Annotated in this window: 49 protein-coding genes, 2 tRNA genes and 1 pseudogene (2 of these 52 only partly in view); 20 read left to right on the top strand and 32 right to left on the bottom strand. The window is 70.1% G+C overall.

Annotated elements, in window-relative coordinates:
* The 5 genes from FD678_RS06240 to FD678_RS06220 form a co-directional block, all read left to right on the top strand.
* Positions 1–1,356, top strand: the 3' portion of a protein-coding gene (locus FD678_RS06240) for a cytochrome ubiquinol oxidase subunit I (RefSeq protein ID WP_140720481.1). The gene continues 237 nt to the left of window position 1, outside the view; 1,356 of the gene's 1,593 nt are visible here — the last part of the coding sequence; its start codon lies beyond the left edge, outside the window; it ends in the stop codon at positions 1,354–1,356.
* A gap of 27 nt (positions 1,357–1,383) precedes the next feature.
* Positions 1,384–2,523: a cytochrome d ubiquinol oxidase subunit II gene (cydB, locus tag FD678_RS06235; protein WP_218569604.1), complete on the top strand. Its 1,140-nt coding sequence runs from the start codon at positions 1,384–1,386 to the stop codon at positions 2,521–2,523.
* 181 nt (positions 2,524–2,704) lie between these two features.
* Positions 2,705–2,815, top strand: a complete 111-nt coding sequence (cydX, locus tag FD678_RS06230) for a cytochrome bd-I oxidase subunit CydX (protein WP_140720476.1) — start codon at positions 2,705–2,707, stop codon at positions 2,813–2,815.
* Positions 2,816–2,865: 50 nt separating this feature from the next.
* A tRNA-Pro gene (locus FD678_RS06225) sits at positions 2,866–2,942 on the top strand.
* Positions 2,943–3,074: 132 nt separating this feature from the next.
* Positions 3,075–3,151 (top strand) — tRNA-Pro (locus tag FD678_RS06220).
* A gap of 80 nt (positions 3,152–3,231) precedes the next feature.
* Here FD678_RS06220 and FD678_RS06215 read toward each other — a convergent pair.
* From FD678_RS06215 to FD678_RS06160, 12 genes are all read right to left on the bottom strand, one after another.
* The gene (locus FD678_RS06215) at positions 3,232–5,145 is read right to left on the bottom strand and encodes a CocE/NonD family hydrolase (RefSeq protein ID WP_140720474.1); all 1,914 of its coding nucleotides are present in this window, start codon (positions 5,143–5,145) and stop codon (positions 3,232–3,234) included.
* A 113-nt stretch (positions 5,146–5,258) separates the two neighbouring features.
* Positions 5,259–6,515, bottom strand: coding sequence for a glutamate-5-semialdehyde dehydrogenase (locus FD678_RS06210; protein WP_140720472.1), 1,257 nt, complete (start codon positions 6,513–6,515; stop codon positions 5,259–5,261).
* A 114-nt stretch (positions 6,516–6,629) separates the two neighbouring features.
* Positions 6,630–7,784, bottom strand: a complete 1,155-nt coding sequence (proB, locus tag FD678_RS06205) for a glutamate 5-kinase (RefSeq protein ID WP_140720470.1) — start codon at positions 7,782–7,784, stop codon at positions 6,630–6,632.
* Between the two features lie 13 nt (positions 7,785–7,797).
* Positions 7,798–8,055 (bottom strand): YciI family protein, encoded by a 258-nt coding sequence (locus tag FD678_RS06200; protein ID WP_140720468.1) that lies wholly within the window; start codon positions 8,053–8,055, stop codon positions 7,798–7,800.
* Positions 8,056–8,190: 135 nt separating this feature from the next.
* Positions 8,191–9,489 (bottom strand): argininosuccinate lyase, encoded by a 1,299-nt coding sequence (gene argH / locus FD678_RS06195; protein WP_140720466.1) that lies wholly within the window; start codon positions 9,487–9,489, stop codon positions 8,191–8,193.
* Positions 9,490–9,564: 75 nt separating this feature from the next.
* On the bottom strand, positions 9,565–10,539 hold the full coding sequence (gene argC / locus FD678_RS06190) for an N-acetyl-gamma-glutamyl-phosphate reductase (RefSeq protein ID WP_140720464.1): 975 nt from the start codon (positions 10,537–10,539) through the stop codon (positions 9,565–9,567).
* Positions 10,540–10,683: 144 nt separating this feature from the next.
* The gene (locus FD678_RS06185; protein ID WP_218569549.1) at positions 10,684–12,021 is read right to left on the bottom strand and encodes an acetylglutamate kinase; all 1,338 of its coding nucleotides are present in this window, start codon (positions 12,019–12,021) and stop codon (positions 10,684–10,686) included.
* Between the two features lie 22 nt (positions 12,022–12,043).
* Entirely contained in the window at positions 12,044–13,141 is a 1,098-nt protein-coding gene (locus FD678_RS06180) for an acetylornithine deacetylase (protein WP_140720459.1), read from the bottom strand.
* Between the two features lie 7 nt (positions 13,142–13,148).
* The gene (locus tag FD678_RS06175; RefSeq protein WP_140720457.1) at positions 13,149–13,592 is read right to left on the bottom strand and encodes a GNAT family N-acetyltransferase; all 444 of its coding nucleotides are present in this window, start codon (positions 13,590–13,592) and stop codon (positions 13,149–13,151) included.
* A 145-nt stretch (positions 13,593–13,737) separates the two neighbouring features.
* Positions 13,738–14,913 (bottom strand): argininosuccinate synthase, encoded by a 1,176-nt coding sequence (locus FD678_RS06170; protein WP_218569548.1) that lies wholly within the window; start codon positions 14,911–14,913, stop codon positions 13,738–13,740.
* A gap of 138 nt (positions 14,914–15,051) precedes the next feature.
* Positions 15,052–16,071, bottom strand: a complete 1,020-nt coding sequence (locus tag FD678_RS06165) for an N-acetylornithine carbamoyltransferase (RefSeq protein WP_140720453.1) — start codon at positions 16,069–16,071, stop codon at positions 15,052–15,054.
* Between the two features lie 390 nt (positions 16,072–16,461).
* A complete protein-coding gene (locus FD678_RS06160; protein WP_140720451.1) occupies positions 16,462–16,989 on the bottom strand; it encodes a hypothetical protein in 528 nt (175 codons plus the stop codon).
* Between the two features lie 367 nt (positions 16,990–17,356).
* Here FD678_RS06160 and cysS point away from each other — a divergent pair, with 367 nt between their 5' ends.
* The 3 genes from cysS (at position 17,357) to FD678_RS06145 (ending at position 20,633) form a co-directional block, all read left to right on the top strand.
* On the top strand, positions 17,357–18,724 hold the full coding sequence (cysS, locus tag FD678_RS06155) for a cysteine--tRNA ligase (RefSeq protein WP_256661871.1): 1,368 nt from the start codon (positions 17,357–17,359) through the stop codon (positions 18,722–18,724).
* Between the two features lie 227 nt (positions 18,725–18,951).
* Positions 18,952–19,392 carry a SufE family protein gene (locus tag FD678_RS06150; protein WP_140720447.1) on the top strand — a complete coding sequence of 147 codons (441 nt, stop codon included), beginning with the start codon at positions 18,952–18,954 and terminating at the stop codon, positions 19,390–19,392.
* A complete protein-coding gene (locus tag FD678_RS06145) occupies positions 19,389–20,633 on the top strand; it encodes an MFS transporter (RefSeq protein WP_140720445.1) in 1,245 nt (414 codons plus the stop codon). The genes FD678_RS06150 and FD678_RS06145 overlap by 4 nt, the downstream gene beginning before the upstream one ends.
* Here the strand turns inward: FD678_RS06145 and FD678_RS06140 are convergent.
* The 10 genes from FD678_RS06140 to FD678_RS06095 all read right to left on the bottom strand — a co-directional run bounded on the left by FD678_RS06140 (position 20,581) and on the right by FD678_RS06095 (position 32,630).
* Entirely contained in the window at positions 20,581–20,967 is a 387-nt protein-coding gene (locus tag FD678_RS06140; RefSeq protein ID WP_177497580.1) for a hypothetical protein, read from the bottom strand. The two genes, FD678_RS06145 and FD678_RS06140, sit on opposite strands and share 53 nt — an antisense overlap.
* Positions 20,964–21,521, bottom strand: a complete 558-nt coding sequence (locus FD678_RS06135; protein ID WP_218569547.1) for a molybdenum cofactor guanylyltransferase — start codon at positions 21,519–21,521, stop codon at positions 20,964–20,966. The genes FD678_RS06140 and FD678_RS06135 overlap by 4 nt, the downstream gene beginning before the upstream one ends.
* Complete coding sequence (locus tag FD678_RS06130) at positions 21,518–22,771, bottom strand: molybdopterin molybdotransferase MoeA (RefSeq protein ID WP_140720443.1); 1,254 nt, start codon at positions 22,769–22,771, stop codon at positions 21,518–21,520. Before FD678_RS06130 ends, FD678_RS06135 begins: the two co-directional genes overlap by 4 nt.
* A gap of 12 nt (positions 22,772–22,783) precedes the next feature.
* The gene (gene cobA / locus FD678_RS06125; protein ID WP_140720440.1) at positions 22,784–23,593 is read right to left on the bottom strand and encodes a uroporphyrinogen-III C-methyltransferase; all 810 of its coding nucleotides are present in this window, start codon (positions 23,591–23,593) and stop codon (positions 22,784–22,786) included.
* A 36-nt stretch (positions 23,594–23,629) separates the two neighbouring features.
* Positions 23,630–26,554, bottom strand: a complete 2,925-nt coding sequence (locus FD678_RS20375) for a nitrate reductase (RefSeq protein ID WP_218569546.1) — start codon at positions 26,552–26,554, stop codon at positions 23,630–23,632.
* Positions 26,551–26,910 carry a nitrite reductase small subunit NirD gene (gene nirD / locus FD678_RS06115; protein ID WP_256661870.1) on the bottom strand — a complete coding sequence of 120 codons (360 nt, stop codon included), beginning with the start codon at positions 26,908–26,910 and terminating at the stop codon, positions 26,551–26,553. The genes FD678_RS20375 and nirD overlap by 4 nt, the downstream gene beginning before the upstream one ends.
* A complete protein-coding gene (gene nirB / locus FD678_RS06110; protein ID WP_140720438.1) occupies positions 26,907–29,360 on the bottom strand; it encodes a nitrite reductase large subunit NirB in 2,454 nt (817 codons plus the stop codon). The genes nirD and nirB overlap by 4 nt, the downstream gene beginning before the upstream one ends.
* 12 nt (positions 29,361–29,372) lie before the next feature.
* Positions 29,373–30,581 (bottom strand): nitrate/nitrite transporter, encoded by a 1,209-nt coding sequence (locus FD678_RS06105; protein ID WP_140720436.1) that lies wholly within the window; start codon positions 30,579–30,581, stop codon positions 29,373–29,375.
* 419 nt (positions 30,582–31,000) lie between these two features.
* Positions 31,001–32,053 carry a CmpA/NrtA family ABC transporter substrate-binding protein gene (locus FD678_RS06100; protein ID WP_140720434.1) on the bottom strand — a complete coding sequence of 351 codons (1,053 nt, stop codon included), beginning with the start codon at positions 32,051–32,053 and terminating at the stop codon, positions 31,001–31,003.
* Positions 32,054–32,057: 4 nt separating this feature from the next.
* Positions 32,058–32,630, bottom strand: coding sequence for an ANTAR domain-containing response regulator (locus FD678_RS06095; RefSeq protein ID WP_140720431.1), 573 nt, complete (start codon positions 32,628–32,630; stop codon positions 32,058–32,060).
* A 77-nt stretch (positions 32,631–32,707) separates the two neighbouring features.
* Here FD678_RS06095 and FD678_RS06090 point away from each other — a divergent pair, with 77 nt between their 5' ends.
* Positions 32,708–33,703, top strand: a complete 996-nt coding sequence (locus tag FD678_RS06090; protein WP_140720429.1) for an NAD(P)-dependent oxidoreductase — start codon at positions 32,708–32,710, stop codon at positions 33,701–33,703.
* A 41-nt stretch (positions 33,704–33,744) separates the two neighbouring features.
* On the opposite strand, the gene FD678_RS06085 is transcribed toward FD678_RS06090, so the two are convergent.
* Both FD678_RS06085 and dksA read right to left on the bottom strand, forming a co-directional pair.
* On the bottom strand, positions 33,745–34,614 hold the full coding sequence (locus FD678_RS06085; protein WP_256661869.1) for a DUF72 domain-containing protein: 870 nt from the start codon (positions 34,612–34,614) through the stop codon (positions 33,745–33,747).
* A gap of 94 nt (positions 34,615–34,708) precedes the next feature.
* Positions 34,709–35,740 (bottom strand): RNA polymerase-binding protein DksA, encoded by a 1,032-nt coding sequence (gene dksA / locus FD678_RS06080; RefSeq protein WP_140720425.1) that lies wholly within the window; start codon positions 35,738–35,740, stop codon positions 34,709–34,711.
* A 224-nt stretch (positions 35,741–35,964) separates the two neighbouring features.
* On the opposite strand from dksA, the gene yidD reads away from it, so the two are divergent.
* The 6 genes from yidD (at position 35,965) to eutC (ending at position 42,500) form a co-directional block, all read left to right on the top strand.
* Complete coding sequence (gene yidD, locus FD678_RS06075) at positions 35,965–36,213, top strand: membrane protein insertion efficiency factor YidD (RefSeq protein WP_441346742.1); 249 nt, start codon at positions 35,965–35,967, stop codon at positions 36,211–36,213.
* On the top strand, positions 36,210–37,562 hold the full coding sequence (locus FD678_RS06070) for a dihydroorotase (protein WP_140720421.1): 1,353 nt from the start codon (positions 36,210–36,212) through the stop codon (positions 37,560–37,562). The genes yidD and FD678_RS06070 overlap by 4 nt, the downstream gene beginning before the upstream one ends.
* Positions 37,562–38,410 (top strand): M23 family metallopeptidase, encoded by an 849-nt coding sequence (locus FD678_RS06065; RefSeq protein WP_140720419.1) that lies wholly within the window; start codon positions 37,562–37,564, stop codon positions 38,408–38,410. Before FD678_RS06070 ends, FD678_RS06065 begins: the two co-directional genes overlap by 1 nt.
* Before the next feature lie 522 nt (positions 38,411–38,932).
* Positions 38,933–40,297, top strand: a complete 1,365-nt coding sequence (eat, locus tag FD678_RS06060) for an ethanolamine permease (RefSeq protein WP_140720417.1) — start codon at positions 38,933–38,935, stop codon at positions 40,295–40,297.
* Positions 40,294–41,697, top strand: coding sequence for an ethanolamine ammonia-lyase subunit EutB (locus tag FD678_RS06055; RefSeq protein ID WP_140720415.1), 1,404 nt, complete (start codon positions 40,294–40,296; stop codon positions 41,695–41,697). Before eat ends, FD678_RS06055 begins: the two co-directional genes overlap by 4 nt.
* Positions 41,694–42,500 carry an ethanolamine ammonia-lyase subunit EutC gene (gene eutC, locus FD678_RS06050; RefSeq protein ID WP_140720413.1) on the top strand — a complete coding sequence of 269 codons (807 nt, stop codon included), beginning with the start codon at positions 41,694–41,696 and terminating at the stop codon, positions 42,498–42,500. The genes FD678_RS06055 and eutC overlap by 4 nt, the downstream gene beginning before the upstream one ends.
* Before the next feature lie 166 nt (positions 42,501–42,666).
* Here eutC and FD678_RS06045 read toward each other — a convergent pair whose 3' ends face one another.
* From FD678_RS06045 to efp, 5 genes are all read right to left on the bottom strand, one after another.
* On the bottom strand, positions 42,667–43,356 hold the full coding sequence (locus FD678_RS06045; protein WP_140720410.1) for a phytoene/squalene synthase family protein: 690 nt from the start codon (positions 43,354–43,356) through the stop codon (positions 42,667–42,669).
* A 20-nt stretch (positions 43,357–43,376) separates the two neighbouring features.
* Positions 43,377–44,129, bottom strand: a complete 753-nt coding sequence (locus tag FD678_RS06040; RefSeq protein WP_140720408.1) for a phosphoglycolate phosphatase — start codon at positions 44,127–44,129, stop codon at positions 43,377–43,379.
* Positions 44,126–44,842, bottom strand: a complete 717-nt coding sequence (gene ubiG, locus FD678_RS06035; protein ID WP_140720406.1) for a bifunctional 2-polyprenyl-6-hydroxyphenol methylase/3-demethylubiquinol 3-O-methyltransferase UbiG — start codon at positions 44,840–44,842, stop codon at positions 44,126–44,128. The genes FD678_RS06040 and ubiG overlap by 4 nt, the downstream gene beginning before the upstream one ends.
* A gap of 126 nt (positions 44,843–44,968) precedes the next feature.
* A complete protein-coding gene (locus FD678_RS06030; protein ID WP_140720404.1) occupies positions 44,969–46,315 on the bottom strand; it encodes a TRZ/ATZ family hydrolase in 1,347 nt (448 codons plus the stop codon).
* A gap of 203 nt (positions 46,316–46,518) precedes the next feature.
* A complete protein-coding gene (gene efp / locus FD678_RS06025; protein WP_140720403.1) occupies positions 46,519–47,085 on the bottom strand; it encodes an elongation factor P in 567 nt (188 codons plus the stop codon).
* A 138-nt stretch (positions 47,086–47,223) separates the two neighbouring features.
* On the opposite strand from efp, the gene epmB reads away from it, so the two are divergent.
* Complete coding sequence (gene epmB / locus FD678_RS06020) at positions 47,224–48,228, top strand: EF-P beta-lysylation protein EpmB (protein WP_218569544.1); 1,005 nt, start codon at positions 47,224–47,226, stop codon at positions 48,226–48,228.
* Between the two features lie 215 nt (positions 48,229–48,443).
* Here epmB and FD678_RS06015 read toward each other — a convergent pair whose 3' ends face one another.
* Both FD678_RS06015 and FD678_RS06010 read right to left on the bottom strand, forming a co-directional pair.
* On the bottom strand, positions 48,444–50,555 hold the full coding sequence (locus FD678_RS06015; protein WP_140720401.1) for a putative bifunctional diguanylate cyclase/phosphodiesterase: 2,112 nt from the start codon (positions 50,553–50,555) through the stop codon (positions 48,444–48,446).
* Between the two features lie 232 nt (positions 50,556–50,787).
* A complete protein-coding gene (locus tag FD678_RS06010) occupies positions 50,788–51,558 on the bottom strand; it encodes an RNA methyltransferase (RefSeq protein ID WP_140720400.1) in 771 nt (256 codons plus the stop codon).
* Between the two features lie 116 nt (positions 51,559–51,674).
* Here FD678_RS06010 and FD678_RS06005 point away from each other — a divergent pair, with 116 nt between their 5' ends.
* Positions 51,675–52,490: an inositol monophosphatase family protein gene (locus FD678_RS06005; protein WP_140720399.1), complete on the top strand. Its 816-nt coding sequence runs from the start codon at positions 51,675–51,677 to the stop codon at positions 52,488–52,490.
* Between the two features lie 125 nt (positions 52,491–52,615).
* Here the strand turns inward: FD678_RS06005 and FD678_RS06000 are convergent, their stop codons facing one another.
* Positions 52,616–53,764: an acyl-CoA dehydrogenase family protein gene (locus tag FD678_RS06000; RefSeq protein WP_140720398.1), complete on the bottom strand. Its 1,149-nt coding sequence runs from the start codon at positions 53,762–53,764 to the stop codon at positions 52,616–52,618.
* Between the two features lie 168 nt (positions 53,765–53,932).
* On the opposite strand from FD678_RS06000, the gene FD678_RS05995 reads away from it, so the two are divergent.
* From FD678_RS05995 to FD678_RS05985, 3 genes and pseudogenes are all read left to right on the top strand, one after another.
* Complete coding sequence (locus FD678_RS05995; RefSeq protein WP_140720396.1) at positions 53,933–54,928, top strand: ArsR/SmtB family transcription factor; 996 nt, start codon at positions 53,933–53,935, stop codon at positions 54,926–54,928.
* Positions 54,925–56,025 (top strand): annotated as a pseudogene (locus FD678_RS05990) (homocysteine S-methyltransferase family protein); the annotation flags it as partial. The gene FD678_RS05995 and the pseudogene FD678_RS05990, both read left to right, overlap by 4 nt.
* A gap of 37 nt (positions 56,026–56,062) precedes the next feature.
* A protein-coding gene (locus FD678_RS05985) for a short chain dehydrogenase (RefSeq protein WP_140720392.1) crosses the window boundary here: on the top strand, positions 56,063–56,648 show its 5' portion. The gene runs 14 nt beyond the window's last position; 586 of the gene's 600 nt are visible here — the first part of the coding sequence; it begins with the start codon at positions 56,063–56,065; its stop codon lies off the right edge, out of view.

The following is a 56,648-nucleotide window of genomic DNA, read 5'->3' as shown; positions in this document are numbered from 1 at the left end:
GGCATGAACTGGTCGTACTACAGCCACTACGTGGGCGACGTGTTCGGCGCGCCGCTGGCGATCGAAGGGCTGATGGCGTTCTTCCTGGAGGCGACCTTCGTCGGCCTGTTCTTCTTCGGCTGGAACCGCCTCTCGCGCGTGCAGCACCTCGCCGTCACCTGGCTGATGGCGCTGGGCACCAACTTCTCGGCGCTGTGGATCCTGATCGCCAACGGCTGGATGCAGAACCCGACCGGCGCGGTGTTCAACCCCGACACGATGCGCATGGAGGTGGTGGACTTCATGGCGGTGCTGTTCAACCCGGTGGCGCAGGCCAAGTTCGTGCACACCGTCAGCGCCGGCTACGTGCTGGGCGCGACCTTCGTGATGGCGATCTCGGCGTTCTACCTGCTGCGCGGCAGGCACCGCGACGTCGCGCGCCGCTCGTTCGCGGTCGCCGCCGCGTTCGGCCTGCTCTCGTCGCTTTCGGTGGTGGTGCTGGGCGACGAGAGCGGCTACGCCGCCAACGAGCACCAGAAGATGAAGCTGGCCGCGATCGAGGCGATGTGGGAAACCGAGGCGGCCCCGGCCGACTTCACCGCGTTCGGCATCCCCAACCAGGCCACGCACCGGAACGACCATGCGATCAAGATCCCCTACCTGATGGGGTTGATCGCCACCCGTTCGCTCGACCAGCCGATCCCGGGCATCCTCGAACTGGTGGAGCGCGCCGAACACCGCGTGCGTGGCGGCCAGCTGGCCTACGGCGCGCTGCAGCGCCTGCGCGCCGACAGGAACGACGCCGAGGCGCGCGAGATGTTCGAGCGCCATTGGCAGGACCTGGGGCACGGCTTGCTGCTCAAGCGCTATCGCGAGGACATCCTCGACGCCACTCCCGAGCAGATCGCCCAGGCGGCGATGGACACCGTGCCGCGCGTGCTGCCGCTGTTCTGGACCTTCCGCGTGATGGCGGGCATCGGCTTCTACCTCATCGCGTTCTTCGTCGTGGCGTTCTGGTTCGCCTGCAAGCACACCTTCGAGGAGAAGAGGTGGTTCCTGAGGGTGGCGGTGTGGACGCTGCCGCTGCCGTGGATCGCGATCGAATGCGGCTGGTTCATCGCCGAGTACGGCCGCCAGCCCTGGGCGGTGGAAGGCGTGCTGCCTACGTTCTACGCCGCCTCGGGCCTGGCGCTGCACCAGATCCTGCTGTCGCTGTGCGGGTTCGTGGCGATCTATACCGTGCTGATGGTCATCGAGATCAAGCTGATGCTCAAGTCGATCCGCAAGGGGCCGGACGAACTCGCCCCGCCGCTGCCGGCGCCGCGATCGCCCGATGCCCCCCTCGGCACCGAAGCGCTGGCCGGCGGCCAGCCGTAAGCCAGGAGACCCCTCATGGATTTCGTATTGCTCGACTACACGACGCTGCGCGTGATCTGGTGGCTGCTGCTCGGCGTGCTGCTGATCGGCTTCGCGGTGATGGACGGCTTCGACCTGGGCGTCGGCACCCTGTTGCCGTTCGTGGCCCGCGACGACGCCGAGCGCCGGCTGGTGGTGAACACCATCGGCCCGGTCTGGGAAGGCAACCAGGTATGGCTGATCCTGGGCGGCGGCGCGATCTTCGCCGCCTGGCCGCCGCTGTACGCGGTGAGCTTCTCCGGGTTCTACCTGGCGATGTTCGTGATCCTGCTCGCGCTGATCCTGCGCCCGGTCGGCTTCAAGTTCCGCGGCAAGCTGGCCAGCCCGCGCTGGCGCAACAACTGGGACTGGGCCCTGTTCGTCGGCGGGTTCGTGCCTTCGCTGATCATGGGCGTGGCGATGGGCAACGTGCTGCTGGGCGTGCCCTTCCATTTCGACGAGAGCATGCGGGTGTTCTACACCGGCTCGTTCTTCGGCCTGCTGACGCCGTTCGCCCTGCTGGCCGGGCTGCTCAGCGTGGCGATGCTGGTGGCGCACGGCGCGGCCATGCTGGTGCTGAAGACCGACGGCCCGGTCGCCGAGCGCGCCGCGAAGTACGGCAGCCTCGCCGCGGTCGCCGCGTTCGCGCTGTTCGCGCTGGGCGGCGTCCTGGTCGCCACCTGGCTGCCGGGCTACGCGATCACCTCGGCCCAGGCCACCGACCTGGACACCAACCCGCTGCTGAAGACCGCCGCGCTCGGCAGCGCCGGCGGCTGGCTGCACAACTACCGCGCGATGCCGGCCACGCTGCTCGCCCCGGCCGTGGGCCTGCTCGGGCTGCTGGCCAGCGCGCTGCTGCTGCGCCGCCGCCGCGGCGGGCTGGCCTTCCTCGCCTCGGGCGCGGGCATCGCCGGCGTCATCCTGACCGTCGGCCTGGCGATCTTCCCGTTCCTGCTGCCCTCCTCCAGCGTGCCGGCCGCCAGCCTCACGGTGTGGGACGCCTCCAGCAGCCACCTGACACTGTGGATCATGCTGCTGGTCACCGCGCTGTTCCTGCCGATCATCGTGGCCTACACCACCTGGGTGTACCGCGTGCTCAAGGGCAAGGTCACCGCCGACGAGCTGGGCAGCAACCCCAACGCCTACTGATCGCCGGGTTTCCCGCAGTCGAATCCCCGCACATGGATGTGCGGGCTCTTGCAGAGGGACCTGCCCCGTCGAATCCTCGCACATGGACGTGCGGGTTCTTGCAGAGGGACCTGCCCGGTCGAATCCCCGCACATGGCTGTGCGGGCTCTTGCGAAGGACTCGCCCAAAGGAGCAAACGACAATGTGGTACTTCGCCTGGATCCTCGGTACCGGCCTGGCCTCGCTGGCCGCCGTGCTCAACGGCATGTGGTTCGAGATGCGCGAGGAGGATGCGCCGGGAAACGGACGCTGAAGGCAAGACTTGCCGCGCCGTGAGCGATCCCGCATCATGTGCGCCCACCGCGGGGTGTAGCTCAGTCTGGTAGAGCGCTACGTTCGGGACGTAGAGGTCGCAGGTTCGAATCCTGTCTCCCCGACCAGTTCAGCAAGGGCCGGCGCAAGCCGGCCTTTTTGCGCGCCTACCGGCGGCCGGCGCGGGTCCCCCGGCCGCCCCCGGTTCATCGAAAGCGCTTGCCGGAGCCGCGATATCCCGGTATCATGCGCGGCTCATTCGGGGTGTAGCTCAGTCTGGTAGAGCGCTACGTTCGGGACGTAGAGGTCGCAGGTTCGAATCCTGTCTCCCCGACCATCCGCCAGGATGGTGGACATTCGGAACGCCGGAAAGCCTCAGCTTTCCGGCGTTTTTTTGTGCCCGGGCTCCGCCCTCCCTCACAGCACCGGCAACTCGATGAAGCTCGCCCGCTCCGGCGTATGCCACACGCGCTGCGTGGCCTTGCGGTAGTCGCCGGGCTTGGCGAAGTAGATGTTCGGCACGTAGGTCTGCGGATTGCGGTCGTACAGCGGGAACAGGCTGGACTGCACCTGCACCATCACCCGGTGCCCGCGCTGGAACGTGTGGTTGGCGTTGGGCAGGTCGAAGCGGTATTGCAACGGCTGGCCGGCGGCGAGCGACGCGGGATGCTCGAAGCTCTCGCGATAGCGGCCGCGGAAGATCGCCAGCGATACCGGCAGCTCGTAGCCGGCCATCCTGGGATCGGTCGCGTTCTCTTCGGGATACACGTCGATGAGCTTGACCACCCAGTCGCTGTCGGTGCCGCTGGTCGATGCCTGCAGGTTGACCTTGGGCACGCCGGCGATGCGCATCGGCTCGGCCAGCGGCTCGCTGACGAAGGTCAACACGTCGGGACGCCCGTCGACGAAGCGCTGGTCCTTGACCAGCCAGGTGGTCCACATGTCGCGGTCGCCGAAGCTCACCGGGCGCGGCGCGAACGGCACCGGCTTGGCCGGGTCGGACACGTATTCCTCGTATTCGCCCTGCCCGGCCTTCGGCGCGTCGAACGAAAGCGCGCCGCCCGCGGCCAGGTACAGCGGCCGGGCCTTGGCCTGGCATCCCTTCTCGCAGCTCAGTGGCCACTTCTGCAGCCGGTTCCAGCGGTTGGCGCCGGTGTCGTAGATCAGCACCGGGGGCGTATCGGCCTTCGGCGCGCCATCGACCAGATACTGGTCGAAGAACGGCTTGAGCACGTCGCGGCGGAACTGCAGCGCGGTGTCGCCGTCGAAGTCCAGCTCGCCGAGCGAGGCGCCGCCGTAGTTCACCTGGCTGTGGCGCCACGGCCCCATCACCAGGTAGTTGCGGTCGTTGCGAGCATCGCGGCCTTCCATCGCCTGGTAGCTGTGGTTGGCGCCGTACATGTCCTCCTGGTCCCACAGGCCTTGCAGCCACATCGTCGGCACCTTCAGCGGCGTCCTCGCCATCACCTTGTCGAGCGCCTGCTGCTGCCAGAACGCGTCGTAGGCGGGATGCTCGGTCAGCTTGTGCCACCACGGCAGCTGCTCCAGGCCCGCGGCCTTGGCGTAGTCCCCGGCCGAACCGGCGGCGAGGAAATTGCTATAGTCGTCGCGGCCGGCGCGCGGGATCGACGTGCCTTTCCCGCGCTGGGTCAGCTGGCCGGTGAAGTAGTCGAAGTTGACCTGGCGGAACGCGCCGTAGTTGAGCCAGTCGTCGCCCATCCAGCCGTCGATCATCGGGCTTTCCGGCGCGGCGACCTTCAGCGCCGGATGCGGGTCGGTCAGCGCCATCACCACGGTGAAGCCTTCGTACGAGGAGCCGATCATGCCGACCTTGCCGTTGGACTCGGGCACGTGCTTCACCAGCCAGTCGATGGTGTCCCAGGCGTCGGTGGCGTGGTCGACCGGCGTGTCGTTGAGCGGCCCGCGCAGCGGCCGGGTCATGACGTAGTCGCCCTCGGAACCGTACTTGCCGCGGATGTCCTGGAACACGCGGATATAGCCGCCATCGACGAACACGTCGTCGCCCTGCGGCAGCAGGTCCTTCATGTGCGGCGACAGCAGCCGCTCGGCGCGCCCGTCCGCGTTGTACGGCGTGCGCGTGAGCAGGATGGGCGCGCCGTGGGCGCCCTTGGGCACCACGATGACGGTATGCAGCTTCACGCCGTCGCGCATCGGGATCATCACCTCGCGCTTGACGTAGTCGTTGGCCGCGTCCGGTGCGACGAAAGGCTTGCCGGTGATGTCCGGCGTCATCGGCGAGGTCTGGGCGAAAGCGGCCGGGACCAGGACGGCGCAGGCGAGCGCCAGGGCGAGCGGGCGAAGAACGGGCATGGGCGGACTCCGGTGGGAACCTGCGGAGTCTAGCCAGTCAGAAGCGCATCGTTACCGTGACGAAAGCCATAGGCGAGCGAGTATCTGCCCGTGGGACCGGCTCCTACGAGACGCTACTGGATGTTGCGGGTCTGCCCTTCCCCGCGCACCACGAAGCGTTCCACCGTCAGCGCTTCCAGGCCCATCGGGCCATAGGAATGCAGCCGCGTGGTGGAGATGCCGATCTCTGCGCCGAGCCCCAGCTCGCCGCCGTCGGAAAAGCGCGAGGACGCGTTGACCATCACCACCGCCGAACGCAACGCCTGCACGAAGGCCTCGGCATTGCCGGCATCGCCGGTGGCGATCACCTCGGTGTGGTCGGAGCCGTAATGGCGGATGTGGTCGATGGCGGCCTGCAGGCCGGGCACGACGCGCACGGCCAGCACCAGGTCCAGGTACTCGGCGGCGTAATCCTCGTCGGTGGCCGGCGCGATGCCCGGCACCAGCGCACGCGTGGCGTCGTCGCCGCGCAGCTCCACCTTGTAGCCCCGCAGCGCCTCGGCGGCCCTGGGCAGGAACGCGGGCGCGATGTCGGCATGCACCAGCAGCGTTTCCAGCGAATTGCAGGCCGCCGGGCGCGACACCTTGCCGTCCACCAGCAGCCGCACCGCCAGGTCGATGTCGGCCGAGGCGTCCACGAACAGGTGGCACACGCCCTTGTAGTGCTTGATCACCGGCACGCGCGCATGCTCGGCGACGAAACGGATCAGCCCCTCGCCGCCGCGCGGGATCGCCAGGTCGACGATGTCGTTGAGCTGCAGCAGCTCCAGCATGGTCTCGCGGCGCAAATCGGTGACCAGCGTCAGCGCGGCCTCCGGGACACCGGCCGCGGCCAGCGCCCGCTTCAGCGCCGCGGCGATCGCGGTATTGGAATGGATCGCCTCGGAACCGCCGCGCAGGATCACGCCGTTGCCGGCCTTGATGCACAGCGCTGCCGCGTCGGCGGTCACGTTCGGGCGCGCCTCGTAGATCATCGCGATCACGCCCAGCGGGACGCGCACCTTCTGCACGCGGATGCCGTTGGGGCGCACGTCCTCGCGCGTCACCAGGCCGACCGGATCCGGCAGCGCCGCGACCTCGCGCAGCGCGGCGGCGATGCCGGCCAGCCGCTTCGGGTCGAGCGCCAGGCGATCCAGCATGGCGTTGCCGGTGCCCTTCTCGCGCGCCGCATCCAGGTCCTTCGCGTTGGCGGCCAGGATCGCATCGGCATCGTCCTCCAATACCGCGGCCATCGACTCCAGCAAGGCCCGCTTGGCATCGGAAGACAGCGTGGCCAGCGTCTGGGCCGCGTCGCGGCATTGCAGGGCGAGGGTCTTGATGTCTGAGGTCATGGGAATACCCGGAATCGTTCCAAGGGGAGCAGCTGCGGTGGCGGGAGGGACTTCAGTGCCGGCCGACATTATCGAAAAAGCGTCGGGACTGGAGTCCCGCTCACGGGGGAACCATCACAGCAATACCAGGTCGTCGCGATGGATCACGTTCTCGCCGTAGTTGTAACCGAGCAGCGATTCGATGTCGCGCGAATGCCGGCCGGCGATGCGGCGGATGTCCAGCGCGGAATACTGGGCGACCCCGCGTGCCAGGCGTTGCCCGCCCTCTTCGCTCACCCGCACCTCGACCATGTCGCCCCGGCGGAAGTCGCCTATCGCGCCGAGCACGCCCCCCGGCAGCAGCGAAGCGCCTTTCTCGCGCAATGCCGCGGCCGCGCCCGCGTCGACCAGGATCGCGCCCGGTTCGACCGGCGCATGCCGCAGCCAGTACTTGCGCGCGGCGATGCGGGTGCTCGCCGCGCGGATGCGGGTGCCGCGCAGCCGGTCCTGCGCCAACCCGCGTACCACGTCGCTGCTGCGGCCGTTGAAGAGGTAGGTCTCGATCCCCGCCGCGCCGGCCTTGGCCGCCGCCTCCAGCTTGGTGCGCATGCCGCCGGTGCCGACCTTGCTGCCGCTGCCGCCGGCCATCGCCAGCACCTCGCCGGTCAGCTCGGGCACGTCCTGCATCGGCCGCGCCTGCGGGTCGGTGCGCGGATCGGCGGTGTACAGCCCGTCGATGTCGGTCGCGATGAACAGCGCATCGGCATCGACCAGCGCGGCGACGATCGCCGCCAGGTTGTCGTTGTCGCCGAGCTTGAGTTCGTCCACCGACACCGTGTCGTTCTCGTTGACCACGGGCAGCGCGCCGAGCGCCAGCAATTCGGTCAGGGTGGCGCGGGCGTTGAGATAGCGGCGGCGGTTGCGCAGGTCGTCGTGGGTCAGCAGCACCTGGGCCACCGGGCGCTCGAAGAAGCGCTGCCACAACGCGATCAGCTGCGCCTGCCCGAGCGCGGCCAGGGCCTGCCGCGCCGCCATCGCCGCGCCGGCTTCGGCCGCCCTCGGCAGGATCGCGCGCCCGGCCGCGACCGCGCCGGAGGAGACGATCACCAGTTCGCGCCCGGCCGCCAGGTTCGCCGAGACGAACTGCGCCAGCCCCAGCGCGAAGCGCGGCGTGAGCCCGCCGCCATCGGCCGCCAGCAGGCTGCTGCCGACCTTGAGCACCGCGCGCCGCCACGGCGGCAACGGTTGCTCGGCGAAGCATGCGGCGGCATGGGCGGCGGCGTCGGTCATGGCGTTTCCCGGCTCAACGAGCGTTCCATTCGTGCACGGTGAGTTCGGACGAACCGCGCACCGCCAGCGGATCGGTGGCGACGATCGCCCGGGCCTCGTCCAGGCTGCCCACGTTCTTCAGCACGTAGGCGCCGCCGCTCTTGTCACTGAAGCCGCCGGTCAGCACCAGCAGCCCGCGTGCGCGCAGGTCGTCGAGAAAGGCCTGGTGCGGGGCGACGACGGCTTCGTCGAAGTCCGGTTTGCGCATGGCCAGTACGAGATAGTGCTTCATCGAATCGTTTTCCGTAGATCAATCGATTTTTGTGGGAGCGGCTTTTTGTGGGAGCGGCTTCAGCCGCGATCAGGTTTTACTGGCAAAGCCTCATCGCGGCCGAAGCCGCTCCCACAAAAAACCGCTCCTACAGGATCAAAAGCTCAATGCATCCCAACGTGCCCGCAGCGCGTCGAGCTGCAGGTCGGCGGCCGCGCCCGGCGACACGCGCGCGGCCAGGCTGCCTTCCGGCGTGCGTCCCTGCCCCGCCGTGTCGGAGGCGGCGGCGGCGGCCTTGTAGGCCTCGCGGAACGGCACGCCGGCGACGGCCGCTTCCACGGCGACGTCGGTGGCGTACATGCCCGAGTCGATCGCCGCGCGCAGCCGGTCCTCGCGCCAGTCGAGGTTGGACAGCAGCGCCGGCAGCAGTTCCAGCGCGGCCAGGCCGCGGCCGAAGCCGTGGAAGATCGCGCCCTTGCTGGCCTGCAGGTCGCGGTGGTAGCCCGACGGCAGCGACAGCAGCTGCTCGATCTCGGTGCGCGCGGCCGCGACGCTGGCGTGCGTGGCGCGCATCAGCTCGATCACGTCCGGATTGCGCTTGTTCGGCATGATCGAGCTACCGGTGGTGTACTGCGCGGGCAGCGCGACGAAGCCGAACTCGGCGCTGGTGAACAGCGACAGGTCCCAGGCGATGCGGCGCAGGTCCAGCGTGGCGCTGCCGAGCGCCTCCAGCGCGGCCAGCTCGAACTTGCCGCGCGAGAGCTGCGCATAGATCGGCGAGACCTGCATGCGCGCGAAACCGAGCGCGGCGGTGGTGTGGCCACGCTGCAGCGGCAGGTTGACGCCGTAGCCGGCGGCGGTGCCGAGCGGATTGCAGTCGACCAGGGCGAGCGTGTCGGCCGCGCGGATCGCGTCGTCGATGAAGGCCTCGGCCCAGCCGGCCCACCACATGCCCGCCGAAGACACCACGGCGCGCTGGATGTGGGTATAGCCCGGCACCGGCAGGTCCTTCTCGGCGCCGGCGCGGTCCAGCGCGACCTTGGCGGCCTCGCGGCTCAGCTCGAAGACGCGCTTGAGCTTGTCCTTCAGCCACAGCCGGGTAGCGACCAGGATCTGGTCGTTGCGGCTGCGGCCGGTGTGGATCTTGCGGCCGGCATCGCCGAGGCGCTCGGTGAGGCGGAACTCGATCGCCGAATGGCAGTCCTCGTACTGCTCGTCGAGCACGAACGCACCGCTGCGGTAATCGCCGGCCAGCGCATCCAGCTCGCGCAGCAGCCCGGCCAGTTCGTCGGCGGAGAGGATGCCGATGCGCTGCAGGCCCTCGGCATGCGCCTTGCTCGCGGCGATGTCGTAGAGGAAGAACTCGCGATCCAGGATCACGTCGTCGCCGGCCAGGAAGGCCTGGATCTTGGCATCCACGGCAACGCCGGGTTTCTGCCAGAGGAGATTGCTCATGGTTTTTTTCTCGGGATTGGTGATTCGGGATTCGGGATTGGCGAAAGCGGATCCGCTTCGGCGGTGAGGGGGCGCTTACGAATCCCCAGCCGCCGATCCCGAATCCCGGATACTCATCAGCTCGTCCAATCCCAGCGCACGGTTCAGATTCTGCATCGCCTGGGTCGCCGCGCCCTTGAGCAGGTTGTCCAGGGTCGACACCACCACCACGCGCTTGCCGTCCGGCGCCATCGCGAACGCCCCGATCTGCACCCCGTGCCGGCCCGCGACACGGCTGACCCAGGGCGCCTCGTCGATCACCTCCACCAGCGGCTCGTACGCATAGCGCGCCTCATACAGCGCCTTGACCTGCTCGCGCCTGCGCGGCTGCTGCAGCCACAGGTTCACGGTCATCGTGATGCCGCGGAAGTGCGGCGCCACGTGCGGCATGAACTCCACCGGCACGCCCAGATGCGCGCTGACCTCGCGCTCGTGCATGTGGTTGGTCAGCGAGTACGGCATCAGGTTGTCGCGCAGCAGCTCGACGTCGTTCTTGTCCGACGGCGTGGTGCCTGCGCCGGAGTAACCGGACACGCCGAAGCACTGCGGCGGGCCGGCCAGCTGGTCCAGCAACGGCGCGATCGCCAGCTGCATCGCGGTGGCGTAGCAGCCCGGATTGCTGATGCGCTTCTGGCCGGCGTAACGCTCGCGGGTCAGCTCCGGCAGCCCGTAGTACCAGCCCGGATCGAACCGGTAATCGGCCGAGAGGTCCACGATCACCGTCTGCGGCGCGGCGTTCTCCAGCGCCTCCACGAACGGCGCGGCCTTGCCGTTGGGCAGCGCCAGGATCACCGCGTCGGCGCCCTTGGCCGCCACCGCGTCGGCGTCCAGGTTCTCGAAGCGCAGCTCGCCCGAGTAGGCGGCGTTGTGCTCGGCCACGCGCCGGCCGTCCAGCTCGCGCGAGGACACGAACGCCAGTTCGATGCGCGGGTGCGCGGCGACCAGCTTGATCAGCTCGCTGCCGGTGTGGCCGCGCGCGCCGACGATGCCCAGGGTGTATTGCTTGCTCATGCGTGTGCTTCCAGGCGGGACGGCACGCGGCGGGCCACCGCCGCGCGTCCCGCATCGAGGGTGGAGAAAACCGCGGCGGCGCATGGGCGCCACGCGATCGCGCGGGACGTCCCTGTGCTCGGCGGCAGCCGGCCCGGTGCCATCTCAGCCCACCAGCGTCGGCTGCCGCGTCGCGCAGTGCGCCACGCAACGCTGGATCTGCTCGAAGTCGTCCATCCCGTACCAGAACACCTTCCATTTCTCCTGCTTGAAGCAGCCGTCCGACTCGGCGTAGTAGAAGATGTTGACCTGGTTGTTGTGGCGAGAGCGCCAGAACAGGTCCGGGGTCTCCTCGCGCATCACGTTCCAGACCGCGCGCCCCAGGCCTTCGCCCTGGGCGTCGTCGAGCACCGCGAACTTGTCCAGGTACACGCCCTCGGCCTCGTCGGTGAGGATCACCGCGGCGCGGTAGTTCTCGCTGACGTAGGCGCGCAGCAGCCGGGTCCGCTCGAAGTAGTCCGGCAGCAGCTCGCGCCCGAAGCTGGATTCGACCAGGTTCTTCAGCCGCGGCAGGTCCAGCTCGTTCCACGCGGTGGCGCGCAGCACGCGCTCGCCGCGCCGCACCAGCGTGCCCGAGCCCTTGTGGGTGAACAGCTCCTTGGCCAGGTCGGCCGGGCGCGTGATCGAGACCGACGACTCCAGCGGCAGCTTGTCCAGCAGGTCCTTGATCTGCTCGATCTTGACCTTCATGCCGCCATGGATCCACGGCTGCTGGATCAGGTGTTCGTACTCGGTGGACAGGTTGATCGAGTCGATCACCTTGCCGTGCTCGTCGAGCAGGCCGCCGGTGCCGGTCAGGAAGATGATCTTGTACGGCTGCAGTTCGCGCACCAGCTCGTTGGCGGCGAAATCGGCGTTGATGTTGAGGATCTGGCCGCTGGCGGTCTCGCCCAGGCTGGTGATCACCGGGATCGAGCCGGCCTTCAGGCTGGCCTCGATCGGCGCCAGGTTGACCGCCTTGACCTCGCCGACCAGCCCGTAGGTGGCCTGGTCGAGGTAGCCGGCCTCGAACACGCCGCCGGTGATCGAGGTCGCGCGCGCGCCGTTCTGCTGCAAGGCCTCGACCAGGCGCAGGTTGGACGCCTGGAACACCTTGCGCACGATCGCCAGCGCCTCCGGCGAGGTCACGCGCAGGCCGTTGACGGTCCGCTTCTCGATGCCGGCCGCCGACAGCTCCAGGTCCAGCTGCGGGCCGGCGCCGTGCAGCACGATCGGCGTGAGGCCGACTTCCTGCAGGAAGGTCAGCGAGGACGTCAGGTCCTCGAGCTCGTCGCGCAGCACCGCGCCGCCGACCTTGACGACGGCGAAACGCTTGGCGTCCAGCTGCGAGAAGCGCTTGAGGTACTGGCTGATCTCCTTCGCGCTGGCCATGCTCGAAAGCAGGCGCACGATGGTCTGGCGGGTCTGTTTGGTGGCGGCGGGCAGCGACATTTCGATGTTCATGCGGATGGAGGAAGGACGCGGCTCAGCCGGCGCCGTTGATGATGCGGTGGACCGACGCGGCGTAGCGCTGCAGTTGCTCCAGCGTCACGAACTCGTCGGCGGTATGCGCCTGGGCGATGTCGCCCGGGCCGTAGACCAGCGCGGTGTAGCCGCCGGCCGAGAACAGCGAGGCCTCGGTCCAGAAATCGACCGCGTTGCCGATCGGCAGCTCCAGCGCGTCGGCGACGTCGCGCGCGGCCAGCCGGCGCTCCTCGGCACGCGCAATGTCGCCGGACGGCAGGCTCGGGCCGCGGAAGGTTTCCTCGAAATGCGCCGCGGCCGGCTCGGCGAAGCCGGCGAAGGTCGCCAGCAGCGCATCCACGTCCATCGACGGCAGCGGCCGGAAACCGAAGCGCAGCTCGGCGGCCGGCGCGATCATGTTGGCCTTGATCCCGCCCTCGATCCGGCCGATGTTGAAGCGCAATCCGGTCAGGCCGCCGAAACGCGCGTGCGCCAGCGACTCGACGTGGTCCAGCGCGCGATCGCCCCAGCGGATCGCCTGGTGCAGCGCGCTCGCCGAAGGATCCTGCTTGCCGGACGCATGGCCGGCGCGGCCGGCGAACTTCATCAGCACCGAACTGATGCCGCGATGCGCCAGCACCGCCTCGCTCATCGTCGGCTCGGCCACCAGCACCGCCTCGTAGGGGATGCCGCGCGCCAGGAACGCCGCGATGCAGCGCGGATCGTTGGCCTCCTCGTCGGATGAGAACAGGAACGCCGCGTCGCCGTCGCCGGCGTTGGCCGCGGCGATCAGCGCGGCGGCCGCGCCCTTGATGTCGCACACGCCCAGGCCGACCACGCGGTCGTCGAGCCGGCGCATCGCGTGCGGGTCGGCGGTCCAGGCCGGCGAGTCGGGCACCGTGTCCAGATGCACGTTGAACAGATACTTCGGCTTGCCGCGCACCGCGTACAGGCTGACCGCGCCGGCGCCGTGGTCGACCACCTCGACCGCGAACCCCGGCAGTTGCCCGCGGATGTAGTCGAAGATGCCATCGGTCCCGATCGCGCGCGGCGGATTGCGGGTGTCGAAGGACACCAGCTTGTCCAGGTGCGCCAGGGTGTGTTCGAGCAGTTCGGTCATAAGGGGATCAGTGGGCCGCGTCGGCGGTCTGGTAGATGTCGGGACGCGAGATTTCCATCAGCGACTGCGGCCTGGCCGGCGCGGCGAAACCGAACTGCGCGTACAGCCCGTGCGCGTCGGAGGTCGCCAGCATGAAACGGCGCAGGTCCTGCAGGCGAGGATGCGCCATGATCGCGGCCACCAGTTGCTTGCCGTAGCCACGGCCGCGATGCTCCGGCAGCACGAACACGTCGGCGAGATACCCGAAGGTCGCGCCATCGGTGATCACCCGCGCGAATGCCACCTGCCCCGCGCCCTCGGCATAACCGCCGAAGCACAGCGCGCCGTCGATGGCGCGCTCCACCGTCGCGCGCGGGATGCCGCGGCTCCAGTAGGCTTCGGTCGAGAGGAAGCGGTGGACCAGGTCCACGTCCAGCTCGTGCTTGTCGGTGCTGATGCGTAACCGGCTCATCTTCCAGACCAGACGAAAATGTTCCCTTCCCCCGCCTGCGGGGGAAGGTGCCCGAAGGGCGGATGGGGGCGACTTCTTGCCGACATAGGGCCCTCATCCGGCGCTGCACGCCACCTTCTCCCGCGAGCGGGAGAAGAAAGCGGCTTCAGCGGTTGACCTGCGCGTACAGCGTCGAGCTCATCCCGAACAGCTTGATGAAGCCTTCGGCCTCTTCCACGCCCCAGTCGGCCGATTGCGCGTAGGTCGCGCCCTTGGCGTTGAGGATGTGCGGCGAACGCACCGCCACCGCATCGACGCGGCCGCCCCGGGTCTCCAGCACCACCTCGCCGTTGACCTTGGCCTGCGAGGACTTCAGGAACGCCTCCAGGTCGGTCTTCAGCGGATCGTGGTAGAAGCCTTCGTACACCAGCTCCACCCACTTGCGCGCGACGTCCGGTTTGAAGCGGTTCTGCTGCTTGGTCAACACCGCGTCCTCCAGCGCGCGGTGCGCGGCCAGCAGCGAGACCAGGCCCGGCGCCTCGAACACGATGCGGCCCTTCAGGCCGATCACGGTATCGCCGGTGTAGACGCCGCGGCCGACGCCGTACGGGGCGAACAGCTTGTTGAGCCTGGCCAGGATCTGCTCGCCCGGCAGCGCCTTGCCGTCCAGCTCGACCGCCTCGCCCTCGACGAACTTGAGCGTCACCGTCAGCGGCTCGACCGGCCACGCGCTGCGCGGCGCGCACCAGCCGCGCGCGCCCTCGCCCGGCGCTTCCCACTTGTCGATCTCGCCGCCGGACATGGTCACGCCCAGCAGGTTCTCGTTGATCGTGTAGGCCTTCTGCTTGGCGCGCACGCCGAAGCCGCGCTCCTCCAGGTACTTCTGCTCGTAGGCGCGGGTCTGGGTGTGCTCCTTCTGGATCTCGCGGATCGGCGCCACGATCCGGTAGTCGCCCTGCGCCTTGACCGCCAGGTCGAAGCGCACCTGGTCGTTGCCCATGCCGGTGCAGCCGTGCGCGATCGCGTTGGTGCCCAGCTCGGCGGCGCGCTTGAGCGCGGCATCGACGATCAGGTAGCGGTCGGACACCAGCAGCGGATACTGGCCCTGGTAGCCCTCGCCGGCCCAGACGAACGGCTTGACGAAGCCGGCCCAGATCGCCGGGCCGCCGTCGACGGTGACGTGGCTGGCCACGCCCAGCTCGGTGGCGCGCTTCTCGATGAACTCGCGCTCCTCGTCGTCCACGCCGCCGGTGTCGGCGAACACGGTGTGCACGTTCCAGCCGCGCTCCTGCAGGTAGGGCACGCAGAAGCTGGTGTCGAGGCCGCCACTGAAAGCAAGCACGATGTGCTTGCTTTCGTGATTGGCGATTGGTGATTGGTGATTCGAAGAAGCGGTTTGCTGCGACATGGGGGTATCTCTCTACGATTGAACAGTTAAGGGCAGGAGCCGGGCTTGCCTTTACGAATCACCAATCCCGAATCACGAATCACGGCCGCGCACCAGCGCGGCCATGATCGCCTTCTGGACGTGCAGGCGGTTCTCGGCCTCTTCGATGGCGATGCAGTTGGGCGAATCCATCACCGCGTCGGTGGCCTTGACGTTGCGGCGCAGCGGCAGGCAGTGCGAGAACACGCCGTTGTTGGTCAGCGCCATCTTGCGTTCGTCGACGATGAAGTGCTTGTACCGGTCGCGGATCGGCTTCTCCGGCTCCCAGTTGCCGAAGTACGGCAGCGCGCCCCAGCTCTTGGCGTAGACCACGTCGGCGCCGGCATAGGCGCTGTCGATGTCGTGGCTGACCTGCAGCGAACCGCCGCTCTCGGCGACGTTCTGCCGGGCCCAGTCCATGTAGCGCTCGTCCAGGATGTAGTCCGGGGTCGGGCACAGCAGGGTCACGTCCATGCCCAGGCGGGTGGCGATGGTCAGCGCCGAGTTGGCGACCGCGGTGTTGAGCGGCTTGGGATGGTAGGTCCAGGTCAGCACGTACTTCTTGCCGCGCAGGTCGGAGGTGCCGAAGTGCTCCTGCAGCGCCAGCGCGTGCGCCAGCTCCTGGCACGGATGGGTGATGGTCTCCATGTTGATGACCGGGACCGGCGAGTACTTGGCGAAGGACTTCAGCACGATGTCCTCGCGGTCGTACTTCCAGTCGACGAACTTCGGGAACGCGCGCACGCCGATCAGGTCTACGTAGCGGCCCAGCACCCGGGCGACCTCGGCGATGTGCTCCTCGGTGTCGCCGTCCATCACCGTGCCCAGGTTGAACTCGATCGGCCACGCGTCCTTGCCCGGCTGCAGCACCACCGCATGCCCGCCCAGCTGGAACGCGCCCAGCTCGAAGCTGGTGCGGGTGCGCATGGACGGGTTGAAGAACACCAGCGCGATCGATTTGCCCTTCAACTCGTTGCCGAGCCTGTTCTGTTTGAACAGCGCGGCCTGGGTCAACAGCGCGTCGAGTTCGGCGCGGCTCCAGTCCTGGGTGTTCAGGAAATGCTTGAGGGACATCGATCGATCCTTTGTTGCGTGGGGCCGACGCGGCTGCGGCGGGTGCGCGGGATGCGCGGTTTTATTGCGGTTGAAACCTTGCCGGCCCGAAAACGAAAAAACCCAGCCTCAGGCTGGGTTTTCCGAACGGACAGCACGACGCTCCGGTTACCCAGCGGAAATGTGGGGTTCCGGTCGACGCGCGCGCGAGGTCATGCCGGAGGCCATCCGGGCGGCGCTGGTGTCGTGCTGGTAAGCGGTCGGCTTCATAGGGCGCGAATCCTCGCACGCATGGCGGGCGGGCGCAAGCGCCCGGAGCCGGATCTCTTCACATGGAAACGCGGCTCTCGGAGGGGCTCGCCGTTCAAACCCCGGCGCATGGCTGTGCCGTGCTCTCGCGAGGGACTCGCCCTACCGCGCCGGCGCCAGGATCGCGTCGGGGATGTAGGGCGTCACCGACACCCGCACCCGCAGCCGGTTGCCCGGGTCCTCGGGCAGGCGCGAGCGGTACTTGGTGCCCTTGTAGACATAGTCCACGTCGTAGGCGATCGGCCGGCGGAACTCGCGGGGGACTTCGACGATCTTGCAGTTGCGCCGGGTGCTGGTCGGCGGCGGGGCCGGCGACTGCGCCGGCTCGGGCGTCGTGGGACGCTTGCTGAAGATGTCCTTCACCGAATCCATCATCCGCGAGAACCGGCCCTCTTCGGCCGGCGCCTGCCTGGCCTGGACCTCGGGCTCGGGTTCGCACTGCTCTTCAGTGCGCGTCGCGCGCAAGGTCTGGTAGACCGGCTCGACGTTGAGCACCTGCGCGTAATCCAGCTTGACGTTCTCGACCACCACCACCCGGTTCTTGACCGCATCGTCCTGCCCCGCCGCCCAGGCGCAAAGCGGTAGGCAGGCCAGCGAGCAGAGCATGAGGAGCAGGATGGAAGAACGCATCAGCACCGGCAGGCGGATGTAAGTAATTCCTTAAGTGTAGGGACGGACCCGCGCCCGGGGCTGAACGCCACCCGTCCGGGGGCACCAACCCGGCGCGGAGTGTGCTATGGCACGGCATCGCGACGGCACGCGCCGGGACCAAGGGGAAACGAGCCGCTCCTCCACGACCGTGCGACCACGGTGCGGGCACGCGCGGCGGTCCGCGGGTTGGAAGATCCCCAACCTGGCCGCGCGGCTCGTCCCGGCGGCCAGGCCGGCATGCCCCCGCAGGGCTCCGGGCCCGGCGCGAACCGCCCCCGGGAGCGATGGCATGCCCCAGCCCCTTCCCTGAGCGTAGAATCGTCGGGCTTTTCCACCCCCGATGCCGATGAGCCTGCGCCTGCACAACAACCTGACGCGGCGGGTCGAACCGTTCGCGCCGCTCGATCCCGCCTGCCCCACGATGTACGTCTGCGGGCCTACCGTCTACAACTACGTCCACATCGGCAACGCCCGCGGCCCGGTGGTGTTCGGCGTGCTGGCCGCGCTGCTGCGCCGGCGCTACGGCGCGCTGCGCTACGCGCGCAACATCACCGACGTGGACGACAAGATCAACGCCGCCGCCAAGGAACAGGGCGTGCCGATCTCGGCGATCACCGAGCGCTTCGCCGCCGCCTACCGCGAGGACATGGCGGCGCTCGGCGTGGCCCCGCCGGACATCGAGCCGGAAGCCACCGCGCACATCCCGCAGATCGTGGCGATGATCGAGGGCCTGATCGAGCGCGGGCACGCCTATGCCGCCGAGGGCCACGTGCTGTTCTCGGTCGCCAGCTTCGACGGCTACGGCAAGCTGTCCCGGCGCGATCCGGAGGAGATGCTTGCCGGCGCGCGGGTGGAAGTCGCCCCCTACAAGAAGGACCCGGGCGACTTCGTGCTGTGGAAGCCGTCCTCCGACGACCTGCCCGGCTGGGATTCGCCCTGGGGCCGCGGTCGCCCGGGCTGGCACATCGAGTGCTCGGCGATGGCCGCCGCGCACCTGGGCGAGACCATCGACATCCACGCCGGCGGCGTCGACCTGCAGTTCCCGCACCACGAGAACGAGGTCGCGCAGAGCGAATGCGCCCACGGGGGCAAGACCTTCGCGCGGTTCTGGCTGCACAACGGCATGCTCAACTTCGGCGGCGCCAAGATGAGCAAGTCGATCGGCAACATCGAGCGCGTCCACGACCTGGTGCGCAAGCATCCGCCCGAGGCGCTGCGCTATGCCCTGCTCTCCGCGCACTACCGGCAGCCGCTGGACTGGTCGGATGCCCTGATCGAGCAGTCCAGGAACACGCTGGACCGGCTCTACGGCACCTTGCGCGACCTCGCCGGCGTACCGGCCGAGCCCGCCATCCCGGCGTCGGTCGAGGCGGCGCTGGACGACGACCTCAACACTCCGCAGGCATTGGCCGAGGTCGCCCGCATCGCCGCGGAAGCGCGCAAGGCCGAGGACGCGAAAGAAAAGGCGCGGCTGAAGTCGCAACTGCTGGGCGCAGGCCTTGCGCTCGGCCTGCTGCAGCAGGCGCCCGAAGCCTGGTTCAACCGTGGTGCCTCCGGCGAGGACGACGCCCGCATCCAGGCCTTGATCGACGAGCGCGCCGCCGCCAAGAAGGCACGCGACTTCGCCCGCGCCGACGCGATCCGCGAGCAGTTGGCCGGCGAAGGCGTTGTGCTGGAGGACACGCCGCAGGGCGTACGCTGGAAGCGTGCTTGAAGCTGTTGCCTTCTCCCCCTGGGAGAAGGTGCCCCGCAGGGGCGGATGAGGGTACGGGCGAAGCCTAGTGCAGTTCAGCAGTAGGGGCTGCGCCCTCGTACCCTCACCCCCACCCGTGCACCGGCCCGCGCCACTGGCGCTCCCGGGCACGCGCCAGTGGCGCGCAAACCGTGCCTTCTCGCCCCCAAAGGGAGAGGGGCCCAGATCGCAAGATTCCGAGTTTTCCAATGACCGATTCCCCCTTCCCGCTCGAACCCACCGCCGCCGAGGCCCAGGCCGCCATCGCCGAGGAATTCTCGTTCTTCGGCGACTGGTCCGAGCGCTACCAGTACCTGATCGACCTCGGCCGCAAGCTGCCCGCCTTTCCCGACGAGTGGAAGACCGAGGAACACCGCCTGCATGGCTGCCAGTCGATGGTGTGGATCGTGCCGGAGGGCAACGCCGAGCGGCTCGTGTTCCATGCCGTCAGCGACTCGGCCATCGTCTCCGGGCTGATCTACCTGGCGCTGCGCGTCTACTCCGGGCGCAGCGCGGCGGAGATCCTCGCCACCGAGCCGAGCTACATCGCCGACATCGGCCTGTCCAAGCATCTCTCGCCGACCCGCAGCAACGGCGTGGCCGCGATGCTGGGCTTCATCCGCGATACCGCCCAGGCGCAGACCCGGTGAGCGGGGCGGCCCCCGCCGACGGCGGCATCCGTGGCCTGCTCGCCCATCCCGGCTTCGTGCTGGTGCTGGCCTACCGCATCTGCGGCATGCTCTCGTACCAGATCGTCGCGGTCACGGTCGGCTGGCACATCTACCAGATCACCGGCAACCCGTTCTCGCTGGGGCTGATCGGGCTGGCGGAGATCCTGCCGTTCTTCTGCGTGGCGCCGTTCGCCGGCTACCTGGTCGACCACCTGCCCCGGCGCCGGCTCGGCATGGCCGCCACGCTGGGGCTGGTCGCCACCGCCGCGATCCTGCTGGCGGTCGCCCGGGGGTGGATCCCGATACGGGGCGTCTGGCCGATCTACGCGGCGATCGCGCTGACCGGCATGGTGCGCTCGTTCCTGAGCCCGATCTACAACGCGCTGTTCGCGAAGACGCTGCCGCGCGAGGCCTACGCGCGCGGCGCCAGCCTGGGCAGCGTGGTGTTCCAGGCCGGCATGGTGATCGGCCCGGCGCTGGGCGGCGTGCTGGTCGGCTTCGGCGGCAGTGCGCTGGCCTATGCGGTCGCGGCGGGCGTCGCGCTGGCGGCGATGCTGGCGCTGCTGGTGCTGCGGATCGAGGAACCGGCGCACTCGGGCACGCGCGCGCCGATCTTCCGCAGCATCGCCGAGGGCGCGCGCTTCGTGTTCTCCAACCAGATCATGCTCGGCGCGATGGCGCTGGACATGTTCTCGGTGCTGCTCGGCGGCGCGGTGTCGATGCTGCCGGCCTTCATCCACGACATCCTGCACTACGGGCCGGAAGGGCTGGGCATCCTGCGCGGCGCGCCCGCGCTGGGCTCGGTGCTGGTCGGCCTGTGGTTGGCGCGGCATCCGCTGCAGCGCAATGCCGGCCGGGTGCTGCTGTGCGCGGTGGCGGGCTTCGGCCTGTGCACGATCGCGTTCGGCCTGTCGCGGCATTTCTGGCTGTCGGCGGCGATCCTGCTGGCCTACGGCATGTGCGACGGCGTCTCGGTGGTGGTGCGCCAGACCATCCTGCAGTTGGCCACGCCGGACGAGATGCGCGGCCGGGTATCGTCGATCAACGGCATCTTCATCGGTTCGTCCAACGAGCTGGGCGCGTTCTACGACGGCACCATGGCGCGGCTGATCGGCCTGGTGCCGGCGGTGGTGCTGGGCGGCTGCGTGACCCTGGCCGTGGTCGCGGTCACGGCCTGGAAGGCGCCGAGGCTCCGCCGCCTCGACCTGCGCGACCTGTAGCGGGGGCTTGCCGCGGCAGGCGCTTGCGCGCGCTGTCGCGCACGTCCACCTCGAACGCCAGCGCGAGACCCTGGACCTGGTACTCCAGGCCGTCGCGGCACGGCAGCCGCGCGACGTAGGCTTCCACGTCCGCGCGCGGCAGGCTCAGGCGCCAGTGGCCGGCACCGCAGTCCAGCGCCGGCGCGGATCGCGCGCCCAGGACGAGGGACTGCACGAGCTCGCCGGCGCCGGGCAGCACCGTCCGGTTGACCGCCTCGGTCCCCGCTAGCAGGGCGGCAAGCTCGGCCTCGTCGATGCGGAAACGCACGCCCTGCCCTTGCATCTGTACTTTCATGCGCGAAGCGCCTCCCATTGCTCCGGGGTATTGCAGTTGGCCAGCGCGGCTTCGGCACCGGCGTCGAGCGCGAGTTCGGCGCATCCCAGCGCCTGCTGCAGCGCGCGCAGCGAACGTTCGCGTTCCGCGGCCGCGACCAGGCGGTCCAGCGTCGCGCGGCTCGCCTCGTCCAGCCGCATCCGCATCGGCAGGCGCTGCCCGGAAAAGACCGCGCACTCGGCCGGCGCGGCCAGCAGGCGGCACAGCAGCGCGGTCGTCAGCCTCGGCATGTCCACCGGCACCACCAGCAGCGTTCCGTCCGGCAACGCCGCCGCGGCGCTGTGCAGGCCGCCCAGCGGGCCCAGGCCGGGCCGCCGGTCGGCGATCGCGTCGTACTGCGGATAGTCGCCGCTGACCACGACCCGATGCGCGCCGGCGCTGCGCAGGAGGTCCTGCATGTGCTCGATCAGCGGCCGCCCCTGCCAGTCCAGCCCGGCCTTGTCGCGGCCCATGCGCGTGGAACCGCCGCCGGCCAGCACCAGTCCGGTCCAGGCTTGCCGGTCCGGCAGGCTCATGCGTGCGGCTCCTGGAACCGCACCGGCTGCCAGTGCCCGGGCCCGAAGACGTCCACGCAATCGCCCTCGGCGGCTTCGGCCACGCCTTCGGGCAAGGCCGCCCAGGCATTGGCGGCCAGCATCGGCATCAGCCGGAACGACTCCTGCCCCGGCAGGACGCCGACGCGCAGTTGCCCCCCGTCGTCGCAGCGCAGGTGCGCGCGCGCGTAGAAACGCAGGCCCTCGCGCTTGCCCACGCGCCCGTCCAGGCGCGCGCGCAGCGGCGTTTCCGCAGGCAGGCCGAGCATCTCGCGCAACGCCGGTTCGACGAAGAAGCGCGATCCTACCGCGCTGGCGACCGGGTTGCCCGGCAGGCCGAAGAACAACGGGCCTTCGTCCAGTTCGGCGAACAGCAACGGCTTGCCGGGCCGGATCGCGACCTTGTGGAAGCCGATCCGCGCGCGCCGGGCGCGCAATGCCTCGGGCACGAAGTCGTAATGCCCCATCGAGACCGCGCCGGTGCTCACCACCAGGTCCACGCCCAGCGCCAGCACGCGGTCGAGGATGCGCTGGAACGCCGGCGCGTCGTCGTCGACCACGCCGTGCCATGCCACGTCGGCGCCGGCCGCCTGCAATTGCGCGACCAGGAAAGGCCGGTTGCTGTCGCGGATCTGGCCTGGCTGCAGCGCCGCCGCCGGATCGGCCACCAGCTCGCGGCCGGTGGCGATCACCGCGACCCGCGGCCGCCGCCGCGCGGCCACCTGCGCCACGCCCAATGCCGCGAGCAACATCAGCTGCGGCGCGAGCACGCGCGTGCCGGCATCGATCACGGTACTGCCGGCGGCCACGTCCTCGCCGCGCCGGCGCAGGTGCTGGCCCGGCGTCGCCGGGTCCAGCAGCCGGATCGTCCCCGGGCCGGCCCCGGTCTGCGCCAAGACCTGCACGCGCTCCACCGGCACCACCGTATCGAGGCCGTCCGGCAACTGCGCCCCCGTCATGATTTCCCATGCACCGCCGGTGGCGGCACGCCCGCGGTCGCCGGCCGCCTGGCGGCCGTCCACGCGCAGCTCGGTGCCCGCCGGCACCACCAGCCCACGGGCCTGCAGCGCGAAGCCGTCCATCGCGGCGTTGTCGAACGGCGGCAACCAAGCGCCGCTGACCACCGGTTCGGCCAGTACCCGGCCCTGCGCCTCGGCCGGCGCCAGCGATTCCGCCGGCATGCGCGGCGCGGCGCGGCGCACGATCGCCAGCGCTTCGTCGCAGCCGATCATCGGCGGCCGGCGTCATCGCGCCCGTGCAAGGCCTGTCCGGACCGCTCGTTCCTCGCCTGCAACTCCATCGTTCTCCTCCGATCGCATCGCCAGCGGCCACGCCTGCGCCAACGCGCCCCCTACCAGGATCACGCCGGGCGAGCCGGTGTCCAGCCCTTCGGCCAGCGCCGCCAATCCGTCCAGCGTGGTCAGGTGCGCCTGCTGGTCGGGCCGGCTGGCATTCTGCACCACCGCCGCCAGAGTGCTGCCCGGGAGATGCCGGCGCAAGCCGTCGGCCACGGCGCCGGCGCGGCGCATGCCCATGTAGATCGCCAGGGTGGTGCCGGTGGCGGCCAGCACGCCCCAGTCCGGCTCGCCATGGTCCTGGGTATGCGCCGTGACGAAGGTGACGCCGTGGCAATGCTCGCGATGGGTCAGGGAGATGCCGAGCCCGGCGGCGGCGGCGAACGCCGCGCTGACGCCGTTGACGATGCGCACCCCGATGCCGGCGCGGCGCAGGAACTCGATCTCCTCGCCGGCCCGGCCGAACATCAGCGCATCGCCGCCCTTGACCCGCACCACGCGCAGTCCCTGCAGGGCATAGCGGCGCATCAGCCGGCAGATGAAGTCCTGCGGCGTGGAACGGCAGCCGCCGCGCTTGCCGACGCGGATCACCCGCGCCCGGGGCGCCAGTTCGACGATCTCCGGATCGACCAGTTCGTCCAGCAGCAGCACCTGCGCCGCGGCCAGCGCCTTGGCCGCCTTGAGCGTGAGCAGCTCCAGGTCGCCGGGGCCGGCGGACAGCAGCACGACCTCGCGCGGACGGGATTCGGTGATCGGCATGGCGTTATTCCTGGCGTAGGGGCTTGGACTTGGGGATCAGGCCGGCTGGGCCTGTTGCTGGTACATCCGTGCGAGTTGCGGGACGCAGGAGCCGCAGACGCTGCCGCAGCCCAGGCGTTGCTTGAGCGCGGCGACATCCGCGCCGCGCTGCAGTTCGGCCTGGATCGCCGATTCGGTGACCTGGCGGCAGCTGCACACGACCGGGTCGCGGCGCGCGCCGGCGCCCTGCGAGAACACCGACAGCCGCGTGCCTTGCCATGGCTGCCCGGACAGCGCGGCGTCGAGCAGGCCCTGGCTGGCGGCGCTGCGCTGGGGCTCGGCCAGCAGCAGGCCGTCGATATGGCTGTGGCCGTCGTGCACGCGCCAGCCGACGCGGCGGATCAGGCCGCGGCGCGCGTCGCGGTATTCCAGCGTGTCGGGGCCGGCCGGCAGGTCCAGCGCATCCACCAGCCGCTGCATCCAGGCCGCATCCGGCGCCGTGGCGCAGGCCGCGCGCAGCACCGTCCAATGGCCGAGCTCGGGCGCGCCCGGCTCGGCATGCAGGCCCAGGCCGGCGTAGCCGCACTCGCGCAGCAGCGGTTGCAGCGCGCGTTGCAGCGCCAGCGCGTCGCCGCGCCGCGCCGCCAGCAGGTGCCAGCCGAACTCGGCCTTTTCCACGCGCACCGCCGCATGCTTGAGCTCGGGCTGTTGCGAGCGCGCGTCCACCGCCGGGATGCTGACCTCGTTGATGCCGCCGCTGGACAGGAACTGGCCGCTCCAATGCATCGCGGCGAACACGCACCCCGAGCGCACCTCGTCGGACAGCTCCAATGGCAGCACCAGTTCGCCGCGCTTGCTGCTCACGCGCACCAGTTCGCCGGCCTGCAACCCGCGTCGCGCCGCGTCCTCCGGGTGCATGCGCAGGCCCGGCTCGGGGCTGTGCGCGAACAGCGCCGGCACGCGCCCGCTGCGCGACATGCCGTGCCACTGGTCGCGCAGGCGGCCGGTCAGCAGGCGCAGCGGATAGCGTGCGGAGGTCGCCTCGGCGACCGGACGGTAGGCGGTGGCGTGGAAGCGCGCGCGGCCGTCGGCGGTGGCGAAGATCCCGTCGGTATAGCGGCGTGCCAGGCCCTGGCGGGCGCCGGCGGGGAACGGCCACTGCTGCGGGCCGTCGCTCTCCAGCCTGGCGTAGTCGAGCCCGCCGATGTCGAGGTCGCGGCCGAGGGTGAGGCTGCGGTGTTCTTCGAAGATCGCGGCGGGCGTGTCGAAGCCGAACAATGTCGGCGCGGCTGAGGTGCCGTCCCACCAATTTCTGGTCTCGTCATTCCCGCGAAAGCGGGCATCCATGGGCTTCACTTGCAAGGCGCCAACGTCCATGGATTCCCGCTTTCGCGGGAATGACGAAGAAGAAGCATTGGAGTTCTCCAGCTTCGCCTCCATCCGCCGCGCCACTTCGCGCGCGATCCACCAGTCCGCGCGCGCCTGCCCCGGCGGCGCGACCGCGGCGCGCACGCGGGTGATGCGGCGCTCGGAGTTGGTCACCGTGCCCTCCTTCTCGCCCCAGCTCGAGGCCGGCAGCAATGCATCGGCGTAGGGCACGGTGTCGGTGCCGGCGAAGGCCTCCTGCACCACCACGTATTCGGCCCGTTGCAGCGCCTCGCGCACGCCGGCGATGTCCGGCATCGAGTGCACGGGGTTGGTGCAGGCGATCCAGACCGCCTTGATGCGCCCCTCGCGCAAGCCTTCGAACAGCTTCACCGCGGCCGCGCCCGGCCGCGGCGAGATCCGTCCTTCGGGCAGGCCCCACAAGCGTTCCAGCTCGGCGCGGTCCGCGTCGCTGCCGATCTCGCGGTGCGCGGCCAGCATCGTCGCCATCCCGCCGACCTCGCGCCCGCCCATCGCGTTGGGCTGGCCGGTCAGCGAGAACGGCCCGGCGCCCGGCTTGCCGATCTGGCCGGTGGCCAGGTGCAGGTTGATCAGCGCCAGGTTCTTGTCAGTGCCGTGGGCCGATTGGTTCAGGCCCATGCAGTACAGCGACAGCGCCGCGGGGCTGCGCCCGAACCATTCCGCCGCCTGGACCAGGTCTTCCGGCGGGATGCCGCAGATCTCCGCGCTCATGCGCGGGGTGTAGTCCCGCAGCAGGCGCTTGAGGTCGGCGAACCCTTCCGTATGCGCGGCGACGAATTCCGCGTCCACCAGGCCCTCCCAGACGAGGTGGTGCAACATGCCGTTGAACAGCGCGACATCGGTGCCCGGCTGGATCGCCAGGTGCAGGTCGGCCATCGCGGCGGTGTCGGTGCGGCGCGGATCGACCACGATCCAGCGCACCTGCGGATCCTCGGCGCGCGCCTGCTCCAGGCGGCGGAACAATACCGGGTGGGCATAGGCCATGTTGCTGCCGGCGAACAGCACGGTCCGGGCCCGCTCCAGGTCCTCGTAGCAGGTCGGCGGGCCGTCTGCGCCGAGCGCGAGCTTGTAGCCGGTCACCGCGCTGGACATGCACAGCCGCGAGTTGGTGTCGATGTTGTTGGTGCCGACCAGGCCCTTGGCCAGCTTGTTGAAGACGTAGTAGTCCTCGGTCAGCAGCTGGCCGGAGAGATAGAACGCGACCGCGTCCGGCCCGTGCCGGCGCACGATGCCGACCAGCCGCGCCGCCACCGTGTCCAGCGCTTCGTCCCAGTCGACCGGCCGCCGCGGCGCCTGGCGCTGCGAACGCAGCTCCGGCACCAGCACCCGCCCGGCGTGGCCGGCGACGGTCTGCGGCAGGCTGCGGCCCTTGCTGCAAAGCCGGCCATGGTTGGCCGGGTGCTGCGGGTCGCCGTCGATCCCGACGATGCGCTCCCCCTGCGCATCGGCCTCGCTGTGGATCAGCACGCCGCAACCCACGCCGCAGTAGCAGCAGGTCGAGCGCGTGGTGCGACGGACCGCGACCGCCTCCCCTACGGCCGCCTCCGGCGCTGCCGGCGTGGCGCCTTCGCTCATGCCGGTTCCAGCGCCTGCGGCTGCAGCGCTTCGCGCGGCACGATCCACACCGCGCCGTCCTCGACCTTCACCGGGTAGCGCGGCGTGCAGCCCACGTCCGGCGCGCAGGCCTGGCCGCTGTCCAGCCCGATGTTCCAGCCGTGCAGCGGGCAGGTCACGCTCTCGCCGCTGACGATGCCCTGCGACAGCGGCCCGCCCTTGTGCGGGCAGCGGTCGCGCAGCGCGAACACCTTGTCGCCCGCGGTGCGGAACAACGCGATCGGCGCCATTCCCTCGATCTCCAGCACGCGCGCGCCCAGCGGCGGCAATTCGTCCAGCGCGCACACGCGTATCCAGCGGCCCGTGCCCATGCTCATTCCTCCACCGTCGCGGCCGGTGCGGCGATCCGCAGCGGCTGGTATTCCCGGTTGCGCTCGCCGGCGACGCGCGCGCTCCACGGATCGGCCAATCCGTCCAGCGAATACAGCAGGCGCTCGTAGAGCGCGCGCCGGCTCCCGGCGTCGTCGACCACCTTCTGCTTGACGTAATCCAGTCCCACCCGCGCGATGTAGTGCACGGTACGGTCGAGGTAGTACGCCTCCTCGCGGTACAGCTGCAGGAACGCCCCGGTGTACTCCTTCACTTCCTCGGCGGTCCTGACCTTGACCAGGAAGCGCGCGACCTCGGTCTTGATGCCGCCGTTGCCGCCGACGTGGATCTCCCAGCCCGAGTCCACCGCGATGATGCCCACGTCCTTGATGCCGGATTCGGCGCAGTTGCGCGGGCAGCCGGACACCGCCAGCTTGACCTTGTGCGGGCTCCACATGTTGGCCAGCATCGTCTCCAGGTCGATGCCCATCTGCGTGCTGTTCTGGGTGCCGAAGCGGCAGAACTCGCTGCCCACGCAGGTCTTCACCGTGCGGATCGACTTGCCGTAGGCGTGCCCGGACTTCATGCCGAGGTCGCGCCAGACATCGACCAGGTCCTCCTTCTTGACCCCGAGCAGGTCGATGCGCTGGCCGCCGGTGACCTTGACCATCGGGATCGCGTACTTGTCGGCGACGTCGGCGATGCGGCGCAGCTCGGAGGGGTTGGTCACCCCGCCCTTCATCTGCGGCACCACCGAGAACGTGCCGTCCTTCTGGATGTTGGCGTGCGCGCGCTCGTTGATGAAGCGCGACTGCGGGTCGTCCACCGCCTCGTGCGGCCACGTCGAGAGCATGTAGTAGTTCAGGGCCGGGCGGCAGGTCGCGCAGCCGTTGGGCGTGCGCCATTCCAGGAACGCATAGGCCTGGACGTGGCTGAGCAGCCGGTGCTCGCGCACGGCCTTGCGCAGTTCGCCGTGGCTCAGGTCGGTGCAACCGCACACCGCCTTGGTCTTGGGCGTCTCCTGGAAGTTCGAGCCCAGGCAGTTCATCAGGATCTGCTCGACCAGGCCGGTGCACGAGCCGCACGAGCTGGCGGCCTTGGTGTGCTTCTTGACCTCGTCCACCGTGAACAGGCCCTGCTCGCGCACCGCCTTGACGATCGTGCCCTTGCACACGCCGTTGCAGCCGCAGACCTCGTCGCCGTCGGCCATCGCGCTGGCGCGGTCCTGGCCGGCGGTGCCGGCATCGCCGAGCGCGGTCTCGCCGAAGATCAGCTGGTCGCGCTGGTCCTGCACCGGCGTGCCGTCCTTGAGCAGCTTGAAGTACCAGCCGCCGTCGCCGGTGTCGCCGTACAGGCATGCGCCGACCAGCTTGTCGTCGCGGATCACCAGCTTCTTGTAGACGCCGCCGGCCGGGTCGGACAGCACGATCTCCTCGGCGCCGTCGCCGCCCATGAAATCGCCGGCCGAGAACAGGTCGATGCCGGTGACCTTGAGCTTGGTCGAGGCCACCGAGCCCCTGTAGATGCCGATGCCGAACTGCGCCAGGTGGTTGGCGCAGACCTTGGCCTGCTCGAACAGCGGCGCGACCAGCCCGTAGGCGATGCCGCGGTGGTTGGCGCACTCGCCGACCGCGTACACGCGCGGGTCGAAGCTCTGCAGGCTGTCGTTGACCACGATGCCGCGCGAGCAATGGATGCCGGCCTCCTCGGCCAGCCGGGTGTTCGGACGGATGCCGGCGGCCATCACCACCAGGTCGGCCGGGATCTCGCTGCCGTCGGCGAAACGCACGCCGACCACTTCGCCGGCCTCGTTGCCGAGGATCGCGCTGGTGGACGTCTCCAGGCGGAAACGCAGGCCGCGCTCGCTCAAGGATTTCTGCAGCAGGCCGCCTGCGACCGGATCGAGCTGGCGCTCCAGCAGCCAGCCGGCCAGGTGCACGACGGTCACGTCCATCCCGCGCAGCTTCAGGCCGTTGGCGGCCTCCAGCCCGAGCAGGCCGCCGCCGATCACCACCGCGTGGCGCTTGCTGCGCGCGGTCTCGATCATGGTGCGGGTGTCGTGCATGTCGCGGTAGCCGATCACGCCCTTCAGGTCCTTGCCCGGCACCGGCAGCACGAACGGCAGCGAGCCGGTGGCGATCAGCAGGCGGTCGTACTCGGCCTCGGTGCCGTCGGCGGCGATCACCCGCCGGCGCACCCGGTCGATCCGCACGACCTCCTTGCCCAGGTGCAGGCGGATGCCGTTCTCGGCGTACCACGACAGGGGGTTGAGCACGATGTCGTCGAAGTCCTGCTCGCCGGCCAGCACCGGCGAGAGCAGGATGCGGTTGTAGTTCGGGTGCGGCTCGGCGCCGAACACGGTGATGTCGTACATGCCCGGCGCGAGCTTGAGCAGCTCCTCCAGCGTGCGGATGCCGGCCATGCCGTTGCCGATGACGACCAGTCTGGGTTGTTTCATGGCGTCCTCACCTCAGACCCGCGCCGCGCCGGCGGCGGCCCACTGGCTGCGCCATTCGCGCTTCACCCCGGCCAGCAACGCCCAGCCGCCGAGCGCGAACAGCGCGAACAACCACATGCCGGGCGCATAGCTGCCGGTGTGCTGCTTGAGCACGCCGAGCCCGGCGGCGAGCGCGAAGCCGCCGATGCCGCCGGCCATGCCGATCAGCCCGGTCATCACCCCGATCTCCTGCCCGAAGCGCTGCGGCACCAACTGGAACACCGCGCCGTTGCCGGCCCCCAGGCACAGCAGCGTGAGCACGAACAGCGCGAGGGTGATCCATGCGCCGCCGACGCCGAACCCGGCCAACGCCACCAGCACGGCCACCAGCAGATAGACGCCCAGCAGCGACCGCGTGCCGCCCACGCGGTCGGCGATCACCCCGCCCAGCGGCCGCATCACCGAACCGGCCAGCACGCAGGCGGCGGTGGCCCAGCCGGCATGCTTGGCATCGAAGCCGAACTGGTCGTGGAAGTAGCCCGGCAGCGCACTGGCGAATCCGGCGAAGCCGCCGAAGGTGATCGCATAGAAGAACATGAAGCGCCACGAATCGCGGTTGCCGACCAGCACCCTGCCGTAGTCGGCCCAGTGCTTGCGCGCCACCGGCACCGGCGCGTCCTTCGCCGCCAGCACGAACACCAGCAACGTCAGCGCCAATGGGATGCAGGCCAGTCCGAACACGTCGCGGTAGCCGAACATCGCCGCCAGCACCGGTGCGAACAACGCGGCCAGCACCGTGCCGGAGTTGCCCGCGCCGGCGATGCCCATCGCCGTGCCCTGGTGCTCCGGCGGATACCAGCGCGAGGCCAGCGGCAACGCCACCGCGAACGACGCGCCGGCGATGCCCAGCAGCATGCCCAGCGCCACCACCTGGCCCAGGCTGTGCACGCCGAGCTGCCATGCGCCCAGCAGGCTGGCGATCACCGCCACTTGCGCCAGCACGCCGGCGCGCTTGGCGCCGATGCGGTCGGCCAGCATGCCCAGGAACAGCCGCAGCACCGCGCCGCACAGGATCGGCACGGCGACCATGAAGGCGCGCTGCTGCGTATCCAGCCCCAGCGCCTCCGCGATCGGCACCTGCAGCGGACCGAGCAGGTACCAGACCATGAAGCTCAAGTCGAAGTACAGGAACGACGCGAACAGCGTGGGCGTATGCCCCGATCGCCAGAAAGAGCGATTCATGCATGCATCTCCGGATCAGCGTTGGCGAAAAAAAACGGCGCCCCTCCGGTTCGCACCGGAAGGACGCCGTTGTCCTGGACACCCCGGACCGCCGTTGGCCTGGTGCGTCGAATGGTTTGTATGCGCAGACGCCGTTGCCTGCGCAGGACGTATCAAGCAATCAGCGTGCCAAGTTTTCGCGCCTTGGCGGCAGCGGCTCAATTCGTTGATTCACAAGGCTTTCAAGATGCCTCCCTGAATCGGCCAGCATGTTTCGCCTGCATTCCACGCCCCGTATTCGGGCGTAACGCACCATATTTGTGCGCCGCAGAATGGCAGCCCCGTGTGCTTCCGCCCCCGGCACGCTCGAACTCGTCATTCCCGCGAAAGCGGGAATGACGAATCAAAGTTTTCTGTGAATCGCCTCAAGCCAGACACGATCAACTAGCCCAATCGAACAACCGCACCACCCGCCTTTCCTCATTCGGCACGGCCACCCCCACGCGCTCGGCAGCATGTCGATAGTTTTCCAATCGATGGATATCGCGCAGCAATCCATCTTCGTCCAGCAACGGACCACACCAGCCCCAGCGCCGGAACTGAGCCAGGAACCATTCGCCGTCCGAAAGCCACGGCATGTTCACCCTGCCGCCACGATGGAACGCCAATGCCGCCGGGTCGTCACCGCCCACCAGGCAGGCGGCCAGATGCTCCACCGGCCGGCCGATGACCTCCGCCTCGGAAAGCCACTGTGCGCAACGCACGCGATTGGCCGGATCGGCATCCAGCCAGCGGCAGGCCGCCAGTACACAGGCCGTCAGACGTTCGACCAGCTCCGGCTGCAGCGCGGCGAAATCGCGCCGGCAAGCCAGTACTTTTTCTGGATGCCCCGGCCAGAGTTCGCCGCTGCGGATCACCCGCCGGCCCACGCCCTGCATCTCCGCGACCGCAGCCCACGGCTCGCCCGAGCAATAGCCGTCGATCGCACCCGCCGCCAGCGCTCCAGGCATCTGCGGCGGCGGGATCGTCACCACCTCGACGTCCCGCATCGGCGCCACGCCCGAGGCTGCCATCCAGTAGTACAGCCACAGCGCGTGCGTGCCGGTGGGAAAGGTCTGCGCGAACACCGCCGGCCGGCCCAGGTCCCGCAGCGCCTGCGGCAAGCTACGCCCGGCCGCCAGCGCATCCGCCAGTCCCGAGGACAGCGTGATCGCCTGGCCGTTGTGGTTGAGCGTCATCAGCAGCGCCATCGGCGCACGCGGCCCGGCCACGCCCAGTTCGATGCCGTAGACCAGGCCCGCCAGCGCATGCGCCGCCTCGACCTCGCCGGACAGCAGGCGGTCGCGCACCGCGGCCCAGGAGGCCTGGCGGTGCAGTTGCAGGCGCAGGCCCTGGGCGCGATCCAGGCCGAGCCGGCTGGCCGCCACCAGGGGCGCGCAATCGATCAACGGCATGTAGGCCACGCGCAGCAGGGGCAGATCGGTTTCGCTCATGTCCTCATCCCAACAGGTCGGCCATGGCCACGATGCGGCGCGCCACCTCGGCCAACTTGAGTCCTTGCTTCATCGCCTGCTGGCGCAGCGCCGCGTAGGCGTCGGCCTCGGACAGGCCGCGCTTGTGCATCAGCAAGCCCTTGGCGCGCTCGATCAGCTTGCGGTCCTCCAGCGCCTGCTGCACCTCGTCCAGGCGGCGGCGCATGCCGCTTTCCTGCTCGAAGCGCGCCAGGGCCACCTGCACCACCGGCGCCAGCCGCGCCGGCGACAGGCCGTCGACCACGTAGGCCGTCACGCCGGCGCCGACGGCGGCGCGGATCAGCTGGTCGTTGCCGTCGCCGGAGAACATCACTACCGGACGCGGCGCATGGCTGTGCAGCATCGCCAGTTGCTCCAGGGTGTCGCGCGAAGGGGATTCCACGTCGATCACCACCACGTCCGGCTGGCGCTGCTGCACCGCGTGCAGCAGCGCGGCCGTGGTCGCGACGTCCTCCAACACCTCGTAGCCGGCCCGCTCGAGCGCCTCGCGCAACTGCCCGATCGGCTTTTCGGTATCGTTGACCAGCAGGACACGCATTGGCGAAGGGCGGAGGCGTGGACGTCGCTCGATGGTGCCATGCAACATAGCGTCCGCGCGAGCACCCCGGAGTCCGCATGCCCCTCTTTCCCCTCTTTGCCGACCTGCGCGGCCGCACCGTGCTGGTGATCGGCGGCGGCGAGGTCGCCAGCCGCAAGATCAAGGCGCTGCTGCACGCAGGCGCGCACGTCGTGGTGCATGCCCGCGAGTGGATCCCCGAACTGCAGGACCTGCTCGACCGGCGGCAGTTGCAGCGCCTGGACGGCGAGTTCGATCCGGCCTGGATCGACGCGGCCTGGCTGGTGGTGGCCGCGACCGACGACGCCGCGCTCAACCGCCGGGTGGCCGAGGCCGCGGGCGCGCGCAGGCGCTGGGTCAACGTGGTCGACGACGCCGAGCTGTCCAGCTACCAGGTCCCGGCGATCGTCGACCGCGACCCGATCCTGGTCGCCATCTCCTCCGCGGGCGCCGCGCCGATGCTGGCGCGGCGCCTGCGCGAGCGGCTGGAGACCGAGCTCGACCATTCGCTGGGCGCGCTGGCCGAACTGTTCTCCCGCCATCGCGCGCGCATCCGCGAGCGCCTGCCGGACATGGCGCTGCGCCGGCGCTGGTTCGAGCGGGTGCTCGACGGCGAGGTGCCCGTGCTGTTGCGCAATGGCGACGCCGAGCGGGCGCGGCAAGCCTTCGAGGCCGCCCTGGACGCGGCCGGCGACCTGCCCGTGCGCGGCAGCGCGGCACTCGTGGGGTGCGGCGACGGCGATCCCGGCCTGCTGACCTTGAAGGCGCTGCGCCAGTTGAACCTGGCCGACCTGATCCTGGCCGCTCCCGACGTCGCGCCCGCGATCCTGGACCTGGCGCGGCGCGATGCCGAGGCGCATCGCGTCGCCCCTGACGCGGCGACGCTGCTGCCGCAGGTGCTGGCCTCGGTCGAGGCCGGCCGCAAGGTGGTCTGCCTGCGCGCGGGCGCCGGCTTCGTCGACGAAGCCGGCCGTGGCTTGCTGCTCGCCCTGCAAGAGCGCGGCATCGCCTGCGAACTCGTGCCCGGCGCGGCCGGACCGGCCACGATCGATTGAGACGGCGCCCGGCCTTCGGTCCCTTGCGAAGGCCGGCGCGTTCAGAGCAGGCTCGGCTGCACCGCCGACGAAGGCGCCGTCAGTTCCGCCAACCCCGGCAGGCGCTCGCGCAGGCCCGCGTGGAAACGCAGCGCCTGTTCGGCGGCGCGATGGTTGTCGGGCGTATGCAGGAACACGTACGGGCAACGCCCCTCCTCGATCCAGCCGGCCACCTTGTCCAGCCACGGTTCCAGCCAGGGCTGGTTCGCGTCCAGGTCGGGGCCGCCGATGAAGCGCACCTGCGGCGACGTACCGAAAGCCGCCGCGCGTACCGGCAGCCTCGGCTTGCGGGCCTGCGCATGCGCCACGGCCGGGTCTTCCGGGCTGCACGCGAACAGCGCGCGCGAATCGAAGCAGATGCGTTCCACGCCACGCGCATGCAGCATGCGGTTGAGCGCCCGCTCCTCGTCGCCGCGGGCATAGAACGCGGGATGGCGCACTTCCACCGCGAGCGCATGCGCGGCGAAACGGTCGAGCCAGGCCGCCAGCTCGTCCAGCCGCGCCGGGCCGAACCCGGCCGGCAGCTGCAACCACAACGGCGCCACCCGCGCTCCCAGCGGCGCCAGCAATGCCAGGAACCGCTCCGTCGCCTCGAACCGCTCGCGCAGGTCGCCCTCGTGGCTGACGTCCCGCGGCAGCTTGGCGCAGAAGCGGAAATCCCCCGGCATGGTCGCCGCCCAGCGCTGCACGGTGGCCGCTGCCGGCCTGGCATGGAAGGTGGTGTTGCCTTCCACCGCGTTGAAGGTGCGCACGTAGTGGCCGAGGCTGTCGGCCATCCGCAGGCCGGCCGGGTAGAGGCTGCCGCGCCAGGCCGGCTCGTTCCACGACGGGCAGCCGAGGCGGTAAGGCAGGCGATCGGGGGCGTCGGGCACGGCGAACGATGGGCTGGATCGAGCCTGGATCATCCTGCAACGAAAAAGCCCCGCGCAAGGCGCGGGGCTCGGTTGTACCGCAGCGACGGCGCGATCAGTCGCCCTGCTGCTTCTGCATGTGCTCCCAGCGTTCCTGCGCATCGATGGTGCGCTCGGCGGTCAGGCGCGCTTCCAGGCGCTCCAGGCCGATTTCCTCGCCGGTGTCGACGCAGTAGCCGTAGTCGCCGGCGTCCAGGCGCTTGAGCGTGCTGTCGATCTTGCCGATCAGCTTGCGGTAGCGGTCGCGGGTACGCAGTTCCAGCGAGTTCTCGGTCTCGCGGGTCGCGCGCTCGGCCTCGTCGCCGATGTCGCGCACTTCCTCGCGCAGGTTCTCGATGGTCTGCTTGGACTCCTCGACCAGGTCGGCGCGCCACTGCAGCAGCCGCTGGCGGAAGTACTCCTGCTGCAGCGGGCTCATGTATTCCTCGTCCGGCGCGGGCTTGTAGCCGGCGGGGAGGATCGGACGGCCGGTGGCCTCGTCGATCTTGTACTCGACCACCCTGAACTTGCTGGGCCGGGCCGGGGTATTGGGCTTGGAGGTCACCGCGACGGCGACCTTGCCGACCGGACGGGTCGCGGCGGGCTTGGCGGACGATTCGGTCTTGCTGGGGGTTTTCGCTGAGGATTTCGAAACAGGCACGGGATTCTTGCTTGAGGGGGTTGCAGGCTTGGCGGACGGCTTGGCGGCTTCGACCGCCTTGGGAGCCGGGGCGGGAGCCTTGGCCGGAACGGACTGGACCGGCGCAGGCTTGCTGGCCGGCTTCGGTGCGGGTTTGGCAGCCACCGGCTTGGCGATGGTAGCCGGGGCCGGTGTCGCCTTCTTGACCGCCGGCTTCTTGGCGGCGGGGGCGACCTTGGTCGCGGTCTTCTTTACGGGCTTGGCCGGTGCGGCCGCCGCCTTCTTGGCGGGAGCGGCCTTCTTCGCAGGCGCCTTCTTGGCGGCCGGTTGCTTGGCGGCAGCCGGCTTCTTGGCCGCCTTGGCGACCGGCTTGGAAGCGGACTTCACCGCCGCGACCTTCTTCACAACAGGCTTGGCGGGCTTCTTGGCGGCCTTGGCGGCCTTCTTTGCAGGTGTTTTAGCAGCCACGAAACGCTCTTCCTTGTTTCCCCCGGGGCCCGGGAAAGCGGGACTTTATAGCCCACCGCGAGCAGTGACGGCAACCTCGCATTTAGAGCGTGTTGCGGAATCCCGCGCCGGCCACCGGCGCCGCGGCGGCGGCCGCGCACGCCTGGTCCCGACGCGCCCCGGCCCGCTCGCGCGGGCCCCGGAGTCCATGACGCGCTGCGGGAGTGGCATATCATGGCGCGGTGATCGCTCGCCTGCTCATCGCCCTGCTGCGTTTCTATAAACGCTTCATCAGCCCCCTGCTGGGGCCGCGCTGCCGTTTCGAGCCGAGCTGCTCCCAGTACGCGATGACCGCCATCGGCCTGCACGGGCCGCTGCGCGGCAGCTGGCTCGCCGCACGCCGCCTGGCGCGCTGCCACCCGTTCCACCCGGGCGGCTTCGATCCGGTACCCGAGCATCTTCCCCCTTGCCGCTGCACAGGAAAACACCCATGACCCGCACTCTCATCCTCAATGCCCGGCTGGTCAACGAAGGCCGGCAGTTCGAAGCCGACCTGCGCATCGGCCGGGACGGCCGGATCGAGCGCATCGATTCGCAGATCACGCCCGGCCAGGACGACGTCGTGGTCGACGCCGGCGGGCGCTGGCTGCTGCCCGGCATGATCGACGACCAGGTGCACTTCCGCGAGCCCGGCCTCACCCACAAGGGCGACATCGCGACCGAGTCGGCCGCGGCGGTCGCCGGCGGCCTGACCAGCTTCATGGACATGCCCAACACCAACCCGCCCACGCTCGACGCCGCCGCGCTGCAGGCCAAGTACGACGCCGCGGCCGGCCGCGCCTGGGGCAACTACGGCTTCTACCTGGGCGCCAGCAACGACAACCTGGCGGCGATCCAGGCGCTGGACCCGAAGACCGCGCCCGGCATCAAGGTGTTCATGGGCGCCTCGACCGGCAACATGCTGGTGGACAATCCCGAGACGCTCGACGCGATCTTCCGCGACGCGCCGACGCCGATCATCACCCACTGCGAGGACACGCCGACCATCGACGCCACGCTGGCCGCGTTCAAGCAGAAGCACGGCGACGCGCTGACCCCAGACATGCACCCGGACATCCGCTCGCGCGAGGCCTGCCTGAAATCCTCGCAGCTGGCCACTTCGCTGGCGAAGAAGCATGGCACCCGCCTGCACGTGCTGCACATCTCCACCGCCGACGAACTGGCCCTGTTCGAACGCGGCCCGCTGGTGGACGGCAACGGCAAGCTGCGCAAGCGCATCACCGCCGAGACCTGCATCCATTTCCTGCGCTTCGACCGCGCCGACTACGCGCGCCTGGGCAACCTGATCAAGTGCAACCCGGCGATCAAGGACGCCGCCGACCGCCAAGCGCTGACCGCCGCGCTGGCCGAGGACGTGATCGACGTGCTCGCCACCGACCACGCCCCGCACACCTGGGAAGAGAAGCAGAAGCCCTACGTGCAGGCGCCGTCCGGCCTGCCGCTGGTGCAGTACGCGCTGGTCGCCGCGCTGGAGCTGGTGCACGAGGGCAAGCTCGACATCGCCACGGTAGTGCGCAAGTTCGCGCACGCGCCGGCGCAACTGTTCGACGTGGCCGAGCGCGGCTTCCTGCGCGAGGGCTACTGGGCCGACCTGGTGCTGGTGGAGGACATCCCGTTCACGGTGAAGCGCGAGGACGTGCTGTCCAAGTGCGGCTGGTCGCCGTTCGAGGGCACCACGTTCCGTTCGCGCGTGGCCTCCACCTGGGTCAACGGCCAGCAGGTCTGGAACGGCCGCGAACTGGTCGGCGCGCCGGCCGGGCAGCGCCTGACGTTCGCGCGTTGATGCGCCGCCGGTTCGTGCTGGCCGCGCTGGCGGCCGCGACGCTGGCCGCTCCGCTCGCACCCGCCGCCCATGCGCAGGTGGCGCCGGCCGACGCGCGCGTGGTGTTCCCGGCCAGCGCGTCGCAGGGTGCGCTGGTGATCGGCAAGGTACCGCCCGGCAGCCGGGTCGAATACGCCGGCCGCAGCCTGCGCGTGAGCGGCTATGGCAGCGTCGTGTTCGGCATCGGCCGCAACGAGCAGGGACCGGTGCAGGTGCGCATCGTCCGTCCCGACGGCGGCAGCGAGACCGCCAGCATCGCGGTCGCGCCGCGCGACTGGCCGGTCGAGTACGTCAACGGCGTGCCGCCCAAGACGGTCAATCCGCCGCCGGAGATCGCCGAGCGGATCCGCCGCGAGCAGGCCCAGGTCACCGCGGCGCGCGAGCGCGACGACGCGCGCACCGACTTCGCCCAGCCGTTCATCTGGCCGGTACGGGGCCGGATCAGCGGCCGCTTCGGCAATGCGCGCGTCTACAACGGCCAGGCCGCCGGTTCGGGACACTCGGGCATGGACATCGCGGCGCCGGCCGGCACGCCGGTGAAGGCCCCGGCCGCCGGCGTGGTCACCTTCGCCGCGCCCGACCTCTACCTGACCGGCGGCACGCTGCTGCTCGACCACGGCTTCGGCGTCAGCTCCAACTTCCTGCACCTGTCGCGCATCGACGTGAAGGCCGGCGACCGTGTCGAACAAGGCCAGGTGATCGGCGCGGTCGGCGCGACCGGGCGCGCGACCGGGCCGCATCTGCATTGGGGGATGAATTGGTTCGATGTCCGAATCGACCCTTTGCTGGTGCTGGAACGCACCAAGTAACCGTTCACCATCGCGGCGCGCGGCGGCGCGTTCATCATCCCCATCGCCATACCTCTGCCTGGCGCGGTTCGATGTCCGAATCGACCCTTCGCTGGTGCTGGAACGCACCAAGTAACCGTTCACCATCGCGGCGCGCGGCGGCGCGTTCATCATCCCCATCGCCATACCTCTGCCTGGCGCGGTTCGATGTCCGAATCGACCCTTTGCTGGTGCTGGAACGCACCAAGTAACCGTTCACCATCGCGGCGCGCATTTGTGGGAGCGGCTTCAGCCGCGATGAGGCTTTCTCATTGAACCCCAGCACAGGGATGTGCAGGCTGTTGCAGAGGGAAGCCGCTCCCACAGACTTCCGCCCCCTACCCGCCTCTTCCGGACCTACCCGCCGGCGCCGGCATCCTGCGCCCATAGCGGGCTTATAAGCGAGGGGTTGCCTTCACGCGGCAATGACCAAGTCCGTATCTCGGTGGCGAACCCGCGCCCCGCATCGGAATGCGTCCCCACCGTCCGCCGGAGATCCGCACGATGACCCTCGAAAAGCTCAAGCCCACCCTCGGCACCTGGCAGTTGTGGGGCATCGCCGTCGGCCTGGTGATCTCCGGCGAATACTTCGGCTGGAGCTACGGCTGGGGCACCGCCGGCACGCTGGGCTTCCTGGTCACCGCACTGATGGTGGCGGTGATGTACACCTGCTTCATCTTCAGCTTCACCGAGCTGACTACCGCGATCCCGCACGCCGGCGGGCCGTTCGCCTACAGCCTGCGCGCGTTCGGCAGGACCGGGGGCATGGTCGCCGGCATCGCCACGCTGATCGAGTTCGTGTTCGCCCCGCCGGCGATCGCGATGGCGATCGGCGCCTACCTCAACGTGCAGTTCCCGGGGCTCGACCCGCGCGTGGCCGCGATCGGCGCCTACGCCGTGTTCATGACCCTCAACATCCTCGGCGTGGCGATCGCCGCGACGTTCGAGCTGGTCGTCACCCTGCTGGCGGTGATCGAGCTGCTGGTGTTCATGGGCGTGGTCGCGCCCGGTTTCAGCTTCGCCAACTTCGCCGCCAACGGCTGGGCCGGCAGCGACGCGTTCGGACCGGCGGCGATCGGCGGCATCTTCGCCGCGATCCCGTTCGCGATCTGGTTCTTCCTGGCCATCGAAGGCGCGGCGATGGCCGCCGAGGAGGCCAAGGACCCCAAGCGCACCATCCCGCGCGCCTACATCGCCGGCATCCTGACCCTGGTCGCGCTGGCGATCGGCGTGATGGTGTTCGCCGGCGGCGTCGGCGACTGGCGCCAGTTGTCCAACATCAACGATCCGCTGCCGCAGGCGATGAAGGCCGTGGTCGGCCACGGCTCGGCCTGGCTGCACATGCTGGTGTGGATAGGCCTGTTCGGCCTGGTCGCCAGCTTCCACGGCATCATCCTCGGCTACTCGCGGCAGTTCTTCGCCCTGGCGCGGGCCGGATTCCTGCCGCACGGGCTGGCCAGGCTGTCGCGGTTCCGCACGCCGCACCGGGCGGTCCTGGCCGGAGGCGTGATCGGCATCGCGGCGATCCTCAGCGATGGCGTGGTACAGATCCAGGGCATGTCGCTGACCGCGGCGATGATCACCATGTCGGTGTTCGGGGCGATCGTGATGTACGTGATGAGCATGCTGAGCCTGTTCAAGCTGCGCCGCAGCGAGCCCGGCCTGGAACGCAGCTTCCGCGCGCCCGGCTACCCCGTGGTGCCGGGGATCGCGCTGGCGCTGGCGCTGGTCTGCCTGGCGGCGATGGTCTGGTTCAACCCGCTGGTGGCGGCGATCTTCGCCGGGCTGATGCTGCTGGGCATCGGCTGCTGCGCGATCAGCCTGCGCCAGGACGCGCCGGTCGTCGCCGAGGCCACCGAGCCGGCATGAGTTTCGTCCATGCCGTCGGCGGCGAGCGTTTCGCGTTCGCCGACCTGAAGGACCTGCTGGCCAAGGCCTCGCCGGCGCGCTCCGGCGACGCCCTGGCCGGGGTCGCCGCCGACAGCGCCCGGCAGCGCGTCGCGGCGCAGATGGCGCTGGCCGACCTGCCGCTGCGGCACTTCCTCGACGAGGCGGTGATCCCCTACGAGGACGACGAGGTCACCCGCCTGATCGTCGACGGGCACGACGCGGCGGCATTCGCCCCGGTCGCCCACCTCACCGTGGGCGGCTTGCGCGACTGGTTGCTGGGCGAAGAGGCGGACGAAGCGGCCTTGGCCGCGCTCGCGCCCGGCCTGACCCCGGAAATGGCCGCGGCCGTGTCCAAGCTGATGCGGGTCCAGGACCTGGTGCTGGTCGCGCGGAAGATCCGCGTGCGCACCGCGTTCCGCAACACGCTCGGCCTGCGCGGACGGCTGAGCACGCGCCTGCAGCCCAACCACCCCACCGACGATCCGGCGGGCATCGCCGCCAGCGTGCTGGACGGCCTGCTCTACGGCAACGGCGACGCGGTGATCGGCATCAATCCGGCCAGCGATTCGCTGCCGGCCACCTGCGAACTGCTGCGCCTGCTCGACGGCGTGATCCAGGGCTACGGCATTCCCACCCAGGCCTGCGTGCTGGCGCACGTGACCACCACCATCGAGGCGATCGCGCGCGGCGCGCCGGTCGATCTGGTGTTCCAGTCGATCGCCGGCACCCAGGCCGCCAACGCCAGCTTCGGCATCGACCTGGCGCTGCTGCGGGAAGGCCACGAGGCCGGACTGTCGCAGCGGCGCGGCAGCGTCGGCCAGAACGTCATGTACTTCGAGACCGGCCAGGGCAGCGCGCTGTCGGCCGGCGCGCATTTCGGCGTGGACCAGCAGACCTGCGAGGCGCGCGCCTACGCGGTGGCGCGCCGGTTCGAGCCGCTGCTGGTCAACACCGTGGTCGGCTTCATCGGCCCGGAATACCTGTACGACGGCAAGCAGATCGTCCGCGCCGGGCTGGAGGACCATTTCTGCGGCAAGCTGCTCGGCGTGCCGATGGGCTGCGACATCTGCTACACCAACCATGCCGAGGCCGACCAGGACGACATGGATGTGCTGTTGACCCTGCTCGGCACGGCCGGGATCAACTTCATCATGGGCATCCCCGGCTCCGACGACGTGATGCTCAACTACCAGACCACCTCGTTCCACGATGCGCTGTATGCGCGCCAGGTGCTGGGACTGCGGCCCGCGCCGGAATTCGAGGCGTGGCTGGAGAACCACGGCATACTGCGCCTGCAGGATGGCCGCTTCGAGCTGGGCGGCAGCCTGCCGCCGGCGTTCCGCCAGGCGTTGCAGCGCGGCGAGGACGAGGCCGCATGAACCCGCGCCCCGATCCCTGGACGCGCCTGCGCCGGCTCACTCCCGCCCGGATCGCGCTCGGCCGTGCCGGCACGAGCCTGCCGACCGCCGCGCACCTGGACTTCCAGCTCGCGCATGCGCAGGCGCGCGATGCGGTGCACCTGCCGTTCGACCCGCAACCGCTGTGCGAGGCGCTGCAGGCCCGCGGGCGGCCGTACCTGCGCCTGCACAGCGCGGCGGCGGACCGCCACGCGTACCTGCAGCGTCCCGACCTGGGCCGGCGGCTGGACGCGGCGTCGGTCGAGGAACTGCGCGCCCACGTGGCCCTGCGCGGCGGCGGCGCCGACCTGGCGGTGGTGGTGGCCGACGGGCTGTCCGCGCTGGCCGTGCACCGGCATGCGCCGGCGATGTTGGAACGGATCGAGGCGCTGGCCGCGCGCCGCGGCTGGTCGCTGGCGCCGGTGGCGCTGGTCGCCCAGGGCCGCGTCGCGGTCGGCGACGAGATCGGCGAGCTGCTGGCGGTGCGCGCGACGGTCGTGCTGATCGGCGAGCGCCCCGGCCTGAGTTCGCCCGACAGCCTCGGGCTCTATCTCACCTGGGCACCGCGCGTGGGTTGCAACGATGCGCTGCGCAACTGCATCTCCAACATCCGCGGCGAAGGCCTGGGCCATGCGGAGGCCGCGCACAAGCTCGACTACCTGCTGTGCGAGGCATTCCGGCGCAAGCTGTCCGGCGTGCAACTGAAGGACGAGGCGAGCGCGCCGATGGCGGCGCTGGAAGGCGATGGCGCGCGCGCGGGCAATTTCTTGCTGCCGGATTTCTGATTCCCGAAGATCGCGGTCACCTTCCAGATCGTCATCCCCGCGTAGGCGGGGATCCAGGGACTTTCAACCCGACCGCCATGCCGTCGCGGGAGTCGCTGGATCCCCGCCTGCGCGGGGATGACGTGGATGGATATCCGGATCGTGGAGACGACGGCGGAAACCGCTGCTACGCCCCACCACTGCCTGCACGCCAGCTATGCCACAGCTGCGACAACGGCGGCGCGAACGGCGGCTTGCCATCACGCTCGCGCTGCAGCCGCAGCCGCGCCAGCCGCGACCAGATGCGATGCGGCTGGGCGATGGCGGGCTTGGCCGGCCATGCCTTCAGCAACTGGCCGCGCCATTCGGCCTCGCCGACGCCGGCCGGACGTGCCGCCGGGCCGGCCGCCGCATGGCGCGCCTGCAGCCACTGCACCGCGATCGCGCGCGCGTCGTCGCGCGGCGAGCGGCGCTCGAACAACGCCCGCTCCACCGCGGCCGCGGCCCCGGCGAACGGCAGCAGGAGCTGCACGGCCTGCTCCAGCGAGACCGGTGGCGTGCGCGCCTCCTGCACCGCCGGCAGGGCTTCGGCCAGTTCCGCCCACGGCGCCCGCACCGGCTCGAGCACCCGGCCCAGCGGATGGCGCGAGCGCTGGTTGCTCCAGTCGCGCAGTTCCTGCTGCCACCAGGCCAGCTTGGCGTCGGCCGGCAGCGGATCGCCGGCGATGTTCATGATGTCCTCGAATTCCTGCAGCAGCGCGAACCAGGCCAGCGCCAGCTTGCGCCGGGGCTCGGGCACGAACGGCTCGGCCACTTCCCACTCGGGCCAGCGGCTGCGCCATTTGTCGAGGAAACTGTCGAGTGCGGATTGGCTCATGGCGGGTCCGTAGGCGTCGATCAGGCGCGATCGGCCACGGCCGGCCAGGCTTCCGGCCGCAGCAACTGCGACGGTCGTTCGGCGAGCACGTCGGCGCGCCACGCCAACGGGTCGTCCCCGTCCAGCCGGTAGCCCCACAGCGCCGCCACCGACGGCATGCCGGCCGCCTGCGCGGCCAGGACGTCGCGCTCGTCGTCGCCGACGTAGACGCACTCCCCGGCCGCCACGCCGATGCGCTCGGCGGCGACCAGCAGCGGCAACGGATGCGGCTTGCGCTCGGCCAGCGTGTCGCCGCCGATCAGCACCGCGCAGCGTGTCTCCCAGCCCAGTTGCGGCAGGATCAGCCGGGCCAGGTACTCGGGCTTGTTGGTGACGATGCCCCAGGTCGTCCCGTGCGCTTCCAGCGCATCGAGCATCGCCGCCACGCCGTCGAACAGCACCGCGTGGCGGCCGAGCAGCGCCTCGTAGCGGTCGAGGAACTCCGGCACCAGCGCGTCGCGCTCGTCCTGCGGCAACTCGGGGAACGCCACGCCGAGCATCGCCCGCGACCCCTTGGACACCACCGGCCGCAGCCGTTCCAGCGCCAAGGGCCCGCGGCCGCGCTCGGCGAGCATCAGGTTGGCGGTCGCCAGCATATCCGGCGCGCTGTCGAGCAGGGTGCCGTCGAGGTCGAACAGCACCGCGCGGGGAAAACCGGGGCCCGGACCGGCCAACGCCTGGGCCGGGAGGTCGCCGCACCCGCCTTCGCCCGGCTTCCCGGGACTTGGCTTCATGCCTTCACCGCGCAGGCCAGATAATTCACCTCGGTGCGCGACGACAGCCGCGCGCGGTTGCGCCACGGCTCGTAGGCCATGCCGCTGACGTCCTCCAGCTGCAACCCGGCCTGGCGCAGCCAGGAGGCCAGCTCGGCCGGCTTGATGAAGTCCTGGTAGCGGTGCGTGCCCTTCGGCAGCAGCCGCGCCACGTACTCCGCGCCGACCACCGCCAGCGCGAACGCGGCCGGCGTGCGGTTGATCGTCGACAGGAACAGGCGTCCGCCGGGCTTCAGCAAGTGCGCGCAGGCATCGACGATCGAAGTCGGGTCCGGCACGTGCTCGAGCATCTCCATGCAGGTGATCGCATCGAACGAGGCCGGCTCGGCGGCGGCCAGTTCTTCCACCGCCTGCACGCGGTAGTCGACCTGCACGCCCGATTCCAGCCCGTGCAGGCGCGCGACCTTGACCAGCTCGGGCGCCAGGTCGATCGCGGTCACCTGCGCGCCCTGCCGGGCCAGCGCCTCGCTGAGCAGGCCGCCGCCGCAGCCGACGTCGAGCACGCGCGCGCCGGGCAGCGCCACGCGCCCGGCCACGTACTGCAATCGCACCGGGTTCAGCGCGTGCAGCGGCTTCTGCGGGCCGTCCTCGTCCCACCAGCGGTTGGCCAGCGCGGCGAATTTGTCGAGCTCGGCCTGGTCGAAGTTGGCGCTATGGGAATGAGGGCTGTTCATTTCGTCATTGTTCTCTTGGTTCGTCATTCCCGCGAAAGCGGGAATCCATGGACTTCCGCGACGACTTCCGGCGATCTGCACGAACGTCCATGGCTTCCCGCTTTCGCGGGAATGACGAGAATTGGTTCAACTCGCCCGGATCGTAGCAATCCGCGCCCGCCACTGGCGTGCATTGGCGACCAGCGCCGCCACGTCCATGCCGACCAGCTCGCGCCGGTCCAGCTTGCGCTTGCCGGCGATCCAGACGTCGCTGACCTGCTGGCGGCCGGTCGCGTAGACCAGCTGCGAGAGCACGTGGTGCAACGGCTGGGTCTCCAGCGCGGACAGGTCGACGCAGACCAGGTCGGCCTGCTTGCCGACCTCGATCGAACCGATCCTGCCGTCGAAGCCGAGCGCGCGCGCGCCGCCCAGCGTGGCCGCGCGCAGCGTGGTGGCCGCATCCAGCGCGGTGGCGTCGTTGGCCACGGCCTTGGCCAGGATCGCCGCGGTGCGGTTCTCGCTGAACATGTCCAGGTCGTTGTTGCTGGCGCAGCCGTCGGTGCCGATCGCCAGGTTCACGCCGGCGCGCACCAGCGCACAGGCCGGGCAGAAGCCCGAAGCCAGCTTCAGGTTGGATTCCGGGCAGTGCACGACGTGCACGCCGCGCTCGGCGCACAGGTGGATCTCGCCCTCGGTCAGCTGGGTCATGTGCACCGCGATCAGGCGGTCGTTGACCAGGCCGAGCCGGTCCAGGCGCGCCAGCGGGCGCTGGCCGTGCTGGCCGAGCGAATCGGCGATCTCCTGGGCGGTCTCGTGGGTGTGCAGGTGCACCGGTACGTCGAGCTGGTCCGACAGCATCCGCACCCGCTCGAAATTGGCATCGCTGACGGTGTACGGCGCATGCGGCGCGAACGAGGTGCCGATCAGCGGGTCGCCGCGCCACTGGTCGTGCAGTTCGGCGGCACGGTCGAAGTACTCGTCGTCGGACTTGGCCCACGCCGTGGGGAAATCGATGATCACCGCGCCGACCAGCGCGCGGAAACCGTGCTTCTTGTAGACGGCCGCCTGCACGTCGGCGAAGAAGTAGTTCTCGTTGGCGCAGGTGGTGCCGCCGCGCAACATCTCGGCGATCGCCAGGGTGGTGCCGTCGGCGACGAATTCCGGCCCGATCACCGCGGTCTCGACCGGCCAGATGTGCTCGCGCAGCCAGGTCATCAGCGGCAGGTCGTCGGCGACGCCGCGCAGCAGCGTCATCGGGTTGTGGGTATGCGCGTTGACCAGGCCCGGGATCAGCGCCGCCTCGGGACGCGACACCGTCTCGGCCGGCGCGAAGCGCGCGCGCGCCTGTTCGCGCGGCAACAGCGCGACGATCTCGCCGCCGCGCACGGCCACCGCATGGTCTTCCAGCACCACCGCATGCGGCTCGACCGGGACGACGTAGCCGGCCTCGATCAGCAGGTCGCAGGGCTCGGGAATGCTGTGCGGTTCGGTCATGCTGGGGCCATCGGTTGTGGGAGAGGCCGCCGCCGGAAACCGGCGAGGCGATGCGTCCACCGGCGTCCCCGCGCAGGCGGGGGCCCAGGGACTCCTGCTTCAGGGCTTGCGGAACGGCTGCTCGGCGGCAGCGACGCAAGTCCCCGGGGCCCCGCCTGCGCGGGGACCGCGATCCGGCAAAACCGCGGCCGCGGGCCGGATCGTCACTTCACGCGCGAGACGTACTCGCCGGAGCGGGTGTCCACGCGGATCACTTCGTCCTGGCCGACGAACAGCGGCACGCGCACGACCGCGCCGGTCTCCAGCGTGGCCGGCTTGCCGCCGCCGCCCGAGGTGTCGCCGCGGACGCCGGGGTCGGTCTCGGTGATCTTCAGCTCGACGAAGTTCGGCGGCTGCACGGCGATCGGCGTGCCGTTCCACAGCGTCACCACGCACTCCTCCTCGCCCTTGAGCCACTTCTCGGCGCCGCCCATGCCGGCCTTGTCGGCCTGGACCTGCTCGAAGGTCTCCTGCTGCATGAAGTGCCAGTACTCGCCGTCGCTGTACAGGTACTGCATGTCGGTGTCGACCACGTCCGCCGCCTCGACCGAGTCGGTCGACTTCATGGTGATTTCCTGCACGCGGCCGCTCTTGATCAGGCGGTACTTCACGCGGGTGAACGCCTGGCCCTTGCCCGGCTTGACGTACTCGGTGTCGGTGATGATCGCGGGTTCGCCGTTGATCAGGATCTTCATCCCGTTCTTGACGTCGTTCATGCCGTAACTGGCCATGCTGTAGCTCCTCGGATAGGCAAAACCGCCGCGGGGAGCGGCCGGCCGGATGGGAATTGTTTAAACTCAGCGCCAGCCCGCCGCGACCGGCGGGCGTTCGTTTTCTGACCGCACATGATAACCGCAGCCCCGATTTCCTTGCAGCCTTCCCCGCTCCGCGCCGCCGCCAGCCGCTGGCAGCAGGCCTGGCGCGAGGCCGTGCGCGACCCGCGCGAACTGCTCGGCATGCTGGGCCTGGACGCCGCGGCGGCGGGCATCTCCGACGAAGCGGCGGCCCAGTTCGCGCTGCGGGTGCCCCGCGGCTTCGTCGCGCGCATGCGCCATGGCGACCTGAACGACCCGTTGCTGCGGCAGGTGCTGCCGGTGGTCGAGGAGACGCGGGTGGTCCCGGGCTTCGCCCTCGACGCGGTCGGCGACGGCGCGGCGAAGAAGGCCACCGGCGTGATCCAGAAGTACCGCGGCCGCGCCCTGCTGGTCGCCACCGGCAGCTGCGCGGTGCACTGCCGCTATTGCTTCCGCCGGCACTTCCCGTATGCGGAGGAGACCGCCGCGCGCGACGGCTGGCGCGAGGCGGTGGCCGCGATCGCCGCCGATCCCGGCATCGACGAGGTGCTGCTGTCCGGCGGCGACCCGCTGTCGCTGGCCACGCCGAAACTGGCCGAGCTGACCGAGGCCCTGCGCGCCATCCCGCACCTCAAGCGCCTGCGCATCCACAGCCGCTTGCCGGTGGTGCTGCCCGAGCGCGTGGACGGCGCGCTGCTGGACTGGCTGTCCGCGCTGCCCTGGCCGGTGGCGTTCGTGATCCATGCCAACCATGCCAACGAGTTCGACGGTTCCGTCGACGCCGCGCTCGCGGCGCTGCGCGGCACCGGCGCGCAGTTGCTGAACCAGGCGGTGCTGCTGCGCGGCGTCAACGACGACGTGGAGGCGCTGGCCGCGCTCAGCGAGCGCAGCTTCGCCGCCGGCGTGCTGCCCTACTACCTGCACCAGCTCGATCGCGTCGCCGGCGTCGCGCACTTCGAGGTCGACGACGAACGCGCGCGCGCGCTGCACGCCGAACTGGCCGCGCGCCTGTCCGGCTACCTGGTGCCGCGGCTCGTGCGCGAGATCCCCGGCGACACCGGCAAGCGGCCTCTGGCGTAGGGCTATCGGGATTCGGGATTCGGGATTCGGGATTCGGGATTCGGGATTCGGAAAAAGCATCTTTGCCCGGCTCCAGTCGTCAAGCGGCCCGGCGCTTTTCGCGGGTTCTTGCTTCCTGCTTCCCGTAGGGACTCCAGTCCCAGCAGGGCCTTGCCGACCATCCGTCGGGACAGAAGTCCCTCCCACAACACGGCCCCAGACCCGGGCCCCGCCCGCTACGACAGCAGCCGCACCAGCTCGCCGTTGCTCAGCGGATGGCTGAACCAGTAGCCCTGGCCGAGGTCGCAGCCGCGTTCGCGCAGCAGGTCGAACTGGCCTTCCCGCTCGATGCCCTCGGCCACCACGGTGATGCCCAGCGAGTGCGCCATCGCGATGATCGCGGTGGTCAGGGCCAGGTCGTCCGGGTCGCGTTGCAGGTCGGCCACGAAGCTCTTGTCGATCTTCACCCCGTCCACCGGCGCCTGGCGCAGGTGGCTGAGGCCGGAGAAGCCGGTGCCGAAGTCGTCCAGCCAGACCTTGACCCCGGTGCGGTGCAACTGGTCGAGCAGGCTGGCGGCCAGCATCTCGTCGCCGATCAGCGCCGTTTCGGTCAGCTCCAGGTGCAGGCGCGAAGGCGGCAGGCCGGACTCGGCGAGGCAGCGCGCCACCATGTCGGTCAGGTCGCCGCCGCGCAGCTGGCGCGACGACACGTTGACCGAGATGAACAGGTCCGGCAGGCCCGGCCGCTGCGGCCAGCGCACCGCGTCCAGGCAGGCCGCGCGCAGCACCTTCAGGCCGATCTCCTCGATCAGCCCGCTCTGCTCGGCGACGTCGATGAAGGTGGACGGCGGGATCATGCCCAGCGCCGGGTGCTTCCAGCGCAACAGCACTTCCGCCCCGACCATGGCGCGGTCGGAAGTGCGATGGATCGGCTGGTAGACCAGCCGCAGCTCGCCGCGCTCCCACGCGCCGCGCAGCTCCTGCTCCATGTGCACGCGGCGCTCGAGCGCGTGGTCCATCGCGCGGCTGTAGAAACGATGGCAGTTCTTGCCGGCCATCTTGGCCTGGTACATCGCGATGTCGCCCTTCTTCAACAGCGCGGTGGCGTCGTGGGCGTCGTCCGGGAACAGCGCGATGCCGATCGAGGTGCCCAGGAACACCTCGCGCTCCTGCACCTGCAGCGGCTTGCGCAATTCCTGCACCAGGCGCTCGGCCAGCCGTGCCGAGGCCGCCTGCGCCTTCCCGGTCCCGACCAGCATCACGAACTCGTCGCCGCCGAAGCGCGCGAGCACCGCGTCCTCGCCGCCGATGTCGCTCACCGCGGCGCCGATGCGGGCGGCGAACTGCAACAGCACCTGGTCGCCGGCCTCGTGCCCCAGGGTGTCGTTGACCCGCTTGAAGTCGTCGATGTCGGCGAACAGCAGCGCCAGCTGGCCGCCGCAGGCGCGTGCGGCCTCCAGCCGCAGGTCCAGCGACTGGCGGAACGCCAACCGGTTGGACAACCCGGTCAGCGCATCGGTGTAGGCCATCCGCCGCACTTCGCGATCATGGCGCTCGATGCCCTCGCTCATCCGCCCGAACGCGCGCAGCAGCTCGCCCAGCTCGTCGCGGCGCGACGTCGTCCACGGCTTCACCGAGTAGTCGCCGCTCTCGATCCGCCGCGCCGCGCCGGCCAGCCAGCGGATCGGCGCCACCAGCGTGCGCTGGACATAGAACGCGACCGCCACGCCGCCGGCGACCAGCCCCGCCAGCAACAGCAGCAACCAGATCATGTCGCGCTTGCCGACTTCGTCCAGGCGCCGGCGCAGGCGCTCGTTGGCCTCGGCCTCGATCTGCGCCGCCTGCGCCAGCGACATGCCGACCCGCACGCAGCCGATCAGGCGCTTGCCGCCCAGCACCGGCACCGCCACGTCCAGCACGTCGCCCACGGGGCGCACCTGCTGCTGCCGGTCCACCATCGCCGACAGGGCCAGCGGGTCCGGCAACGCCGGCTCCACCGAGCGCCCGCTCTCGTCGATGAGCAGGCGGCCTTGCGCGTCGTACAAGCGCGCGTAGCTCACCAGGCGCTGCCGCGCCGCGTTGTGGACCAGCCGCCCGGCCTCCTTCATGTTGGATTCCAGCAACGGATCGTCCATCACCTCGGCCAGCGCATTGGCGATCGACTCGCCGCGCGCGCGCAGGCCGTGCTCGAACAATTCGTGGATGGTGCCGCCGCTGAGCGCGCGCACCTCGCGCTGCATCGAGGCCTGGCGCTGCAGCAGCAGCGCCAGGATCCCCGCCAGCAGCACGAAGCCCAGGCCCATCCCCAGCAGGAAGCGGGCCTGCATGCCGAACCGGAACCGGGTCATCGCACCTGCGCCGTCAAGCATCGGAGCCGCCGGCGCATGTCGTCGGGACAGCACGGGCCGCACCTGGCCGCCCGCTCAATCGTGGAACCAACAAGAGCGATATCCCCCCGGAAAAATCCGCCAGAGCCTAGCGGAAACCCGATGGCGGTGGAACGGCAAAGGAGCGCGCAGCCTTCGCTTCCGCGTGCGCAGGCGTTCCGTACCCTGCCGCATTCGACGCCGGGGCCGCCGCCTATTCCTCGGAAGGCATGTACTTGCGCGCCAGTCCCGCCATGCGCTGGGCATCGGACAGGATGCCCCGCAGCAACCGGACTTCCTGCTCGGTCGGCTCGGCCTTGGCGAACAGCCTGCGCAGCTTGCGCATCGCCGAGTCCGGCGAGCGGCCCTTGTGGAAGTCGATCTCGTCGAGCGTTTCGCCGAGCTGGCCGAACAGGCCTTCCATCTGCGCATGGCTGGCCGGGCCCTCGCGGAACCCGGGCTCGCTCGCCTGCACCGGCGCGTCCGCGGCCGCCAGCATCGCCAGCCGCACCTCGTAGGCCAGCACCTGGACCGCCGCGGCCAGGTTGAGCGAGCTGAAGTCCGGATCGGACGGGATGTGCACCGCCAGGTGGCACAGCTGCAGTTCCTCGTTGGTCAGGCCGGTGCGTTCGCGACCGAAGACGACCGCGACCTCGCCGCCGGCCTGGGCCCGGTCCACGGCCCGCTTGCCCGCCACCGCCGGCAGCAGCTCTTCCAGTTGCACGCGCCGCGAACGCGCGGTGCAGCCGAGCACCAGGGTGCAATCGGACACGGCCTCGGCCAGGGTCGCGAACACCGGCGCGTCCCCGAGCAGGTCCTCGGCCCCCGCCGAGCGCCGGTAGGCCTCCTCGTCCGGCAGGCGCTCGGGCGCCACCAGCACCAGCCGCGCCAGGCCCATCGTCTTCATGGCCCGGGCGGCGGCGCCGATGTTGCCCGGGTGCTGGGTGCCGACGAGGACGAAACGGATGCGACGCGAGACAGACATGAACGGCCATTCGGGAGCGGATCGGCCGTAGATGGTAAACTGCGCGGCCGGCCCCGCGCCGGACCGCTCTTTTCCCCCGCCAGTCCTGTCCTTCTGCCTTCACGGGAGTCTTCGCCATGCAGAAACCCGCCGTCACCGTCATGGTCAAGGCCGCCCGCCTCGCCGGCAACGTCCTGTTGCGCAACATCAACAAGCTCGAAGCCCTGAACGTGGTGCAGAAGGGACGCATGGACTACGCCAGCGAGGTGGATGCCGACGCCGAGAAGGTGATCGTCAAGGAACTCAAGCGCGCCTACCCCGACTACGGCATCTTCGGCGAGGAAGGCGGCCTGCAGGGCAACGGCCGGCAGATGTGGGTGATCGACCCGCTCGACGGCACCAGCAACTACCTGCGCGGCTTCCCGCACTACTGCGTCTCGATCGCGCTGGTCGAGAACGGCGAGCCGACCGACGCGGTGATCTTCGACCCGCTGCGCAACGAGCTGTTCACCGCCAGCAAGGGCGCCGGCGCGGTCCTCAACGACCGCCGCATCCGCGTCACCGAACGCAAGGACCTGGAAGGCACCGTGATCAACACCGGCTTCCCGCCGCGCGAGCGGGCCCGGGCCAGCGCCCAGCTCAAGTGCGTGGACGCGCTGCTGGCGCACGCCGAGGACATCCGCCGCACCGGCTCGGCCGCGCTCGACCTGGCCTATGTCGCCTGCGGCCGCGCCGACGCCTACTTCGAGGCCGGCGTGAAGGCCTGGGACATCGCCGCCGGCGTATTGCTGGTGCGCGAGGCCGGCGGCCGCGTCTGCGATTTCAAGGGCGCCGCGCCGGCGCGGATGGACAACAAGGGTCCGGAAACGCGCCAGATCGTGGCCGGCAACATCAAGGTCGCCGATGCGCTGCAGAAGGTGATCGTCAACAGCGGCTACGCGCGCGAGTTCTGAGGGGCACGGGATTCGGGATTGGGGATTCGTAAAAGCGATGCCCGGTCCCTGTAGCAGGAAGGCCGCCACGAGGGCGGCCTTCCTGCTTTTACCGAATCTCGAATCCCGGATCCCCAATCCCAGTCTCACCGCAGCCCGGTCTCGTTGCGCGCGATCACCAGGCGCTGGATCTCCGAGGTGCCTTCGTAGATCTCGGTGATCTTGGCGTCGCGGAAATAGCGCTCCAGCGGCATTTCCTTCGAATAGCCCATGCCGCCGTGGATCTGCACCGCCTGGTGGGTGATCCACATCGCCGCCTCCGAGGCCACCAGCTTGGCCATCGACGCCTCGGTGCCGAACTTCCGCCCCTGTCCTTTCAGCCAGGCCGCGCGCAGCGTCAGCAGCAGCGCCGCGTCGAGCTTGCACTTCATGTCGGCGATCTTGGCCTGGGTCATCTGGAAGCTGCCGATCGCCTGCCCGAAGGCCTTGCGGTCCTTCACGTATTCCAGCGTGGCCTCGTAGGCGGCGCGGGCGATGCCCACCGCCTGCGAGGCGATGCCGATGCGGCCGGCGTCGAGCACGCTCATCGCGGTCTTGAAGCCCTCGCCCTCCGCACCCACCACGTCCTCCGGACGGGCCACGTAGTCGACGAACTCGATCTCGCAGGTGGCCGAGGCGCGGATGCCGAGCTTCGGCTCGGTCTTGCCGCGCGAGAACCCCGGCCGGTCGGTATCGACCATGAACGCGGTGATGCCGCGCGAGCCCTTCTCCGGCTCGGTCATCGCGAACAGGATGATGTACTTGGCGACCGGGCCGGAGGTGATCCAGCTCTTCTTGCCGTTGATGACGAAGCTGCCGTCGGCCTGCTTCACCGCCCGGCAGCGCATCGCCGAGGCGTCCGAGCCCGATTGCGGCTCGGTCAGCGCGAACGCGCCGACGTGGGCACCCTCGGCGATCGCGCGCACGTAGGTCTGCTTCTGCGCCTCGGTGCCGTTCTTGAGGATGCCGGTGCAGAACAGCGAGTTGTTGACCGACATGATCGTCGAGTGCGCGGCGTCCCCGGCGGCGACCTCCACCATCGCCAGCACGTAGCTGACCGGGTCCATGCCGGCGCCGCCGTACTCGACCGGCACCTCGATGCCCATCAGGCCGTTCTCGCCGAGCAGCCGGATGTTTTCCAGGGGGAACTCGCCGGTCCGGTCGAAATGCTCCGCGCTCGGCGCGATCTTCTCCTGGGCGATCCGGCGCGCGACGTCCTGGATCATCAATTGTTCTTCGGTAAAGCTGAAATCCACGTGGGGACCCTCCCGGGGCATGGGCGACGACCCCGCTCGAGCCGCCCATGGAGGCGCCGCCCTGCGGGGAGGCCGCAATTCTAACCACAACCATTCGCATGCGTATGTAGGTTGACCCCGGCCGCCCGCCCCGCGAAAATATCTCGATATCGCGATACAGAGATATTTATGGACCTGGAAGACTGGTCGACCCGCCTGAAGGTCTTCGCCGACGCCACCCGCGTGCGCCTGCTGGCCCTGCTCGAGCAGGAGGAGCTGACCGTGGCCGAGCTGTCGGCGATCACCCGCCTGGCGCAACCGCGCGTGTCCACCCATCTCGCCAAGCTCAAGGAAGCCGGCCTGGTCCGCGACCGTCGCGCCGGCGTCTCGGCCTACTACCGCTTCGACGAGGCCCAGCTCGACCCCGCCCAGCGCGCGCTTTGGCAGGCGCTGAGCACCGGCAGCGACGATCCGCTGCTGCGCCAGGACGCCGAGCGCGTCCCCGCCGTGCTGGCGATGCGCGCGGCCGACCAGAACTGGGCCGACACCGTGGCCGGCGACATGGAGCGCCACTATTCGCCGGGCCGGACCTGGGAGGCGCTGGCGCGCACCGCGCTGCCGCTGCTGGAGACCGGCGACGTGCTCGACATCGCCTCCGGCGACGGCGTGCTGGCCGAACTGGTGGCGCCGCATTCGCACCGCTACGTCTGCATCGACACCAGCGCGCGCGTGGTCGCCGCCGCCAGCGAGCGCCTGCGCAAGCTCAAGAACGTGGAGGTGCGCGAGGGCGACATGCACGCGCTGCCGTTCGCCGACCGCAGCTTCGACCTGGTGGTGCTGATGCACGCGCTCACCTATGCGGCCAAGCCCGCCCAGGCCGTGGCCGAGGCCGCGCGCGTGCTGCGCCCCGGCGGCCGGTTGCTGCTGTGCTCGCTGGCCAAGCACGAACACCGCGCCGCGGTGGAGGCCTACGGCCACGTCAACCTCGGCTTCACCGACAAGGAACTGCGCAAGTTCGTGGACAAGGCCGGGCTGGAGGTCTCCAGCCTGGAGACGGTCACGCGCGAAAAGCGCCCGCCGCACTTCGAGGTGATCTCGCTGATCGCGGTGAAGCCGGGACCGGGGAACGGGGATCCGGGACTCGACAGAGGCAAGAGCGGTTCGCCGCGGAGATCGGGATCATGACGCCCTCCCCTATCCCCGATCCCCAATCCCCCATCCCGGCTTCTCCGCCCTGGCTGCAGCCGCGGCGCGCCGAGAAACTGATCCAGGCACTGGGCGAACGCATCCTGGTCATCGACGGCGCGATGGGCACGATGATCCAGCGCTACCGGCTGGAGGAAGCCGACTATCGCGGCGAGCGCTTCGCGCACGGCTACGACGGCGCGCACGTCCATGGCCCCGGCTGCGACCATGCCCCGCAGGGCCATGACCTGAAAGGCAACAACGACCTGCTGCTGCTGACCAGGCCGGAGCTCATCGCCGAGATCCATCGCGCCTACCTGCAGGCCGGCGCCGACCTGGTCGAGACCAACACCTTCAACGCGACCTCGATCAGCCAGGCCGACTACCACCTCGAACACCTCGTCTACGAGCTCAACAAGGCCGGGGCCCGGGTCGCGCGCGCCGTCTGCGACGAGATCGAGGCCGCCACGCCGGACAAGCCGCGCTTCGTCATCGGCGTGCTCGGCCCGACCAGCCGCACCGCCTCGATCAGCCCGGACGTCAACGATCCCGGTTGCCGCAACACCAGCTTCGACGAACTGCGCGCCACCTATCGCGAGGCCATCGAAGGCCTGATCGACGGCGGCGCGGACACGCTGATGGTCGAGACGATCTTCGACACGCTCAACGCCAAGGCCGCGCTGTTCGCGATCGAGGAAGTCTTCGACGAGCGCGGCGGGCGGCTGCCGGTCATGATCTCCGGCACGATCACCGATGCCTCCGGCCGCACCCTGTCGGGGCAGACCGCCGAGGCGTTCCACGCCTCGCTCGCGCACGCCCGGCCGCTGTCGATCGGGCTGAACTGCGCGCTCGGCGCCAAGGACCTGCGCCCCCACGTGGAAACGCTGGCCACGGTCGCCGACTGCTACGTCAGCGCGCACCCCAACGCCGGCCTGCCCAACGCCTTCGGCGAGTACGACGAAAGTCCGGAGGAAATGGCCGCGACGCTGAAGGAATTCGCGCAGTCCGGCTTGCTCAACCTGGTCGGCGGCTGCTGCGGCACCACGCCGGACCACATCCGCGCGATCGCGCAAGCGGTGGCGGGCATCGCGCCAAGGCATCCCGCCGCCCTCTCCCATGCAGCATGAGGTAGCCATGAAGATCCTCCTCGTCGGTGCCAGCGGCACCCTCGGCCAGGCCGTCGCCGGCCTGCTCTCGCGCAAGCACGACGTGATCGCGGCCTCGCGCCGCAGCGAAACCCATCCGGTGGACCTGCGCGACGACGCCAGCGTCAGGGCGCTGTTCGAAAGGACCGGCCCGCTCGACGCCATCGTCGCCACCACCGGCAACGTCCACTTCGGCCCGCTCGACGCGATGGACGCCGCCCAGTTCGACGCCGGCCTGCAGGACAAGCTGCTCGGGCAGGTGCGCCTGGCGCTGGTCGGCCAGCACCATCTCCGCGACGGCGGCTCGATCACGCTGACCACCGGCATCCTCGCCGAACAGCCGATCGCGCACGGCGCCAACGCCACCGCGGTCAATGCCGCGATCGAGGGCTTCGTGCGCGCGGCAGCCTGCGAGCTGCCGCGCGGGCTGCGCATCAACGCGGTCAGCCCGAACGTGCTGCAGGAAGCCTGGGACGCCTACGCCGACTATTTCCCCGGCTTCGAGCCGGTATCCGCCGCGCGCGCCGCGATCGCCTACCAGCGCAGCGTCGAGGGCATACAGAGCGGCCAGGTAT

Origin of the sequence: Pseudomonas sp. Hp2, from assembly GCF_006386585.1 — a bacterium.
GTDB classification, from domain to species: Bacteria; Pseudomonadota; Gammaproteobacteria; order Xanthomonadales; family Xanthomonadaceae; genus Pseudomonas_S; species Pseudomonas_S boreopolis.
This window is presented reverse-complemented; position numbering and strand designations above follow the sequence as displayed.

Bases quoted from the DNA above. Each gene is read 5' to 3' on its own strand.
- FD678_RS06005 (WP_140720399.1), top strand. From the start codon at position 51,675: ATGCAGAAACCCGCCGTCACCGTCATGGTCAAGGCCGCCCGCCTCGCC.
- FD678_RS06100 (WP_140720434.1), bottom strand. From the start codon at position 32,053: ATGAGCGAAACCGATCTGCCCCTGCTGCGCGTGGCCTACATGCCGTTG.
- FD678_RS06165 (WP_140720453.1), bottom strand. From the start codon at position 16,071: ATGTCCCTCAAGCATTTCCTGAACACCCAGGACTGGAGCCGCGCCGAA.
- proB (WP_140720470.1), bottom strand. From the start codon at position 7,784: ATGACCGACGCCGCCGCCCATGCCGCCGCATGCTTCGCCGAGCAACCG.
- FD678_RS06150 (WP_140720447.1), top strand. From the start codon at position 18,952: ATGACCGATTCCCCCTTCCCGCTCGAACCCACCGCCGCCGAGGCCCAG.
- FD678_RS06105 (WP_140720436.1), bottom strand. From the start codon at position 30,581: ATGAATCGCTCTTTCTGGCGATCGGGGCATACGCCCACGCTGTTCGCG.
- FD678_RS06030 (WP_140720404.1), bottom strand. From the start codon at position 46,315: ATGACCGAACCGCACAGCATTCCCGAGCCCTGCGACCTGCTGATCGAG.
- nirB (WP_140720438.1), bottom strand. From the start codon at position 29,360: ATGAAACAACCCAGACTGGTCGTCATCGGCAACGGCATGGCCGGCATC.
- efp (WP_140720403.1), bottom strand. From the start codon at position 47,085: ATGGCCAGTTACGGCATGAACGACGTCAAGAACGGGATGAAGATCCTG.
- FD678_RS05995 (WP_140720396.1), top strand. From the start codon at position 53,933: ATGGACCTGGAAGACTGGTCGACCCGCCTGAAGGTCTTCGCCGACGCC.
- FD678_RS06200 (WP_140720468.1), bottom strand. From the start codon at position 8,055: ATGAAGCACTATCTCGTACTGGCCATGCGCAAACCGGACTTCGACGAA.
- FD678_RS06160 (WP_140720451.1), bottom strand. From the start codon at position 16,989: ATGCGTTCTTCCATCCTGCTCCTCATGCTCTGCTCGCTGGCCTGCCTA.
- cydX (WP_140720476.1), top strand. From the start codon at position 2,705: ATGTGGTACTTCGCCTGGATCCTCGGTACCGGCCTGGCCTCGCTGGCC.
- FD678_RS06055 (WP_140720415.1), top strand. From the start codon at position 40,294: ATGAGTTTCGTCCATGCCGTCGGCGGCGAGCGTTTCGCGTTCGCCGAC.
- FD678_RS06210 (WP_140720472.1), bottom strand. From the start codon at position 6,515: ATGACCTCAGACATCAAGACCCTCGCCCTGCAATGCCGCGACGCGGCC.
- nirD (WP_256661870.1), bottom strand. From the start codon at position 26,910: ATGAGCATGGGCACGGGCCGCTGGATACGCGTGTGCGCGCTGGACGAA.
- eat (WP_140720417.1), top strand. From the start codon at position 38,933: ATGACCCTCGAAAAGCTCAAGCCCACCCTCGGCACCTGGCAGTTGTGG.
- FD678_RS06180 (WP_140720459.1), bottom strand. From the start codon at position 13,141: ATGACCGAACTGCTCGAACACACCCTGGCGCACCTGGACAAGCTGGTG.
- FD678_RS06040 (WP_140720408.1), bottom strand. From the start codon at position 44,129: ATGAAGCCAAGTCCCGGGAAGCCGGGCGAAGGCGGGTGCGGCGACCTC.
- FD678_RS06185 (WP_218569549.1), bottom strand. From the start codon at position 12,021: ATGAACATCGAAATGTCGCTGCCCGCCGCCACCAAACAGACCCGCCAG.
- ubiG (WP_140720406.1), bottom strand. From the start codon at position 44,842: ATGAACAGCCCTCATTCCCATAGCGCCAACTTCGACCAGGCCGAGCTC.
- FD678_RS06065 (WP_140720419.1), top strand. From the start codon at position 37,562: ATGCGCCGCCGGTTCGTGCTGGCCGCGCTGGCGGCCGCGACGCTGGCC.
- cobA (WP_140720440.1), bottom strand. From the start codon at position 23,593: ATGCCGATCACCGAATCCCGTCCGCGCGAGGTCGTGCTGCTGTCCGCC.
- FD678_RS20375 (WP_218569546.1), bottom strand. From the start codon at position 26,554: ATGAGCGAAGGCGCCACGCCGGCAGCGCCGGAGGCGGCCGTAGGGGAG.
- FD678_RS06095 (WP_140720431.1), bottom strand. From the start codon at position 32,630: ATGCGTGTCCTGCTGGTCAACGATACCGAAAAGCCGATCGGGCAGTTG.
- FD678_RS06175 (WP_140720457.1), bottom strand. From the start codon at position 13,592: ATGAGCCGGTTACGCATCAGCACCGACAAGCACGAGCTGGACGTGGAC.
- FD678_RS06215 (WP_140720474.1), bottom strand. From the start codon at position 5,145: ATGCCCGTTCTTCGCCCGCTCGCCCTGGCGCTCGCCTGCGCCGTCCTG.
- FD678_RS06090 (WP_140720429.1), top strand. From the start codon at position 32,708: ATGCCCCTCTTTCCCCTCTTTGCCGACCTGCGCGGCCGCACCGTGCTG.
- FD678_RS06010 (WP_140720400.1), bottom strand. From the start codon at position 51,558: ATGTCTGTCTCGCGTCGCATCCGTTTCGTCCTCGTCGGCACCCAGCAC.
- FD678_RS06070 (WP_140720421.1), top strand. From the start codon at position 36,210: ATGACCCGCACTCTCATCCTCAATGCCCGGCTGGTCAACGAAGGCCGG.
- cysS (WP_256661871.1), top strand. From the start codon at position 17,357: ATGAGCCTGCGCCTGCACAACAACCTGACGCGGCGGGTCGAACCGTTC.
- FD678_RS06135 (WP_218569547.1), bottom strand. From the start codon at position 21,521: ATGAGCCTGCCGGACCGGCAAGCCTGGACCGGACTGGTGCTGGCCGGC.
- argH (WP_140720466.1), bottom strand. From the start codon at position 9,489: ATGAGCAATCTCCTCTGGCAGAAACCCGGCGTTGCCGTGGATGCCAAG.
- argC (WP_140720464.1), bottom strand. From the start codon at position 10,539: ATGAGCAAGCAATACACCCTGGGCATCGTCGGCGCGCGCGGCCACACC.
- FD678_RS06045 (WP_140720410.1), bottom strand. From the start codon at position 43,356: ATGAGCCAATCCGCACTCGACAGTTTCCTCGACAAATGGCGCAGCCGC.
- FD678_RS06130 (WP_140720443.1), bottom strand. From the start codon at position 22,771: ATGATCGGCTGCGACGAAGCGCTGGCGATCGTGCGCCGCGCCGCGCCG.
- FD678_RS06140 (WP_177497580.1), bottom strand. From the start codon at position 20,967: ATGAAAGTACAGATGCAAGGGCAGGGCGTGCGTTTCCGCATCGACGAG.
- FD678_RS06015 (WP_140720401.1), bottom strand. From the start codon at position 50,555: ATGACCCGGTTCCGGTTCGGCATGCAGGCCCGCTTCCTGCTGGGGATG.
- eutC (WP_140720413.1), top strand. From the start codon at position 41,694: ATGAACCCGCGCCCCGATCCCTGGACGCGCCTGCGCCGGCTCACTCCC.